This window comes from Sphingomonas faeni, from assembly GCF_023195535.1.
GTDB classification, from domain to species: Bacteria; Pseudomonadota; Alphaproteobacteria; order Sphingomonadales; family Sphingomonadaceae; genus Sphingomonas; species Sphingomonas faeni_B.
This window is the reverse complement of sequence record NZ_JALPNF010000005.1, coordinates 115,344-171,212: the sequence shown is the minus strand read 5'-3', so window position 1 is coordinate 171,212 and position 55,869 is coordinate 115,344. Positions and strand designations below refer to the sequence as shown.

General features: G+C 66.4%; 52 protein-coding genes (1 of these 52 cut by a window edge). 22 read left to right on the top strand and 30 right to left on the bottom strand.

Features of this window, described 5'->3' with window-relative positions; genetic code table 11:
- Positions 1–98 precede the first annotated feature (98 nt).
- Positions 99–1,886, bottom strand: a complete 1,788-nt coding sequence (locus SPHN_RS11830; protein WP_248523544.1) for an ABC-F family ATP-binding cassette domain-containing protein — start codon at positions 1,884–1,886, stop codon at positions 99–101.
- A 122-nt stretch (positions 1,887–2,008) separates the two neighbouring features.
- Between SPHN_RS11830 and SPHN_RS11825 the strand changes: the two genes are divergently transcribed.
- From SPHN_RS11825 to SPHN_RS11815, 3 genes are all read left to right on the top strand, one after another.
- Positions 2,009–2,323 carry a hypothetical protein gene (locus SPHN_RS11825; protein WP_248523542.1) on the top strand — a complete coding sequence of 105 codons (315 nt, stop codon included), beginning with the start codon at positions 2,009–2,011 and terminating at the stop codon, positions 2,321–2,323.
- A 23-nt stretch (positions 2,324–2,346) separates the two neighbouring features.
- Positions 2,347–3,012: a response regulator transcription factor gene (locus SPHN_RS11820; protein ID WP_056061146.1), complete on the top strand. Its 666-nt coding sequence runs from the start codon at positions 2,347–2,349 to the stop codon at positions 3,010–3,012.
- Positions 3,013–3,094: 82 nt separating this feature from the next.
- A complete protein-coding gene (locus tag SPHN_RS11815; protein ID WP_432715086.1) occupies positions 3,095–4,405 on the top strand; it encodes an ATP-binding protein in 1,311 nt (436 codons plus the stop codon).
- Between the two features lie 145 nt (positions 4,406–4,550).
- Here the strand turns inward: SPHN_RS11815 and SPHN_RS11810 are convergent, their stop codons facing one another.
- On the bottom strand, positions 4,551–5,453 hold the full coding sequence (locus SPHN_RS11810) for a prephenate dehydratase (protein ID WP_248523537.1): 903 nt from the start codon (positions 5,451–5,453) through the stop codon (positions 4,551–4,553).
- A gap of 136 nt (positions 5,454–5,589) precedes the next feature.
- On the opposite strand from SPHN_RS11810, the gene SPHN_RS11805 reads away from it, so the two are divergent.
- A complete protein-coding gene (locus tag SPHN_RS11805; RefSeq protein ID WP_248523535.1) occupies positions 5,590–6,306 on the top strand; it encodes a c-type cytochrome in 717 nt (238 codons plus the stop codon).
- A 229-nt stretch (positions 6,307–6,535) separates the two neighbouring features.
- On the opposite strand, the gene SPHN_RS11800 is transcribed toward SPHN_RS11805, so the two are convergent.
- Positions 6,536–7,420, bottom strand: coding sequence for a TIGR00730 family Rossman fold protein (locus SPHN_RS11800; protein WP_248523533.1), 885 nt, complete (start codon positions 7,418–7,420; stop codon positions 6,536–6,538).
- Positions 7,421–7,586: 166 nt separating this feature from the next.
- Positions 7,587–8,240, bottom strand: a complete 654-nt coding sequence (locus SPHN_RS11795; RefSeq protein WP_248523683.1) for an extensin family protein — start codon at positions 8,238–8,240, stop codon at positions 7,587–7,589.
- A gap of 234 nt (positions 8,241–8,474) precedes the next feature.
- On the opposite strand from SPHN_RS11795, the gene SPHN_RS11790 reads away from it, so the two are divergent.
- The 4 genes from SPHN_RS11790 to SPHN_RS11775 all read left to right on the top strand — a co-directional run bounded on the left by SPHN_RS11790 (position 8,475) and on the right by SPHN_RS11775 (position 13,773).
- On the top strand, positions 8,475–9,629 hold the full coding sequence (locus tag SPHN_RS11790) for a phosphoserine transaminase (protein WP_248523531.1): 1,155 nt from the start codon (positions 8,475–8,477) through the stop codon (positions 9,627–9,629).
- Between the two features lie 106 nt (positions 9,630–9,735).
- Complete coding sequence (gene serA, locus SPHN_RS11785; RefSeq protein WP_248523530.1) at positions 9,736–11,313, top strand: phosphoglycerate dehydrogenase; 1,578 nt, start codon at positions 9,736–9,738, stop codon at positions 11,311–11,313.
- 39 nt (positions 11,314–11,352) lie between these two features.
- Positions 11,353–12,453, top strand: a complete 1,101-nt coding sequence (locus SPHN_RS11780; protein WP_248523528.1) for an ATP phosphoribosyltransferase regulatory subunit — start codon at positions 11,353–11,355, stop codon at positions 12,451–12,453.
- A 30-nt stretch (positions 12,454–12,483) separates the two neighbouring features.
- Complete coding sequence (locus SPHN_RS11775) at positions 12,484–13,773, top strand: adenylosuccinate synthase (protein WP_248523526.1); 1,290 nt, start codon at positions 12,484–12,486, stop codon at positions 13,771–13,773.
- A 58-nt stretch (positions 13,774–13,831) separates the two neighbouring features.
- Here the strand turns inward: SPHN_RS11775 and SPHN_RS11770 are convergent, their stop codons facing one another.
- The 11 genes from SPHN_RS11770 to SPHN_RS11720 form a co-directional block, all read right to left on the bottom strand.
- Complete coding sequence (locus SPHN_RS11770) at positions 13,832–14,293, bottom strand: hypothetical protein (RefSeq protein ID WP_248523524.1); 462 nt, start codon at positions 14,291–14,293, stop codon at positions 13,832–13,834.
- Between the two features lie 57 nt (positions 14,294–14,350).
- A complete protein-coding gene (gene aroC, locus SPHN_RS11765) occupies positions 14,351–15,418 on the bottom strand; it encodes a chorismate synthase (RefSeq protein WP_248523522.1) in 1,068 nt (355 codons plus the stop codon).
- Positions 15,415–15,768, bottom strand: coding sequence for a DUF2442 domain-containing protein (locus tag SPHN_RS11760; RefSeq protein ID WP_132736456.1), 354 nt, complete (start codon positions 15,766–15,768; stop codon positions 15,415–15,417). The genes aroC and SPHN_RS11760 overlap by 4 nt, the downstream gene beginning before the upstream one ends.
- Positions 15,752–15,964: a DUF4160 domain-containing protein gene (locus tag SPHN_RS11755; protein ID WP_248523521.1), complete on the bottom strand. Its 213-nt coding sequence runs from the start codon at positions 15,962–15,964 to the stop codon at positions 15,752–15,754. The genes SPHN_RS11760 and SPHN_RS11755 overlap by 17 nt, the downstream gene beginning before the upstream one ends.
- A 35-nt stretch (positions 15,965–15,999) precedes the next feature.
- Positions 16,000–16,791 (bottom strand): enoyl-ACP reductase FabI, encoded by a 792-nt coding sequence (fabI, locus tag SPHN_RS11750; protein WP_055881582.1) that lies wholly within the window; start codon positions 16,789–16,791, stop codon positions 16,000–16,002.
- 23 nt (positions 16,792–16,814) lie between these two features.
- Positions 16,815–17,690: a YihY/virulence factor BrkB family protein gene (locus tag SPHN_RS11745; protein ID WP_248523519.1), complete on the bottom strand. Its 876-nt coding sequence runs from the start codon at positions 17,688–17,690 to the stop codon at positions 16,815–16,817.
- 82 nt (positions 17,691–17,772) lie between these two features.
- Positions 17,773–18,711, bottom strand: coding sequence for a DnaJ C-terminal domain-containing protein (locus tag SPHN_RS11740; protein WP_248523517.1), 939 nt, complete (start codon positions 18,709–18,711; stop codon positions 17,773–17,775).
- Between the two features lie 93 nt (positions 18,712–18,804).
- Positions 18,805–19,698, bottom strand: coding sequence for a transglutaminase family protein (locus SPHN_RS11735; RefSeq protein ID WP_248523515.1), 894 nt, complete (start codon positions 19,696–19,698; stop codon positions 18,805–18,807).
- A 175-nt stretch (positions 19,699–19,873) separates the two neighbouring features.
- A complete protein-coding gene (locus SPHN_RS11730; protein WP_248523513.1) occupies positions 19,874–22,378 on the bottom strand; it encodes a circularly permuted type 2 ATP-grasp protein in 2,505 nt (834 codons plus the stop codon).
- Between the two features lie 399 nt (positions 22,379–22,777).
- Positions 22,778–25,297 (bottom strand): DNA ligase D, encoded by a 2,520-nt coding sequence (gene ligD / locus SPHN_RS11725; RefSeq protein ID WP_248523511.1) that lies wholly within the window; start codon positions 25,295–25,297, stop codon positions 22,778–22,780.
- A 219-nt stretch (positions 25,298–25,516) separates the two neighbouring features.
- A complete protein-coding gene (locus SPHN_RS11720; protein ID WP_248523509.1) occupies positions 25,517–26,404 on the bottom strand; it encodes a Ku protein in 888 nt (295 codons plus the stop codon).
- Between the two features lie 113 nt (positions 26,405–26,517).
- On the opposite strand from SPHN_RS11720, the gene pdxH reads away from it, so the two are divergent.
- Genes pdxH through SPHN_RS11705 form a run of 3 tightly spaced genes read left to right on the top strand, consistent with a single transcriptional unit; the run spans position 26,518 to position 28,844 of the window.
- Positions 26,518–27,096 (top strand): pyridoxamine 5'-phosphate oxidase, encoded by a 579-nt coding sequence (gene pdxH / locus SPHN_RS11715; RefSeq protein ID WP_248523507.1) that lies wholly within the window; start codon positions 26,518–26,520, stop codon positions 27,094–27,096.
- Positions 27,093–28,040, top strand: coding sequence for a cation diffusion facilitator family transporter (locus tag SPHN_RS11710; protein ID WP_248523505.1), 948 nt, complete (start codon positions 27,093–27,095; stop codon positions 28,038–28,040). Before pdxH ends, SPHN_RS11710 begins: the two co-directional genes overlap by 4 nt.
- A gap of 12 nt (positions 28,041–28,052) precedes the next feature.
- Positions 28,053–28,844 carry a PhzF family phenazine biosynthesis protein gene (locus tag SPHN_RS11705; protein ID WP_248523503.1) on the top strand — a complete coding sequence of 264 codons (792 nt, stop codon included), beginning with the start codon at positions 28,053–28,055 and terminating at the stop codon, positions 28,842–28,844.
- Positions 28,845–29,060: 216 nt separating this feature from the next.
- Here SPHN_RS11705 and SPHN_RS11700 read toward each other — a convergent pair whose 3' ends face one another.
- Positions 29,061–29,309, bottom strand: a complete 249-nt coding sequence (locus SPHN_RS11700; RefSeq protein WP_248523501.1) for a UvrB/UvrC motif-containing protein — start codon at positions 29,307–29,309, stop codon at positions 29,061–29,063.
- A 14-nt stretch (positions 29,310–29,323) separates the two neighbouring features.
- Positions 29,324–30,433: a tRNA 2-thiouridine(34) synthase MnmA gene (gene mnmA / locus SPHN_RS11695; RefSeq protein WP_248523499.1), complete on the bottom strand. Its 1,110-nt coding sequence runs from the start codon at positions 30,431–30,433 to the stop codon at positions 29,324–29,326.
- Between the two features lie 195 nt (positions 30,434–30,628).
- On the opposite strand from mnmA, the gene SPHN_RS11690 reads away from it, so the two are divergent.
- From SPHN_RS11690 to SPHN_RS11680, 3 genes are all read left to right on the top strand, one after another.
- Entirely contained in the window at positions 30,629–30,856 is a 228-nt protein-coding gene (locus tag SPHN_RS11690) for a hypothetical protein (RefSeq protein ID WP_128453948.1), read from the top strand.
- Positions 30,857–30,959: 103 nt separating this feature from the next.
- Complete coding sequence (locus SPHN_RS11685) at positions 30,960–31,259, top strand: DUF1153 domain-containing protein (protein WP_056412261.1); 300 nt, start codon at positions 30,960–30,962, stop codon at positions 31,257–31,259.
- A gap of 93 nt (positions 31,260–31,352) precedes the next feature.
- Positions 31,353–31,610 carry a GlsB/YeaQ/YmgE family stress response membrane protein gene (locus SPHN_RS11680; protein WP_055881539.1) on the top strand — a complete coding sequence of 86 codons (258 nt, stop codon included), beginning with the start codon at positions 31,353–31,355 and terminating at the stop codon, positions 31,608–31,610.
- A 252-nt stretch (positions 31,611–31,862) separates the two neighbouring features.
- Here SPHN_RS11680 and SPHN_RS11675 read toward each other — a convergent pair whose 3' ends face one another.
- A complete protein-coding gene (locus tag SPHN_RS11675) occupies positions 31,863–32,600 on the bottom strand; it encodes an SIMPL domain-containing protein (protein ID WP_248523497.1) in 738 nt (245 codons plus the stop codon).
- Between the two features lie 241 nt (positions 32,601–32,841).
- Here SPHN_RS11675 and SPHN_RS11670 point away from each other — a divergent pair, with 241 nt between their 5' ends.
- From SPHN_RS11670 to SPHN_RS11660, 3 genes are all read left to right on the top strand, one after another.
- A complete protein-coding gene (locus SPHN_RS11670; protein WP_248523495.1) occupies positions 32,842–34,020 on the top strand; it encodes an efflux RND transporter periplasmic adaptor subunit in 1,179 nt (392 codons plus the stop codon).
- Positions 34,021–34,024: 4 nt separating this feature from the next.
- Positions 34,025–37,255, top strand: a complete 3,231-nt coding sequence (locus tag SPHN_RS11665; RefSeq protein WP_248523494.1) for an efflux RND transporter permease subunit — start codon at positions 34,025–34,027, stop codon at positions 37,253–37,255.
- An 87-nt stretch (positions 37,256–37,342) separates the two neighbouring features.
- Positions 37,343–38,611, top strand: a complete 1,269-nt coding sequence (locus SPHN_RS11660) for a DUF445 domain-containing protein (protein ID WP_132736413.1) — start codon at positions 37,343–37,345, stop codon at positions 38,609–38,611.
- Between the two features lie 179 nt (positions 38,612–38,790).
- On the opposite strand, the gene SPHN_RS11655 is transcribed toward SPHN_RS11660, so the two are convergent.
- The 5 genes from SPHN_RS11655 to SPHN_RS11635 all read right to left on the bottom strand — a co-directional run bounded on the left by SPHN_RS11655 (position 38,791) and on the right by SPHN_RS11635 (position 41,290).
- The gene (locus SPHN_RS11655; RefSeq protein WP_248523492.1) at positions 38,791–39,162 is read right to left on the bottom strand and encodes a hypothetical protein; all 372 of its coding nucleotides are present in this window, start codon (positions 39,160–39,162) and stop codon (positions 38,791–38,793) included.
- Between the two features lie 185 nt (positions 39,163–39,347).
- Positions 39,348–39,599, bottom strand: coding sequence for a hypothetical protein (locus SPHN_RS11650; RefSeq protein ID WP_248523491.1), 252 nt, complete (start codon positions 39,597–39,599; stop codon positions 39,348–39,350).
- 44 nt (positions 39,600–39,643) lie between these two features.
- On the bottom strand, positions 39,644–40,015 hold the full coding sequence (locus tag SPHN_RS11645; protein WP_248523489.1) for a hypothetical protein: 372 nt from the start codon (positions 40,013–40,015) through the stop codon (positions 39,644–39,646).
- Between the two features lie 78 nt (positions 40,016–40,093).
- The gene (locus SPHN_RS11640; RefSeq protein ID WP_248523487.1) at positions 40,094–40,462 is read right to left on the bottom strand and encodes a hypothetical protein; all 369 of its coding nucleotides are present in this window, start codon (positions 40,460–40,462) and stop codon (positions 40,094–40,096) included.
- Between the two features lie 87 nt (positions 40,463–40,549).
- Positions 40,550–41,290: an HAD family hydrolase gene (locus SPHN_RS11635; protein WP_282580544.1), complete on the bottom strand. Its 741-nt coding sequence runs from the start codon at positions 41,288–41,290 to the stop codon at positions 40,550–40,552.
- Between the two features lie 62 nt (positions 41,291–41,352).
- Between SPHN_RS11635 and SPHN_RS11630 the strand changes: the two genes are divergently transcribed.
- From SPHN_RS11630 to SPHN_RS11610, 5 genes are read left to right on the top strand one after another with little or no spacing between them, the layout of a single operon-like run.
- Positions 41,353–42,462, top strand: a complete 1,110-nt coding sequence (locus SPHN_RS11630) for an ABC transporter permease (RefSeq protein WP_248523486.1) — start codon at positions 41,353–41,355, stop codon at positions 42,460–42,462.
- A complete protein-coding gene (locus tag SPHN_RS11625; RefSeq protein ID WP_248523484.1) occupies positions 42,462–43,367 on the top strand; it encodes an ABC transporter ATP-binding protein in 906 nt (301 codons plus the stop codon). Before SPHN_RS11630 ends, SPHN_RS11625 begins: the two co-directional genes overlap by 1 nt.
- Entirely contained in the window at positions 43,367–44,329 is a 963-nt protein-coding gene (locus SPHN_RS11620) for an MlaD family protein (protein ID WP_248523482.1), read from the top strand. The genes SPHN_RS11625 and SPHN_RS11620 overlap by 1 nt, the downstream gene beginning before the upstream one ends.
- 8 nt (positions 44,330–44,337) lie before the next feature.
- Entirely contained in the window at positions 44,338–44,919 is a 582-nt protein-coding gene (locus tag SPHN_RS11615) for an ABC-type transport auxiliary lipoprotein family protein (RefSeq protein WP_248523480.1), read from the top strand.
- Between the two features lie 48 nt (positions 44,920–44,967).
- A complete protein-coding gene (locus SPHN_RS11610; RefSeq protein WP_248523479.1) occupies positions 44,968–45,231 on the top strand; it encodes a plasmid stabilization protein in 264 nt (87 codons plus the stop codon).
- Positions 45,232–45,370: 139 nt separating this feature from the next.
- Here the strand turns inward: SPHN_RS11610 and SPHN_RS11605 are convergent, their stop codons facing one another.
- The 7 genes from SPHN_RS11605 to SPHN_RS11575 form a co-directional block, all read right to left on the bottom strand.
- Positions 45,371–46,204, bottom strand: a complete 834-nt coding sequence (locus SPHN_RS11605; RefSeq protein ID WP_248523477.1) for an HpcH/HpaI aldolase/citrate lyase family protein — start codon at positions 46,202–46,204, stop codon at positions 45,371–45,373.
- Positions 46,201–47,730: an alpha,alpha-trehalase TreA gene (gene treA, locus SPHN_RS11600; protein ID WP_248523475.1), complete on the bottom strand. Its 1,530-nt coding sequence runs from the start codon at positions 47,728–47,730 to the stop codon at positions 46,201–46,203. The genes SPHN_RS11605 and treA overlap by 4 nt, the downstream gene beginning before the upstream one ends.
- The gene (locus SPHN_RS11595) at positions 47,730–49,349 is read right to left on the bottom strand and encodes an alpha-D-glucose phosphate-specific phosphoglucomutase (protein ID WP_248523473.1); all 1,620 of its coding nucleotides are present in this window, start codon (positions 49,347–49,349) and stop codon (positions 47,730–47,732) included. Before SPHN_RS11595 ends, treA begins: the two co-directional genes overlap by 1 nt.
- Positions 49,346–50,791, bottom strand: coding sequence for a glycogen synthase GlgA (glgA, locus tag SPHN_RS11590; RefSeq protein WP_248523471.1), 1,446 nt, complete (start codon positions 50,789–50,791; stop codon positions 49,346–49,348). The genes SPHN_RS11595 and glgA overlap by 4 nt, the downstream gene beginning before the upstream one ends.
- Before the next feature lie 148 nt (positions 50,792–50,939).
- Entirely contained in the window at positions 50,940–52,202 is a 1,263-nt protein-coding gene (gene glgC / locus SPHN_RS11585) for a glucose-1-phosphate adenylyltransferase (protein ID WP_248523469.1), read from the bottom strand.
- 82 nt (positions 52,203–52,284) lie between these two features.
- The gene (gene glgB, locus SPHN_RS11580) at positions 52,285–54,447 is read right to left on the bottom strand and encodes a 1,4-alpha-glucan branching protein GlgB (protein WP_248523467.1); all 2,163 of its coding nucleotides are present in this window, start codon (positions 54,445–54,447) and stop codon (positions 52,285–52,287) included.
- Positions 54,444–55,869 carry the 3' portion of a glycogen/starch/alpha-glucan phosphorylase gene (locus tag SPHN_RS11575; RefSeq protein ID WP_248523465.1) on the bottom strand. 1,001 nt of this gene lie beyond the right edge of the window, so only the last 1,426 of its 2,427 coding nucleotides appear in the window; the start codon falls outside the window, past its right edge — the gene reads right to left on this strand; its stop codon occupies positions 54,444–54,446. The genes glgB and SPHN_RS11575 overlap by 4 nt, the downstream gene beginning before the upstream one ends.

Here is a 55,869-nt window from a genome sequence, read left to right as displayed (position 1 = left end):
AAACATCTCCACAATAAACGAACCGAACTGCCGCAACGCAACAGTCACACAGTGGTTCCGCTATTGAACAAACGCCGAAAAGTCCAGATAAATCTAGTTTAAGCGGCGCCGTCGACCATTTCTGCAAGTTCGAGCCAGCGCAGTTCCGCCGCTTCCTTCTCGGCGCGGGCCTGCTCGATCGCCGCCGTCAGTTTCGCGAATGTCGCGTGGTCGCGCATGTACAGATCGGGCTTGGCAAGCTTGGCCGCATCCGCCGCCATCTGCGCGTCGAGTTCCTCGATCCGCTTCGGGAGCAATTCGTAATCGCGCTGGTCCTTGTAGGTCAGCTTGGCACGCGGGGCGGCTGCGGCTGCGGCCGGGGCGGTGGCGGAGACCTTCTTCGACGCGCGCTTGCCGGTCGTGGTCGACACGCGGCGCTTTTCCCAGTCCTCATACCCGCCGGCGACCACGTCGACCGTGCCCGAGCCGTCGAGCCCGAGCGTGATCGTGACGGTCCGGTCGAGGAAGTCGCGGTCATGGCTGACGATCAGCACGGTGCCGTCGTAATCGCCGATCACCTCCTGCAACAGGTCGAGCGTCTCGAGGTCGAGATCGTTGGTCGGCTCGTCGAGCACCAGCAGGTTCGACGGCTTGGCGAGCTCACGCGCGAGCAGCAGGCGTGACCGCTCGCCCCCCGACAGCGAGCCGATCTTCGCGTCGACCATGTTCGGATCGAACAGGAAGTCCTTCAGATACCCGTGGATATGCTTGCGCACGCCGAGCACGTCGATCCACTCGCCGCCGTCGACGACGACTTCGCGGACCGTCTTCTCGGGCGCCATCAGGCTGCGCTGCTGGTCGATCACGACAGCGTCCAGGGTCTGGGCCAGCTTGATCGAGCCGCTGTCGGGCTGGATCTCGCCGGTGAGCAGCTTCAACAGCGTCGACTTGCCCGCGCCGTTGCGGCCGACTATGCCGATGCGGTCGCCGCGGGTGACCCGCAGCGTCAGGTCGCCGATGATCGTGCGGTCGCCGTAGGCCTTGGTGACGTTCTTGGCGTCGATCACGACCTTCGTCTTGGAGTCGTCGCTGCTGGTCGTCAGGTTCGCAGAGCCCTGCGGCCCGATCATCGACGCGCGTTCGGCGCGCATCTCGTGCAGCTTGGTGAGACGCCCCTGGTTGCGCTTGCGACGGCCGGTGACGCCGCGCAGCAGCCAATGCTCCTCGAGCTTGAGGCGTGCATCGAGCTTCTCGGCCTGGCGCTGTTCCTCGGCATAGACCTGCTCGGTCCACGCCTCGAAGCCGCCGAAACCGACTTCCGCACGGCGTATCGCACCGCGATCTAGCCACAAGGTCTGCTTGGTGAGCCGCGTCAGGAAGGTACGGTCATGGCTGATGACGACGAACGCGCCGCGGAAGCGCTTGAGCCACTCCTCGATCCACTCGATCGCGCCGATATCGAGATGGTTGGTCGGCTCGTCGAGCAGCAGCACGTCGGGGTCCTGCGACAGCGCGCGGACGATCGCCGCGCGGCGTCGCTCGCCGCCCGATGCGGAGGCAGCCTCGCGCGACAGGTCGATGCCGAGCTGATCGGCGATCGAATCCGCCTCGTAGTTCACCGGCGCATCGTCGCCCGCCATCACGTAATCGCGCAGCGTCGCGAAGCCGCGCAGATCGGGCTCCTGTTCGAGGATCACGACGCGGGTGCCGGGGACGATCACCCTGCGGCCCTCGTCGGCGATCACGCTGCCGCCGAGCAGTTTGAGCAGAGTTGTCTTGCCGGCGCCGTTGCGGCCGATCAGCGCGAGCCGGTCGCGCGGTCCGATATGGATGTCGAGATTGCGAAAGAGCCAGCCGGAGCCCTGGACGAGCCCGAGGCCTTCGAATGCTAAGATTGGTGCTGCCATGTCCGCGCCACGTAGGGGGGCGAAGTGATGCAGGCAAGTTACACCTCGCAGGGCTTCGTGCTGTCGCGCGCCTGTCGCGATCATTCACAGGCTGTTCAATGCCGGGGCCCTATGCCACGGCCATGAAGATGTTGCTATTTCTTGCGACCCTGGCCGCGGCGCCTTTGCTGATGGGTGCCGCACCGATGCTGGCGGGCGACCCTCCACAGCGTCGCAGCGATCAGATGTCGGCATTGCAGGCGCGCCGGACCGGCGCCCCCTCGCTGCGCGAGATAGAATCGCGCGTGATCCCGACGATGAAGGGCGCGCAGTATCTCGGCTCGGACTATGATTCGGGCAGCGCCATTTACACGCTGAAATTCCTGCGCGATGGAACCGTCATCTGGGTCGACGTCGATGGCCGCAACGGCCAGATCGTCGGCCGCACGGGTCGCTGAAAACCCCAATCGAGAGGACTATCATGCGCGTTCTGATCGTCGAGGACGAGCCGAATCTCGGCCAGCAGTTGAAGAATACCCTGGAGGGGGCCGGCTATGCGATCGATCTGGCGGTCGATGGCGAAGAGGGACATTTCCTCGGCTCGACCGAGAATTACGACGCGGTCGTGCTCGATCTCGGCCTCCCCGAGATCGACGGGCTGACCGTGCTCGATCGCTGGCGCAAGGAGGGCAAGACGATGCCCGTGCTGGTGCTGACCGCACGCGACAGCTGGTCCGACAAGGTCGCCGGCCTCGATGCGGGCGCCGACGATTACGTCGCCAAGCCGTTCCAGAGCGAGGAGCTGATCGCGCGTCTGCGGGCGCTGATCCGTCGTGCGAGCGGCAACGCCTCGTCCGAGCTGACCGCGGGCGATATCCGCCTCGACACGCGCAGCGGCAAGGTCACGCGCGCCGGCGAGCCGGTCAAGCTGACCGCGCAGGAATACAAGCTTCTCAGCTACCTGCTCCATCACAAGGGCAAGGTCGTCAGCCGCACCGAGCTGATCGAGCATATCTACGACCAGGATTTCGATCGCGATTCGAACACGATCGAGGTGTTCGTGACGCGCATCCGCAAGAAGCTCGGCCAGGACGTGATCACGACGATCCGCGGCCTCGGCTACAGCCTCGAAGATCCGGACGCCTGATCGTCCCACGATGGAAACGCCGCCGCTGACAGAGACGCCGATCCGCGTGCCGGCGGCCGTGAAGGGATCGCTGTCGCGGCGGATGATCCTGATCGCGGCGGTATGGATCGTCGTGCTGCTCAGCGGCGGCGGGTTCGCGCTCGACCGCGTGCTGAGCCAGGCGGTGACGCGCAATTTCGACGACCAGCTCGAATATGTCCTGCGCTCGCTGTTGAACTCGGCCGAGATCGGACCCGAGGGCGAAGTGATCTTCTCGCGCGATGCCGCGGCCGACCAGCGCTTCGTCGAACCCTATTCGGGTCTCTACTGGCAGGTGTCGGGCAAGGGGCGCGAGGATTTCCCGTCGCGGTCGCTGTGGGATCGCAAGCTCGCGTTCGGCGGCCCGCACGACGACCGCAACGCGCATTTCTACGACAGCAACCAGTTTCCCGACGAAAAGCTGCGAATCGTCGAGCGCGACGCGGTCATTCCCGGCTCCCAGGTGCATTGGCGGTTCCAGGTCGCGCAGAGCCGCGATGGGCTCGATGCGCAGATCACCACCTTGCGCCGCACGCTGGTCCGCAGCTTCGCGTTGCTGGGGCTCGGACTGATCATCATGGCGGCGCTCCAGACCTTCTACGGGCTCTGGCCGCTGCGGCGGGTGCGCGAGGAGATCGCCCGGATGCGCGCTGGCCAGTCGAACCGCGTGTCGAGCGCGATGCCGGTCGAGGTCGCGCCGATGGTCGAGGAACTCAACGCGCTGATCGAGCATAACGAGCGTCAGGCCGAGGAGGCGCGCCGCCACGCCGGCAATCTCGCGCACGCGCTCAAGACCCCGCTGACGGTCATCATGAACGCCGCCACTGCGCAGTCCGACGACCTCGCCGACACGGTGATCCGCGAGGCGCGGACGATGCGCCGGCAGGTGGATCACCACCTCGCGCGCGCGCGGGCGGTTGGCCGACGCGGTTCCGCCCACAGCCGTGCGGACGTCTGGCCTAGCCTCGAATCGGTCGAGCGCGCGGTTGGACGGTTGTATCGGCATGTGCGGATCGACGTGACCGGGCCGCGCGGGCTTCAGGTCCATGTCGAACGGCAGGATCTCGACGAGATGCTCGGCAATCTGATCGAGAACGCTGCGAAATATGGTGGTGGCAGCGTGTTCGTGACGGTCGGCGCGCAGTCGGGCTTCGTCGAATTCCTGGTTGAGGATGACGGCGTCGGCATTCCCGAAGAGGAACGTGTCCGAATCTTCGACCGCGGCGTGCGGCTGGATACGGGGAAGCCGGGGACTGGGCTGGGGCTGGCGATCGTTCGGGACGTCGCGGAAATCTATGAGGGAACGGTCGCGCTTGAGGAGAGCGAAGACCTGGGCGGCCTGCTCGTGCGGCTGAGACTACCCGCGGCCAACTGACCTTCTCACGGTCCTCTCTCGCCAGGGGGAGGTGGCTGGCGCTTGCCAGACGGAGGGGGAGGTAAGGGTAACCTTACGTTCCGTGTCCTCCCCCTCCGTCGCCTGCGGCGCCACCTCCCCCTGGCGGGGGAGGATCAAGGTCAGGTCATCCCCGCGACCGCGCCTGGCGGTAGGTGCCCAACACCCGCAGCCATTTCGAATGGAACCCCAGTTCCTCCAGCGCATGGTCGAGGTTCGCGTCGCCCGGCTTGCCGACCACGTCCGCATAGAATTCCGTCGCCGAGAAACTACCGTTGCGCTGGTAGCTCTCCAGCTTGGTGATGTTCACCCCGTTGGTGGCGAACCCGCCGACCGCCTTGTAGAGCGCTGCAGGGACGTTCTTCACCTCGAAGATCAGCGTCGTCATCCATTCGCCACCGACCGGCTCCTGCGCCGCGGGCGGCTTGCCGCCCCGTGCCAGCACCACGAACCGCGTCGTATTGTGATCGGCATCGGCGATGTCGGTCGCGAGCAGCTCAAGCCCGTACAGCCCGGCAGCGGCAGGCGGCGCCAACGCGGCGATCGCCGGATCGGCGAGTTCGGCGACCTTGGCCGCAGCCCCGGCGGTGTCGGGATAGCTTACCGGCTCGATTCCGTGCGCCTTCAGCCAATGCCGGCACTGCCCGAGCGCCTGCGGATGGCTCATCGCCTGGCGGATGCCGTCGCGTGGCCCAGCGCCCATCAGCGCATGGCGGATCGGCAGGAAATGCTCGCCGGTGATGACGAGCCCCGATTCGGGCAGCAGGAAATGAATGTCGGCGACCCGGCCGTGCAGCGAATTCTCGATCGGAATGATCGCGCAATCGGCGCGGCCGTCCTTCACCGCGTCGATCGCGTCGGAGAAATCGAAGCAGGGCAGGGGCAGGCCGTCCGGGAATGCCTCGACTGCCGCGACATGGCTGTTGGCGCCCGGCGCACCCTGGAACGCGACGGCGCGAGCGGGGTCTGCTGCAGCGGCTTCGGTCATCCGCGCGACGATCGGGCGGGCGGGTACGGCGAAGTTTTCCATGCCCCCAGCGCCTAAGGCGCGCTGCCTGCCTGTTCAACCCGGGTAAAAGGGCCGCCGTGCGCCATACAAGCGCAGCTTGCGGTGCGCGCCCGCCTTTTCTATGGCTGTCCCAAACAGAACAGGGCGGATGCGCAAGATGGACAATCGGACCAATACGATCGCCGGCTGGGTGCTCGCAGGCTGTGGTGCGGCGCTCGGGCTGTCGATCGTCGGTGGGATGTTGTTCCACGGCGAGCGACCCGAGAAGATGGGCTACGCGATCGAGGGCGTCGTCGAGGAAGGCGCTGGCGGTGCCGCCGCCGAAGTGCCGATCGCCTCGCTGCTGCCGACCGCCGACGCCGCCAAGGGCGCCGAAGTGTTCAAGAAGTGCGCGGCCTGCCACACCATCAACCAGGGCGGTGCGAACGGTGTCGGCCCGAACCTGTACGGGACGCTCGGCGAAGCGATCGCCAAGGGCAAGGGCGGGTACGCCTTCTCCGCGGCGCTGGCCGGCGTCGGCGGTACCTGGGACTTCGACAAGATGAACGCGTGGCTGACGTCGCCGCGCAAGTTCGCCAACGGCACCAAGATGACGTTCGCGGGCTTGGGCAACGCGCAGGACCGTGCGAACGTGATCCTGTACCTCAACCAGCAGGGTTCGAACCTGCCGCTCCCCGCGGCCCCCGCGGCGGGCGCTGCACCGGCGGCTAAGGATGCGGCCGCGGAAGATCAGCCTGCGACCGCGAATGCAGCGGAGGCCGCAGCCACCGAAGGTGCGCCGACCGCCGACATCGCCAACACCGGCACGCCCGCCTCGGGTGCACCGTCGGTCGATCCCGAAGCAGCCCGCAAGGGTGCCCGCTCGGAGAAGTAATCGCTAATGGCCGGGATGACCGGCAAGGCTTTATCTTCCCCCCTCGGTGGGGGAGGATAGGTCCAGGATACAGGGCGTCGTCTACGTTCCAATCCCGCTCGATTCCGTCATCCCGGCGGAAGCCGGGACCCACGGTTGCGGTCAGCGTCATAAGCGGACGCTCCGTGTCCATGGGTCCCGGCGTGCGCCGGGATGACGGAGTGGGTGGTAGTGGGAGCCGCGAGTAAACTCAGCCCTCGGCGGCTTCCTTCTCCGCCCGCTCACGATAGAACGACTGCACCGCGTCCCAGGCCTCGTCGGCTGTCTCGACGTAGCGGAAGATCGACAGGTCCTTCTCGCTGACGACGCCTTCCTCGACCAGCGCATCGAAATTCACGACCCGCTCCCAGAAGCTCCGCCCGAACAACAGCACCGGAATCGGCTGAATCTTGCCCGTCTGGATCAGCGTCAGCAGCTCGAACAGCTCGTCGAACGTCCCGAACCCGCCCGGAAACGCCGCCAGCGCCCGCGCATGCAGCAGGAAGTGCATTTTCCTGAGCGCGAAATAGTGGAACTGCACCGACAGCGACGGGGTGACGTACGGGTTCGGCGCCTGCTCGTGCGGCAGGACTATGTTGAGGCCGATCGACTCGGCGCCGACGTCGTCCGCGCCGCGGTTCGCCGCTTCCATGATCGACGGACCGCCGCCCGAGCACACCACGAACTGCCGCCAGCCCCGCTCGTCGCGCGGCAGCACGCTGACCTTGGCCGCGAGTTCACGCGCGACGTCGTAATATTTCGACTTCTCGACCAGCCGCTCGGCGATCTTCTTCGACTTCTCGTCGGTCGCCAGCGCCAGCAATGCCTGTGCCTTCGACGGCTCGGGAATACGTGCCGAGCCATAGAACACGAACGTCGAGCCGATCTTCGCCTCGTCGAGGACGAGTTCGGTCTTCAGCAATTCGAGCTGGAACCGCACCGGCCGCAGGTCTTCGCGCAACAGGAAATCCATGTCCTGGAAGGCGAGCCGGTAATGCGGGTGCTGCGTCTGGGGAGTGGAAACGGAGTCCTTGGCGGTCTCGGCGTCCTGGCTGGCGTTGGGGAAAACGCGTGTCGGTATACGTGTATCGGTCATTCAGGCGCGATTAGAGGAAAGGGGCAGGGAGGGCTAGACTGAGTCACCCAAAGTCCTGTCATTCAAGCAACCGTCATCTCAGCGAAAGCTGGGATCCAGGGTTGCGGACCGCAACGCTTTTGGCCCTGGATCCTGGGTCAAGCCCAGGATGACGGAGTTGTTCGGGCTAGCGGCAAAACCCCGCACGATCGTCTTCGAGGTGCAGGTGGTTGCGGTGCGCCGCGTTGTAGTCGGGGCTGAGCACCGTTCCGAACCGCTTGCACGCCGAGGCGCGGATCGTCTGGAGGAACTGCCGAACCTGCGGATCGGGCGAATTCCAGTCGTTCAGCACGGTGATTCGCCGCCCGTCCTTCAGCACGAATCCACCGACATCGATCGCGTTGGCGATCGCATGCCCGGAGCGCCGGCTCGCATTGCGTGCCGAACCGACGACGTTGCGGCAGGAATAGCTCCCCATGCTGTCGATCCGCGCGAGTTCGCTGCCGAGCATCTGATAGGCGGCGGGTGCCACCGCGTTGCGCGTCCAGCCGATAAACGTGCGTGCCGCGCCGCACCGGACCGCGGTGAGGTTGGCGACGGGCACGCCGATATCGACTAGCTTGACGGTGCCTGCGAGCCCGCAACCGGGGCCAGTCTCGCGGTCGGGCAGGACCTGGAACGATACGTGGAGTTGGCGGAGATCGGCAAGGCACTGCGCGGTCTCGCGGTTGCTCGGGACGGAGAGGTTGGGGCGTGTCTGAGTAGGGGCAGTGGGACGATCGGCACGTCCGCACGCGACTAAGGTGAGCGTGAGCGCAACCAGTACCACCCACTCCGCCATGCCGGGCCTGTTCCGGCATCCACCCATCATCTTGTCCCCCATGCCGATGGTCGTGCGGCACCGTAGACCCCGGAACAAGCCCGGGGTGACGGAGTGAGTTTGGCGCACGGTAGGGCGAGTCCCATCGCCACGTGCGCTGGGTCGAACGCGGTTGACACCCCCGCGAACGCCGCTAGGGCCGGCGACGGGCCACGCGGTCCCAACGCCGCGCGTGCTCTCTGTGAGGAGAGATACATGATTGATACGACCTACGCACCCGCTACAGATGCGCCTGCGCTGCCCGCTACGAAGCCGGCACGTCCCTTTTTCAGCTCCGGTCCCTGCGCGAAACCTCCGGGTTGGTCTGCGGACAAGCTCGCCACCGAGTCGCTCGGTCGCTCGCATCGCTCGAAGATCGGCAAGACCCGCCTCCAGTACAGCATCGACCTGATGCGCGAACTGTTGAAGCTCCCCGATACGCACCGCATCGGCATCGTCCCCGGCTCCGACACCGGCGCGTACGAGATGGCGATGTGGACGATGCTGGGCGCCAAGCCGGTCACCGCGCTCGCCTGGGAAAGCTTCGGCGAGGGCTGGGTGACCGATGCGGTCAAGCAGCTCAAGATCGATCCCACCGTGATCCGCGCCGATTACGGCCAGCTCCCTGATCTGGACGCGGTCGACTGGTCGAACGACGTGCTGTTCACCTGGAACGGCACTACCAGCGGCGTGCGCGTGCCGAACGCGGACTGGATCCCGGACGACCGCGAGGGGTTTTCGTTCGCCGATGCGACGTCGGGCGTGTTCGCGTACGATATCGACTGGGCCAAGATCGATGTGGCCACCTTCTCGTGGCAGAAGGTGCTCGGCGGAGAGGGCGCGCACGGCGTGCTGATCCTTGGGCCTCGCGCGGTCGAGCGGCTCGAGACCTACACACCCGCCTGGCCGTTGCCGAAGGTGTTCCGCCTCGTCTCTAAGGGCAAGCTCGCCGAGGGCGTGTTCAAGGGCGAGACGATCAACACCCCGTCGATGCTGGCGGTCGAGGATGCGATCTTCAGTCTCGAATGGGCGAAGTCGCTTGGTGAAGATGGCTTGATCAAGCGGTCGGATGCGAATGCTGCGGCACTCGACAAGATCGTGGCGGAGCGGGATTGGCTCGGCCATCTCGCGGTCGATCCAGCGACGCGGTCGAAGACCAGCGTGTGCCTGACGGTCGAGGGTGCCGACGAGGCGTTGATCAAGGCGATGGCGTCTGCGCTGGAGAAAGCGGGCGCGGCCTACGACGTGGCGGGCTACCGCGACGCGCCCCCGGGCCTGCGGATCTGGTGCGGCGCGACCGTCGACACCGCCGACATCGTAGCGCTCGGGCCCTGGCTCGACTGGGCCTACGCGACCGCCAAGGCGGCCTAAACACAATCTACCGTCACCCCAGCGAAAGCTGGGGTCTCCCTCCGCATACCGTGCCCTCGCGGCACGAGATCCCAGCGTTCGCTGGGATGACGAAAGTAGCTGAACCATGCCAAAAGTCCTTATCTCCGACAAAATGGATCCCCGCGCCGCCCAGATCTTCCGCGAGCGCGGCGTCGAGGTTGACGAGATCACCGGCAAGACTCCGCAAGAACTGATGGCGATGATCGGCGAGTATGACGGCCTCGCGATCCGCAGCTCGACCAAGGTGACCAAGGAAATCCTCGAGCACGCCACCAACCTCAAGGTCGTCGGCCGCGCCGGGATCGGCGTCGACAATGTCGACATCCCCGCCGCCTCGGCAAAGGGCGTGGTCGTCATGAACACGCCGTTCGGCAACTCGATCACCACCGCCGAGCATGCGATCGCGCTGATGTTCGCGCTCGCCCGGCAACTCCCGGAAGCTGACGCTTCCACGCAGGCCGGCAAGTGGGAGAAGAACCGCTTCATGGGCGTCGAGCTGACGTCGAAGACGCTCGGCCTGATCGGTGCGGGCAATATCGGCTCGATCGTCGCCGACCGTGCGCGCGGCCTCAAGATGAAGGTCGTCGCGTTCGATCCGTTCCTGACGCCCGAGCGCGCGATCGAGATCGGCGTCGAGAAGGTCACGCTCGACGAACTGCTCGCGCGTGCCGATTTCATCACGCTGCACACGCCGCTAACCGACCAGACGCGCAACATCCTCTCGGCCGAGGCGCTCGCCAAGACCAAGAAGGGCGTCCGGATCATCAACTGCGCCCGCGGTGGCCTGATCGACGAGGTCGCGCTGAAGGCGGCGCTCGATTCGGGCCAGGTCGGCGGCGCGGCGCTCGACGTGTTCGTCGAGGAGCCCGCCAAGGCGTCGCCGTTGTTCAACACGCCGAACTTCGTCAGCACGCCGCATCTCGGCGCGTCGACCACCGAGGCGCAGGTCAACGTCGCGATCCAGGTGGCCGAGCAGATGGCCGACTTCCTGATGTCGGGCGGCGTTACGAATGCGCTCAACATGCCGTCGCTGTCGGCCGAGGAAGCGCCGAAGCTCAAGCCGTATATGGCGCTGGCGGAGAAGCTGGGGTCGCTGGTCGGTCAGCTGACCACCGGCGCGGTGTCGCGGATTTCGGTGCATACCGAGGGGGCCGCGGCTGAACTCAACGCCAAGCCGATCGTGAGCGCGGTGCTCGCCGGCTATCTCCAGACGCAGACTGCGACCGTCAACATGGTCAACGCGCCGGTGCTGGCGCGCGAGCGTGGTCTGGAAGTCCGCGAAGTCCGCACCGAGCGCGAGGCGGATTACCACACGCTGCTGCGCGTCTCGGTGAAGACCGAGGATGGCGAACGATCAGTGGCGGGGACGCTGTTCGGGGATTCGGCACCGCGGTTGGTCGAACTGCTCGGGATCAAGATCGAGGCGGATCTGGCAGGGCCGATGCTGTATGTCGTCAACGAGGATGCACCGGGGTTCATCGGTCGTCTCGGGACGGCGCTGGGCGAGGCCGGGGTGAACATCGGGACGTTCCATCTCGGCCGTCGTTCGGCAGGCGGCGAGGCGGTGCTTCTCCTCTCGGTCGACGAAGCCGTGACGCCGGAGCTCCTCACCAAGGTCCGCGCGCTCCCCGGCGTGAAGACCGCGATGGGCCTCAACTTCTAAGGCTCGCGAACGGGGGGCGAAGTGGTTAGAGGCACGCGTATGACTGCTTTGCTCCCTGAAGGCTTCCGAGATCGCCTCCCTCCGTTCGCCGATTCGGCGGCGGCGCTGGAAGCCCGCGTGCTTGAAGCCGCTCGCCTCCACGGCTATGAACGTGTCGATCCGCCGTTGGCCGAATTTGCCGACGGTTTGGAGATGCGGCTCAAGGCCGGCGGCCTCCACGACGCGGTGCGCTTCGTCGATCCGGTGTCGCAGCGCACGCTCGCGATCCGCCCGGACATTACCGCACAGGTGGCGCGGATCGCCGCCACTCGCATGGGGCATCACCCGCGGCCGGTGCGGCTGAGCTATGCGGGGTCGGTGCTTAAGCTGCGCGCGTCGCAACTCGCGCCCGCCCGTGAGACGCGGCAGATCGGGTGCGAGCTGATTGGCCTCGACTCGGTCGCAGCCGCGCAGGAACTCGTCGCTGTCGCGGTCGACATGATCGCCGCTGCCGATGTCACCGGCGCCTCGATCGACTTCACGCTGCCCGATCTGGTGTCGACGCTCGCCGCGGGGCCGCTCCCTGTGACCTCCGAGCAGATCGCCACCTTGCGCGACCGCCTCGATGCGAAGGACGCTGGGGCTGTGGCCGCACTCGCGCCCGCCTATCTCCCGCTGATCGAAGCCGCCGGGCCGTTCGAGCAGGCGATGGACCGCCTCCGCGCGTTCGATACCACCGGCGCGCTGGCCTCGCGCCTCGACGGTCTCGCGCGGATCGCCGAAGCACTCGACGGCCGCGTCGCGCTGACGCTCGACCCAACCGAACGGCACGGTTTCGAATACCAGACCTGGCTCGGCTTCTCGCTTTTCGCCGACGGCTCGTCACGCGAAGTCGGCCGCGGCGGCACCTACACCGTCGTCCACGAGACCGGTGCCGAGGAAGCCGCCACCGGCTTTTCGCTGTTTACCGACGCACTGGTCGAGCGCACCGCCACCGTCGACCGCCGCCGCCTGTTCCTGCCGTTCGGCACGCCAGCCGACGAAGGCGCAGCCATGCGCGCGCAAGGCTGGGTCACCGTTGCGGCACTCGAAGCCGGCGACACCCCCGAAGCACAAGTCTGCACGCATCTATGGGTAGCAGGCGAGCCCCGCGCGCTGTAGGCGCTGCGCGTAATCCTCAGGAGATAGAGTTTGGCCAACGTAGCAGTCATCGGCGCGCAATGGGGCGACGAAGGCAAGGGCAAGATCGTCGACTGGCTCGCCGAGCGTGCCGACATGGTCGTCCGGTTCCAGGGCGGCCACAATGCCGGCCACACACTGGTCGTCGGCGAGAACGTCTATAAATTGTCGCTGCTGCCGTCGGGTATCGTCCGCGGCACGCCGTCCTTCATCGGCAACGGCGTGGTGCTCGATCCGTGGGCGCTGAAGGACGAGATCGCGCGGCTCGGCGCACAGGGCGTCACCGCAACACCGGAGACGCTGCGGATCGCCGACACCTGCGCGCTGATCCTGCCGTTCCACCGCGATCTCGATGGTCTGCGCGAGGACGCCAGCGGCGCCGGCAAGATCGGCACGACCCGCCGCGGCATCGGCCCGGCGTATGAGGACAAGGTCGGTCGCCGCGCGATCCGCGTGTGCGATCTGGCCCACCTCGACGATCTCGGGCCGCAGCTCGATCGCCTCACCGCGCATCACGACGCCCTGCGTGCCGGCTTCGGCGAACCGCCGATCGATCGCGCGCGCCTGATCGCAGAACTGCGCGAAATCGCCGGTTTCGTCCTCCCGTTCGCCAAGCCCGTGTGGCGCGATCTCAACGCCGCGCGTTCGGCCGGCAAGCGGATCCTGTTCGAGGGCGCGCAGGGCGTGTTGCTCGACGTCGACCACGGCACGTACCCGTTCGTCACCTCGTCGAACACGATCGCAGGCGCAGCGGCCGGTGGGTCCGGCCTCGGGCCATCGGCGGTCGGCTTCGTGCTCGGCATCGCCAAGGCGTACACGACGCGCGTCGGCTCGGGACCGTTCCCGACCGAGCTCGAGAACGAAACCGGCGAGCGCCTCGGCGTCCGTGGCCACGAATTCGGGACGGTCACCGGGCGGAAACGTCGTTGCGGCTGGTTCGACGCGGTGCTCGTGCGTCAGGCGGCGGCGGTTGGCGGCATCACCGGGATCGCGTTGACCAAGATCGACGTGCTCGACGGGTTCGAGACCGTGTCGATCTGCACCGGCTACAAGCTGCGCGGCGAGACGCTCGATTATTTCCCGGCGCACGCGGCGGACCAGGCGCTGGTCGAGCCGATCTACGAGACGATGGAAGGCTGGCAGGAAACCACCGCCGGTGCGCGAAGCTGGGCCGACCTGCCGGCGCAGGCGATCAAGTACATCCGCCGCATCGAAGAGCTGATCCGCTGTCCGGTGACGTTGGTGTCGACCAGCCCGCAGCGGGCCGACACGATCCTCGTCCGCGATCCCTTCTCGGACTGATACGCAAAAAGCCGGGCGATCGCTCGCCCGGCTTTTCATTTACGTGAGAACGGTTGGATCAGCGCGGCGTGGTCGTGCCGGTCGTTCCACCCGTGGTCGAACCCATCGTACCGGTGGTCGTGCCACCCATGGTACCTCCGGTCGTGCCACCCATCGTGCCGGTCGTGGAGCCCGTGGTGCCGCCCATGGTGTCGGCGCCCATCGTGCTGCCGGTCGTGCCGGACATCGTGCTGCCCGTCGTACCGGTATCACCCGTCGTGCCGCTCATGGTGCCCGACGTGGTGCCGCGCGTACGGCTCCGTGCCTTGGTGCCACGCTGCGTGCGTGTCGTCGTGGTCGACTGCGTGGTCGTCGAGGGATTCGCCTGATCCATCGTACCGCCCATGGTCGAACCACCCATGGTGCCGCCGCTCATCGTTCCACCGGTGGTGCCGCCCATCGAGCCAGTGGTGCCCGTCTGAGCCATCGCCACGCCTGGAATGATCAGGGCTGCGGCTGCGATCGAAGTTAGAATACGCATTATCACTCTCCTAAGTTATTGAAGAGCAAGCGCTTCAGCGCCGCGTATGTTCCGTCGTCAGCCGCACTGGCCCCGATGCAGCAACGCCTGGTCGGCTAGCACGAGCGCCACCATCGCCTCGACGACGGGGACTCCGCGGATGCCGACGCAGGGATCGTGACGCCCCTTGGTGGCGATCGTCGCGGCTTCGCCGGTGGGGCTGATCGTCTCGACCGGGGTGAGGATCGAACTGGTCGGCTTGAACGCCACACGCAGGCGGATCGGCTGGCCGGTCGCGATCCCTCCAGCGATTCCGCCCGCATGGTTGGCGAGGAACTCTGGGCCATCAGCACCCGGACGCATCGGATCCGCATTCGCTTCGCCCGACAGCGCGGCGGCGGCGAATCCGTCGCCGATCTCGATGCCCTTGACCGCGTTTATGCTCATGCAGGCCGACGCGAGTTCGGAGTCGAGCTTGGCATAGAGCGGCGCGCCCCAGCCTGCGGGCACGCCGGTTGCCTCGCACGCGATCACCGCGCCGAGCGACGAGCCAGACTTTCGCGCGGCATCGACGAGGATCTCCCAGCGGGCGGCAGCGGCGGCGTCCGGGCAGAAGAACGGGTTCTGGTCGATCTGCGCATCGTCGAAGTTGGCCGGATCGATCGAATCGCCGCCGATCGCCTCGACCCATGCGCGGACGCGGACCTGCGGGACGACGAGCCGCGCGACCGCACCGGCGGCGACGCGCGCCGCCGTCTCGCGGGCGGAAGAGCGACCGCCGCCCCGGAAATCGCGGAAGCCGTATTTCGCGTCATAGGCATAGTCGGCATGGCCGGGGCGATACGCCTTGGCGACGTCCGAATAGTCCTTGGAGCGCTGGTCGACATTCTCGATCATCAGGCTGATCGGCGTGCCGGTGGTGCGGCCTTCGAACACGCCCGAGAGAATGCGCACCGTATCCGGCTCGCGCCGCTGCGTGGTAAAGCGCGAGGTCCCCGGGCGGCGCTTGTCGAGCCAGGGCTGGATATCGGCCTCGCTCAGCGCGATCCCCGGCGGGCACCCATCGACGACTGCGCCAAGCGCAGGCCCATGCGACTCACCCCAAGTGGTAAAGCGGAACAGCCGTCCAAACGTATTGAAGCTCATTCCGCTGCGACCGCATCCCAGGCAGCGCCGAACCGCTCCGCCATGTAACGGGCCGTGCCGAAACGGCCAGCCATGAGTCCCGCCACGGTAAAGTCAGCGTCGAGCGACTCCCAATGCAGGCCAAATCCGACGCCCAGTATTTCGACTTCGGCGATCTGGTCCGGGGTCGCGCGATCAAAGCCCTGCAACAGATGCGGCGGGAACGCGAACGTCGATCCATTCACCAGATCGACCACGATCCGATCCTGGTCCCGATCGTAGCGCGCGCTTTTGGCCCGTGGCTTGGTCGCCATTGCGATGCGACCGCGCTCGTTCGCAGCCAGGATGTCTTCGTCAGTCAGTTCGGCCATGGATTTCGACCCACCTCGTCAGCAGCATTGCCCGGTTCCGTGCGACGGCGGCAAGCGCGCGCCGCTGCATCGCGCCGCTCAGTCCTTGCGCGTATACCATGCGCGGAGAGCCCCCGTCGCCTCCGATCTCGATCTTCGCTTCGCCGTCTCCGAATACATGAACATGCGCTGGTACGTGATCGTCGAGGAAGATCATGAACCGCAGACCATGCAGCCGGAGCACGGTTGGCACTAGACCAGCGCGATATCGGGGGCGTCTTCGGCCTTCATGCCGATCACGTTGTAGCCGGCGTCGACGTGATGGGTTTCGCCCGTCACGCCGGACGCCAGGTCGCTTAGCAGGTACAGCCCTGCACCGCCGACGTCGTCGATCGTCACGTTGCGCTTCAGCGGCGAGTTCAGCTCGTTCCACTTCAGGATCAGGCGGAAATCGCCGATGCCGCTGGCGGCCAGCGTCTTGATCGGACCCGCCGAGATCGCATTCACGCGGATGTTGTCGCGCCCGAGATCGACCGCGAGATACTGCACGCTGGTCTCGAGCGCCGCCTTCGCCACGCCCATCACGTTGTAATGCGGGATCACCTTCTCGGCGCCGTAATAGCTGAGCGTCAGCATCGCGCCGCCCTCGGTCATCATCTTGGCCGCGCGCTGCGCCACCGCGACGAACGAATACACGCTGATATTCATCGTCATCAGGAAATTGTCGAGGCTGGTATCGACGAACCGCCCGCGCAGCTCGTTCTTGTCCGAAAAGCCGATCGCGTGGACCACGAAGTCGATCGTCGGCCATTCCTGCGCCAACTTGTCGAAGGTCGCGTCGAGCGCGCCCATGTCCGACACGTCGCAATCGAACAGCCGCGCGACGCCCAGCTGCTCGGCAAGCGGGCGTACGCGCTTCTCCATCGTCTCGCCCTGATAGCTGAACGCGAGTTCGGCGCCCGCCTCGGACAGCTTCTTGGCGATCCCCCAGGCCAGCGACTTGTCGTTCGCCAGGCCCATGATCAGCCCACGCTTGCCCGCCATCAAACCGTTCACGCCATCCCCGCCTATACCTGCATATCCGTAGCGGGTTGCTCTAGCGTTGTTTCGGGTGGTTCCGCCAGTGCCGCGTTGAGATGGGCGCCGAATACCAGCCCGAGCCCGATGACGTAGAAAAACAACAGCATGATGACGACGCCCGCCAGACTGCCATAGGTCAGGTCGTAGCCGCCGAGCCGCGACAGGATCACCGGCAGCAGCGCGGTCGCGCTGACCCACCAGGCGGTGGTGAACAAGGCGCCCGGCCATTTGGGGCATTTCGAATAGCGATAGCGCGACGGCGTCACCGAATAGAACAGCAGGTACAGCGCGCCGAACATGAGCAGGCCGGGGATCAGCCGCGACAGTCCGACCCAGCCCGCGGCATCCTGCGCGAAGGGCACGAGGCGGTAGATGAACTGCTCCGCCGCGGTCAGGATTCCCTGCACAAGGAACGAGAGCAGCGCGATGATCACCGAACAGACGATCACGAACGACGAGCCGAGCCGCGATTTCCAGAACGGCGCCGTCGCCTTGTTGCCATAGGCGCGATGGAAGATGTCACGGATAGTCTCGACGAAGCTGCCGACGGTCCACAGGCCGACCAATGCGCCGAGCCACAGCAGCGATCCGGTGCGCGCGGCGAGCACGTCGGCGATCGGCTTACGTAACAGGTCTGCGACGTTGGGCGGCAGGACGTTCAGGAAGGATTCGACAGCGCGCACCGTCTCGACGCTCTGCCCGAAGATCGACAGGATCGCGGCCGCGACGATGAAGAACGGAAACACCGTCATCAGCGCGAGATAGGCAAGGTTCCCGGCATGGATGAACCCGTCGTTGAACACGCCGATCGCCGCACGCTTGAAAACCTCGAACGCATAACTGCCGGGCCTGACCTTCGCCATGCCGCGGTTCAATCGGGTACGGGCCGCGCTATGGTCGTGCGAGCGGGCTTCGGGAGTAAGGCTGTTGTCATTCACAAGGCGTTCAGACGCCCATGGACCCCCGCGGGTTCCCCGCCTCGCGCCCATCCCAGCTCTCGACGAACGCGGTCAGCGCCGCATCGCTTGCCGGAATGTCGATCATCAGCGTGACCAACTGGTCGCCCCGCGTGCCGCCTTTCTTGTGGAAACCCTTGCCCTTGAGGCGGAGCGTCTTGCCCGAGGTCGTGCCCTTGGGGATCGTCAGCATCACCGGCTTGTCGACCGTCGGTGCCTTGATCGAGCCGCCCAGCACCGCCTCGGCCAGCGTGATCGGCAGGTCGAGACGGACGTCGTCGCCGTCGCGGGTGAAGAATTTGTGCGGCTGGACCTCGATCGTCAGGATCGCGTCGCCAGCGCCGCCCGGACCTTGCTCGCCCTTGCCGGCAAGCTTCATCTGCGTACCGGTCTCGACGCCGGCGGGAAGCTTGAGGTCGAGCGTCTTACCGTCTGCGAGCGTCACGCGCTGCGGCTCCAGCGTCGCCGCCTCGACGAACGGGACCTGCAGGCGGTACGCGGCATTCTCGCCCCTGGGTTGCGGACGCCGGCCAAAGCCGCCGGAGAACCCGCCACCGCCGCCACGCTGCGCGCCGCCGAACAGGCCTTCGAAGATGTCGCTCATGTCGGCCCCGCCGGCACCGCTCTCATAGCCTTCGCTGCGGAAGCCGCCGCCCGGTTGGGGACGCCCGCCACCACCGCCGCCGAAGCCGAACGGCGACGCCGGGTTGCCGTCGCCATCGATCTCGCCGCGGTCGAACCGCGCGCGCTTGTCCTTGTCGTTCAGCAGGTCGTACGCGTTGGTGACCGTGCTGAACCGCTCCGACGCCTTCGGATTGTCCTTGTTGCGATCCGGGTGAAGCTCCTTTGCAAGCTTGCGGTACGCCTTCTTGATGTCGGCTTCGGTCGCGTCGCGCGCTACACCCAGAGTCTTGTACGGATCGGCCACTTACGTCCCCATTCTTACTTGCGCGTCTATGTGGGGGGAGCGCCCGCGCAACGCAATTGCGCGCGTGCGGAACACGTCCGCCGCCGACGCATCCTAGACTGCCGCGAACTCGTCCAACGGCGCCACATCCACGCTGACATCCATGTTCTGCGCGCCCGACCCGAGCACCACCCCGTCGACCGGTGCGATCTCCGCGTAATCCCGGCCGACCGCCATGACGATGTGGTCGCTCGCCATCCAGATCCCGTTGGTCGGATCGACGCCGACCCAGCCGCGCACCGGCCCGCACCACAGCAGCACCCATGCGTGGGTCGCATCCGCGCCCACCAGCCGCGGCTGGCCCTCGGGCGGGATCGTCCGGATATAGCCCGATGCATAGGCCGCGGGCAGGCCGGCGGCGCGCAGGCCGGTGATCATGATCTGCGCGAAATCCTGGCACACGCCCTTGCGCTGGAGGAACGCCTCGTGCGGCGGGGTATCGACCAGCGTCGCGTCGGCGTCGAACTCGAACTCCTCCTGGATCCGCCGCGCAAGCGCGATCCCCGCCTCCAATGCGCCGCGCGACAGATCGAGATCGATCGCACAATAGTCGGCGATCGCCTGGTCGAGCGGGATCAGCGGTGAGGGGTAGATGTAGTTCGCCGGGCTCGCCGCGGACAGATCGGTGCTCGCGCGCGCCATCGCCGCGATTTCGCCCAGCGTCGGATCGCTCGCGTCGGGCACCGGCACGAGCCGATCCACCGTCATCCGCGATCGGCTCTCGATAGTCAGGTGCCGCACCGGGCTGTCGACCACCAGCCGCGTCACGTTGGCGAGCCCCGCCTCCGCGCGCGCGGCGCTGGTGCGGCCGGCGGGGTGGACCGACAGCGTATAGGAATCCAGGTGTTGGCCCGGCCAGTCGATCGGCTTCAACCGGAGGTTGCAGCGAGCGAACTTGACGCTGGCGCCGTAATCGAACGTCGTTATGTGGCGGATATCGTAGATCATAATAATCCTCCCCGGTACGGGGAGGGGGACCGCCAGCCGCTTGCTGGTGGTGGAGGGGGGGCACCACGAACGATACGCTGGTGGAGAGCCCCCTCCACAATGCGCTGCATGGTCCCCCTCCCCGTGCCGGGGAGGATTTGCAGATCTACCCTCACACCGCCCCTCACACCGCCCCTCACGCCAACGTCAGCCCACTGGTCCGCAACGGCTCAGCACCCTGCAGGAAATACCGCCGCGCCAGCGCATCCGACACCGCCCCCAAGCGCCGCTCGATATCCCCCAGCGTCTCCGCATCCAGTTCCGCCGCCGTCGCGGTCATCACGATCGCCTGCAACCCGGTCGCTTGCGCCTGTTGCGGCTCCGCCATCTCGTCGTCGCTGAGCACCGGCAATTCCGCCAACCGCGCGGCGATCCGCTCCGCCGAAAACGCGAGGCTGCGCGGATTGCCCGGATCGAGCGCCACCAGGTCCATCACCGGCACGCGCGCGATCCCGGTCGGATAGCGCTGGCGATAACTGATCTGGCTGTCGGCAAGGTCGAGCAGCACGGACAGGTCGTCTGGCGAAGCGCCCGGCATCCCGAACAACCGGATCGCCCGCGCCATCGCCATCGCCCGCTCCACCCGCCGCCCGAGATCGTGGAACCGCCACGCCGCCGTCCGCCCCATATGCTCGGCCGACAGCCCGGCGATCGCCGCATAGCGGCGTTGCAACGACCCGGCACGCTCCAGCATCCCGCGATGCGTGGGGAAGGGCGCTTCGAGCAGTCGCACCATGTCCGCCGAAAGTCGATCGCGCGAGCCTTCGCCGATCTCTCTCGCATGGCGGTTGAGCGTGAGGATCGACTGCCACGCCTCGTCCTCCATGGCGGTGCGGGCGAGCGCGGTCAGGTCGGCGCGGCGCAGCGACGGCGGGTGCGGCGCGCTGCCTGCACCGACGATCAGCCCGACCAGCTTGCCGACCGTGGTGGGGGACAACACGGCACCCCCGTCGACGTCGATCGAATTGCCGAGCATAACGCGGATCGCGCCGAGTAGCGCCTCGCCCCGTTCCAGATAGCGCCCGAGCCAGTAGAAATTGTCCGCCACCCGGCTCGGCAACGTCCCCGGATTGCGTCGCACCTGGAGCGAGTCCGCGGCGGTCAGCAGCGATACCGGCGCGACCGGCTCGGCACCATAGATGCAGACGTCCGCAGACCATATGCCTTCGCCCATGACGGCCGCCCGCGGATCGGGATGCTCACCGATCCGCGCGAACCCTCCGGGCAGGACGGTCCATTCGCCGTCGCCGTTACGCGCCGCGAAGACGCGCAGGGTGAAGGGGCGGGGGACCAGCGCATCGCCGACCACGACCGGCATGGTCGAGAGCTGGACCAGCTCCTGCCCGACATAATCCTGCGGCCTGTTCGCCATGTCGGCGAGCAGGCGCGTCCGGTCCTCGCCGGTGATGTCGGCGCCGGTGGTCGGGCCGCCGGTCATGCCGAGCGGGCGTGCGTGGAACGCGGGCCCGATCAGCAGGCGGTCGAAATTGGCCTCGACCTGCGCCCGCGCGCCGTTTTGCCCACACCACCACGTCGCGATGTTGGGCAGCAGCAGGTCTTCGCCTAGCAACGACTTCGCAAGCTGCGGCAGGAACGCCGAGAACGCCGGCGCCTCCAGCACGGCCGAGCCCGGCGCGTTCGACAGCACGACGTTGCCGGCCGCGTAGGCGTCGATCAGCCCGGGCACGCCGATCTGCGAATGCGTGTCGAACGCCAGCGGATCGAGCAGCCGCGGGTCGAGCCGCCGCCACAGCGCATCGATCCGCTTCAGCCCACCGATGGTGCGGACATAGACCTTGTCCTCCAGCGCGGCGAGATCGGCGCCCTCGACCAGCAGCAGGCCGAGATAGCGCGCGAGGTGCGCCTGCTCGGGATAGCTCGGGTTGAACCGGCCGGGGGTGAGCAGCCCGATCCGCGGGTCGGTCCGCTTGCACATCGCCGCGATCCCGGCGCGGAACGCGGCGAAGAACGGTGCGTGGCGCTGGACGTTGAGCCGATCCTGCAACCCGCCCAGCGTCCGGCTGACGGCGATGCGGTTCTCCAGCGCATACCCGGCGCCGGCGGGTGCGCGGAGGTGATCCGCGAGCACGCGCCATTCGCCGGAGGGCCCGCGCCCGAGATCGATCGCGATGAAATCGAGATGGCGGCCGCCGGGTGGGTCGAGCCCGACCATCGGCCGCAGGAAGAACGGGCTGCCGGTAACGAGCGCGGCGGGGATGTGGCCGTCGGCGACCAGTGTGCCCTCGCCGTAGAGGTCGGCGATCACCGTCTCCATCAGCGTCGCGCGCTGGATCACGCCGCGCGCGATGCCGGCCCATTCCCCGGCCTCGATCAGCAGCGGGACGGGCGAGACGGGCCAAGGGCGCTCATCGGGTTCGTCGGCGATGCGGAAGCCGGTGCCGATGTCGACCGCATGCCGCTGGACGCGTTCGCGGATGTGGCCGAGGTCGTCGGAGGCGACGGTCGCCAGCTCGGCGAACATCGCCGCCCAGGCGGGGTCGGCGCTACCGTCATCGGCTGGGCAGAGCACGTCGGCGCGGGTGCTGCGCGCGCAATAGTCGGCAATCCAGCGCTCGGCATGGACCGTCGCGTCGAACGCCGTATTGGCGGCGGGGGTCGCCGGTTGCGTCGCGGTTTCCAATGTTTCGAGCCCCTGAATGCTGGCGGCGGTGTTTCACCTTTCAACGCGGCGGTGCAACATAAAAGCGTGCTGGGGAGGCCTCACCTCACTGTTCCCTCGGCAGTATCTGCCTCATCCCCCGCCACACCCGTCATCCCAGCGGAAGCTGGGATATTCCGCTTGGTGCACGTGACGCTCGCCCCATTGAGATCCCAGCGTTCGCTGGGATGACGGGGAGGGGAAGCGATGGGGGCAAAGCGAGGGAGAAGTGAAAGACTCTCCCCACGACTATAGCACCACCCCGGCGGAGGCCGGGGCCCAATTGGGAACGGCGCTAATGAGGGGCATCGCTCCGTTACGACCACCTTTCCAATTGGGCCCCGGCCTTCGCCGGGGTGGCGTTCGAGAGGATGGCGAGGCTCACAAATCCGGTAAAACCTGATCCGCCACGCCCCAGCCGGCCAGCGCCCGCGACCCGGCCCGCGCGATCAACTCCGCTTCATCCTTCACGCCCCAGCGCGACGCCGTCTCGATATCCCGCAACTCGCTCCACGACACCGGTGCCGCCACCGGCGCGCCGGCTCTCGCCCTTGCCGAATACGGCATCACCGCGGTCGCCCCGCGCTGGTTGCGCAGCCAGTCGATGAAGATCCGCCCCTTGCGCTTGGCCTTCGCCATCGTCGCGACGAAGCGCTCTGGTTCCGCCCCCGCCATCGCCCGTGCAAACCGGTCCGCGAAGTCCTTCACCGCGGGCCATTCGGCGTCAGGCGTGAGCGGCACGACGACATGCACACCCTTGCCCCCCGACAGCATCGGGAAGCTGACCAGCCCCAGTTCTGCAAGCTGGTTCTTCAGATGCTCCGCCGCCTTCTTCGTGTCGCCGAAGTCGAGGCCCTCGTCGGGATCGAGATCGAACACGAGGCGGTCGGGCTTCTCCAGCGTCGCGTTCGACGATCCCCAGCCGTGGAACTCGATCGTCCCCATCTGCACGCACGCGACCAGCCCGTCGGCGTCGTCGACATAGAGATAGTCTTCGGTCGAGCCGTCCTTCTCGCGGATCGGCACTTTGTGGACCGCGTCGCCGAAGCTGCCGGCGTCGTGTTTCTGGAAGAAGCACGCGCGCGAGCGGCCTTGCGGGCAGCGGACGAGGCTGATCGGGCGGTCGGCGGCGAACGGCAGCATGATGCCCGACACCGCCACGTAATAGTCCGCGAGGTCGCCCTTGGTGACGTCCGACTTGTCGAAGATCACGCGGTCGCGGCTGCTGATCTTGGTCGTCGTCTCGGGCGCGGCATCCGGCAACGGGGCTGGGGTTTCGGCGACGACGTCCTTCGCCGCCTTGTCCTCGCGCAGACCGATGAAGCTGGAATGGCGAAGCACGCCGTCCGGGGTGACCTCCGCGAAGGCGATCTCGGCGACCAGTTTCGGGGTGACCCATTTCGCGCCGCGAACGGCGGCTTTCGGGGCCTCGACCGTCGGCGTTTTCCGGTCGAGCGCGTCGAGCGTGTCGCGGATTTCGTCCATCAGCGCCTGGTCGAACCCGGTGCCGACCTTCCCCGCGTAGCGATAGCCCTTCCCCTCGCGGACGCCGAGCAGCAGAGACTTGAACCCGCGTTTCTTGTCCGAGGGCAGCCAGCCGACGATCACGAACTCCTGGCGATGCGTGCATTTGACCTTGAGCCACGCCTTGGTGCGCTTGCCGACATAGGGGGCGTCGGCGCGTTTCGAAACGATGCCTTCGAGGCCTTCGCGACACATCGTCTCGAACAGTTGCTCGCCCGCGCCGATGACGTGGTCGGAATAGCGAAGGCGGTCCTCGTCCTCGGGGATCAGCGGTTGCAGCCGCGCCTTGCGGTCGAGATTGGAGAAGCCGGTCAGGTCTTCGCCGTCAATTGCTAGCAGGTCGAACGCGAACAACTTCATGTCGCCGCCAGTGGAGATCGCGTCCTTCAGCGTCGAGAAATCGGGGTGGCCTTCCTTGAACGCGACGATCTCGCCGTCAATCAGCGCGGATTTTACAGGGAGCTTGGCGGCGGCGTCGGCGATCGCGGCGAACTTGTCGGTCCAGTCGAGGCCGGTGCGGGTGAAGACCTTTGCCTTGCCGTTCGCGATGGAGATTAGTGCGCGGTAGCCGTCGTATTTGACTTCGTGGAGCCAGGCGGAGCCGGTGGGGACGGCGTCGACGAGGGTGCAGAGTTGGAGGTCCTGGAAATCCTCCCCGGCACGGGGAGGGGGACCGCCGCGACCTTTCGCGGGGGTGGAGGGGGGCTTGCCCCGACCGTCCGCTTTATTTCGAGCGCCGCTTTTGCGGCCCGCCCCCTCCACCAGCTTCGCTGGTCCCCCTCCCCGTGCCGGGGAGGATTTGCCTTCTTCTATCTCGACCATCGTCCGACCCGTCGAAACGCTGGTCAGGGCTTCCTCGACCAATGTGTCCGTACCGCCAGCCTCCGCATCGTCGATTTTCCGCAACAGCCAGTTCTCGCGCTTTTCCTTCGCGCGGGGCTTCAAGCGGATCAGCAGCCATTCGCCTTTCATCCGTTCGCCATCGAGGACGAAGTGGAGGTGGCCCTTGTCGAGATCCTTCGCCGACTTGCCCTTGATCGGCGACCACGTGCCGCGGTCCCACAGCATCACCGTACCGCCGCCATATTCACCGGCGGGGATTGTGCCCTCGAAGGTGGCGTAGCTCAGCGGGTGATCCTCGGTGCGGACGGCGAGGCGTTTTTCGTTGGGGTCGAGGCTGGGGCCGCGGGTGACGGCCCAGCTTTTGAGGACGCCGTCGATTTCCAGGCGGAAATCCCAGTGGAGGCGGGTGGCATCGTGCTTCTGGACCATGAAGGAATTGCCGTTGCCGGGGGCTAGCGTGCCGGCGGGTTCGGCGGTCTTGGTGAAGTTTCGCTTGGAATTGTAGAGTGCGAGGGGATCTGGGGGCGTGGCCATCAGCAGCGTCCCGTCTTCGTCATCCCGGCGAAAGCCGGGACCTCGCGCGGCGAGGGGGCGGGCTGCAACGGAGAGATCCCAGCTTTCGCTGGGATGACGGGGGAGGGGGCCCAAATATACGTCATCCCAGCGAAAGCTGGGATCTGGTGCGGCAAGGGCGACCTCGCCAACCGGGATATTCCAGCTTTCGCTGGAATGACGGTGAGGGGGGCGGGGGCGCTATGCACGTTTTTTTGCAGGAGCTTTGGCAGCCGTTTTCGCCGGCGCGCGCTTGGCGGGCGCTTTCTTCGCTGGTGCCTTCTCCGCCGCCGCACTCCCTCCGCTCTTCTCCATCGACTTCTTCAACGCCGCCATCAAATCGACCACGTTGGAGCCCGTCTTCCCGCCGGTGTCCTTGTCCTCGAAGATCTTCTTCCCGTTCGCCTTGCGCTTGCGTTCGATCAGGTCCTTCAGCGCGTCCACATAGCGATCGTGGAACTCCTGCGGGTGGAAGTCGCCACTGCGCTTCCCGATCAGCGCCTCGGCCAGTTCCAGCAGTTCCTCGGACGGCTTGTCGTCGGGAATATCGCGGAAATAGCCCTGCGCCTTGTGCACCTCGTCGGCGTAGCGGAGCGTCTCCAGCACCATACCGCGCCCGCACGGCTTCAGGCTCACGACATATTCGCGGCCGCGCATTGCGAGCTGCCCCAAGCCGACCTTCTTGGTGCGCTTCAACGCCTCGCGCAAAACGATGAACGCCTCCTCCGCCAAGTCGTCCGCGGGCACCACGAAATACGGCTTCTCGTAATACAGAACGTCGATCTCGCTCGCGTCGACGAACTGCGTCAGCTCCAGCGTCTTCTTTGACTCAAGCTTCACCGCGTCGATCTCGTCCTGCTCGAGCAGCACGTATTCGCCCTTCGAGACCTCGTAGCCCTTCATGATCTCGTCGGCATCGACCGGACCCACGCCGGTGACGACCTTGTCGTAATGGATCGGCTGGCCCGACGGCTCGTGGATCTGCTTGAACGACACCGCCGCGCCGGACTTGGTCGCGGAATAGATCTCGACCGGGATCGAGACGAGGGCCAGTCGGATCTGCCCCTGCCAATACGCGCGCGCTGCCACCGTGGATGTTCCTTCGTTGCGGAAACGATTCGAGTCCGTAATCAATCATCGGCGAGGCGGAGTCGTTCCCTCGCGCGGTTTCGCTCGGGCCGAAGTTTCGCTATGGCGCAGCCATGTCCGAAGATCCGATCGCCCTGTTCGATGCCTGGTATGCCGAGGCGCGGGAAACAGAAATCAACGACTCCAACGCGGTAGCGCTCGCCACCGCGGATGCGGAGGGTCGTCCGTCGGTGCGGATGGTGCTGTTGAAAGGCCATGGCCCCGATGGTTTCGTGATCTACACCAACCGCGAAAGTCGCAAGGCGGGCAACCTCGCCGTCAATCGCTATGCCGCCTTGCTCTTCCACTGGAAGTCGCTGCGCCGGCAGGTCCGTATCGAAGGCCCGGTGAGCCTGGTCAGCGATGCCGAATCGGACGCCTATTTCGCGTCGCGCGGTCGCGATTCGCAGCTTGGCGCCTGGGCGTCGGACCAGTCCCGCCCGCTCGATTCGCGCGAGACGTTCGAGCAGCGGTTCGCCGAGATGCAGACGCGGTTCGAGGGCGGCGACGTGCCGCGCCCGCCGCATTGGGGCGGCTACCGGATCGCCCCCGACCGCATCGAGCTGTGGCGGGATCGCGAACACCGCCTTCACGAGCGCCGGCTGTTCGAGCGCGACGGCGGCGGCTGGAGCGAAGGGCTGCTGTTCCCATGACGCAGGACGAACGCCGCAGGGTCATACCCCTCGCAACCCGTGCGGCGCTCGCCAGCGTCGCGATGGCGTGTTTCCTGCTGCTACTGAAGGGCTTTGCGGCTTGGTCGACGGGCTCGGTGGCGATGCTCGGCTCGCTCGCCGATACCGCGCTCGACCTGCTCGCGTCGCTGGTCACGCTGTACGGCGTGCGGCTCGCGGCGACGCCTGCGGATCACGACCACCGCTTCGGCCACGGCAAGGCGGAGGCACTTGCGGCGCTGTTCCAGGTCATGCTGATCACCGCCTCGGCGGTCGGCATCGCGTGGCGCGCGATCCTCGCGTTCGGCGATCCGCAGCCGACCACCGGCGCCGAGTTCGGTATCGGCGTGTCGGTGATCGCGATCGTCGCCACCGTGTTCCTGCTCGCCTATCAGCGCCGCATCATCCGCCAGACCGGATCGGTCGCGATCCTCGCGGACAACGTCCATTACCAGTCGGACGTGCTGCTCAACGGCTCGGTGATCGTGGCCCTCGTGCTCGATCAATATGTCGGGTGGAGCGGCGCGGATCCGATCTTCGGCATCGTCATCGCGCTGTGGCTCGCCTGGGGCGCGTTCCAGGCGTCGTCGAACGCGATCGACCAGCTGATGGACAAGGAATGGCCGGAGGATCTGCGCACGCAGTTCCTCGACGTGGCGGCGCGCCAGCCGGGCATCCGCGGCATCCACGATTTCCGTACGCGGCGTTCGGGCAGCCATGATTTCGCGCAGTTCCACATGGAGGTCGCGCGCGACCTGACGGTCGCCAACGCGCACGACATCGTCGAGGCGGTCGAGCGCAACCTGCGCACCGCGTTCCCCAAGGTCGAGGTGCTGATCCACCTCGATCCCGAGGGGCATGTCGACACCGACAATCCGCTGGTCGAGGCGGACGTCACGCCGCATTGGTTTGGCAAGCGCGTCTAAGGGGCTCCAGACATGAGAATACCGTTCGCGCAGATCGATGCGTTTTCCGACACGCCGTTCGGCGGCAACCAGGCGGCGGTGATGCCGCTGTCGGCGTGGCTCAACGATGCCGTGCTGCTGAACATCGCGCAGGAGAACAACCTGAGCGAGACGGCTTTCATCGTTGCGTCCGACGAGGAGGGCGTGGATTTCGACCTGCGCTGGTTCACGCCCGGCGCGGAGGTCGCGCTGTGCGGCCACGCGACGTTGGCGAGCGGGCATTTCGTGCTGTCGTCGGACACCGCGCTCAACCGGGTGCGGTTCCGGACGCGGCAGGCGGGGATGCTGGAGGTTGCGCGGGCGGATAGTGGGTACACGTTGGAGCTGCCGGCTTGGGGTCCCAGCCCGAAGGCGATGCCGGAGATCGTCGCGGCATTGAACGTCGCCGAGCCGGTCGATACGTTGTGGCACGAGAAGGGCTATGCGCTGGTGATCGTCGAGGACGAAGCGATGGTGCGCAACCTGAAGCCCGACTTCGCCGCGCTGGCCAAGTTCCCGATCGTCGCGATCGTCGCGGCGCGGGGGGCGGCGACCGACATCGTCAGCCGGGTGTTCACGCCGTATTACGCGATCGACGAGGATCCGGTGACGGGCTCGGCGCATGCGGTGATGGTGCCGTATTGGGCGCAGACTTTGGGGAACAGCTTCACCGCGTATCAGGCGAGCGCGCGGGGCGGGAAGCTGACGTGTCGGCTCGAGGGCGACCGCGTGGTGTTGGGCGGCGCGTGCGTGACGACGATCGAGGGCACGTTCCTGCTTCCGTAACGGTGCCTATTGCCTAGCTCATCCGCAGGAGCTGTCACCCGCCTCCATCCGTCATCCGCCTCCATCCGTCACCCCAGCGAAAGCTGGGGTCTCCCACGGGGCAGATGAAGGGAGTCCCATGCTGATATCCCAGCTTTCGCTGGGATGACGGAGTGGGGATGACGGGGCTGGGATGGCGATGTGGTGGGGGTGGCGACTTCTACCCTCTCCCGTGCCCTAACGCTTCCGCCCTTTGGTCATCGGATCGGGCTTTTTCGGTTTCACCCAGCCCGGGGGTGGGGTCATGCGCTGCTGGCTTGTGCCGAGGCCCATCGCGCCCGGCTGTTGCCGCGACAGCCCGGCGGTGTCCGTGACCTCACCGCCACCGCGCAACACGCTGATCTGATCGCGCAACCGGCCCGCGGTCTCGAAATCCATCGCCGCGGCGGCGGCTTCCATCTGGCGGCGCAAGGTTTCGATATCCATCCCGCCTCAACGCGTCAGGCGGCGACGAGTGCCGCCTCGGTATCCGCAATCCAGCCGCCGCCGAGCACGCGTTCGCCCGCATACAGAACCGCAGCCTGGCCGGGCGCGACGCCATATTCGGGCGCATCGAATACCACCCGGTCGCCGACCAGGCGGGCAGGGACGGGCTTGGCCATCGACCGGACCTTCGCGGTCACCGGTCCGGTGAAGTCGCCGCCGAGCCAGTTGATGTCGGTCATCCGCGCCGCCTCAACCGCGAGCGCGCGACGGGGGCCGACGACGACTCGCTTCGTGGCGGGCTCGACTCGCACGACATAGAGCGGCTCGGGACTGCCGCCGATCTCCAGCCCGCGACGCTGTCCCACCGTGAAGTGGATCAGCCCGCGATGCTCGCCGAGCTTCGCCCCGTCGAGATCGACGATATCGCCCGCCGTCTCCGCCGCCTCGGGTCGCAGCTTCTTCACCAGCCCCGCATAATCGCCATCGGGGACGAAGCAGATGTCCTGGCTGTCGGGCTTGGCGGCGACGCCGAGCCCGAGTTCGGCCGCGATCTCGCGCACCCGCGCCTTGGGCAGTCCGCCCAAGGGAAAGCGGAGGTAATCGAGCTGTGTCTGCGTGGTGGCGAACAGGAAATAGCTCTGGTCGCGCGCCGGATCCGCCCCGCGGTGCAGTTCGGCGCCGTGCGTGCCCTCGACTCGGCGGACATAATGCCCCGTCGCCAGGCAATCCGCACCGAGATCGCGCGCCAGCTTCAGCAGGTCGGTGAACTTCGGCCCCATGTTGCACTGGACGCAGGGGATCGGCGTCCGCCCGGCGAGATATTCGTCGGCGAACTTGTCGACCACCTGCTCGCGAAAGCTGGTTTCGTGATCGAATACATAATGCGCGATCCCGAGTCGGTCGCATACCGCGCGGGCGTCGCGGATGTCGCGCCCGGCGCAGCACGAGCCAGCGCGACCGATCGCTTCGCCGTGGTCGTAGAGCTGCAACGTCACGCCGATCGTCTCGGCGCCGGTGGCATGCGCGAGCGCGGCGACGACCGAACTGTCGACGCCGCCGGACATCGCCACGACGATGCGCTTTCCGGCCGTGTCCGACCCGAGCTGAAAATCGGTCTGATCCATGATCGCCACATAGGCGCGACGGCGTGCGGTTGCAAAAAGATGCGGCGGTTAACGTATATCAGGACGAGTTGACGGAAAAACGCGACCAGCGATTGGAATAAAGCGACAAGTTCACGAACTCTTTCCTCGAGTTTTACGGTCCCTTCACCCCCTCGCGATATAGCGGGCCTCCCAAGAGTTTTCGCGAGTATCCCGTTGGACCTGAGTTTTCCCCGTTTCGATCGCGATGCCGAGGTCACCGTTCTACCGGGCGACCTCGCTGTCCTGATCGTCGGTATCGCCGCCCGCCAGGCAGCGAGTCCGACCGCGGTGGTACAGGCCAGCTTCGCGCGGACGACGATCGATCCCAAACTGTTCGCGCCGCTTCACGGTGCGTTCAACGGTCCGATGGCAACGGCTTTAACCCGGTGGAAGGACGAGTGAAGATGCGGTTTACCGCGGCGTTTCAGCCGATCTTCAAATCCTGCGACTATGTGTCGTGCGTGCGTATCGATAGGGGGCCCCCCGCCCCGATCAGAGGTTTCAAATGATCGAGAACCAGAAAATCCGTCCCGGCAAGGTCATCGGACCACTCGGTGAGCAACTGACGCTGGATACGCTGCCGCCACCCAGCACCACGCGGTGGGTGGTGCGTCGCAAGGCCGAAGTGGTCGCAGCGGTGAATGGCGGTTTGCTCAGCGTCGACGACGTCTGCGCCCGCTATGGCCTGACCGTCGAAGAGTTCGCCAGTTGGCAGCGCGCGATCGACCGGTCGGGCATGCCCGGGCTCCGCGTCACGCGCATCCAGCACTACAAGTCGTTGTACGAGCGTCAACAAAAGTACTGAGACCTAAAACTCAAAACGCGGGCGGAACAAAAATCCCCGCTCGCTCGTCTTTCCGCCATCGCCCGGATACGGGTTCAACGGAGGGAAAATATCATGGGTCTCATTCTTTGGCTGATCATCGGCGGCGTCATCGGCTGGATCGCCAGCATGATCATGCGCACCGACGCGCAACAGGGCATTTTCCTGAACATCGTCGTCGGCATCGTCGGCGCATTCATCGGCGGCCTGGTCCTGTCGGGTGGTTCGATCAACAACGCACCGCTGACGCTGACCTCGTTCCTGGTCTCGCTGCTCGGCGCAGTCGTACTGCTCGCGATCGTGAACCTCGTGCGTCGCGGTAGCGTCCGCTAAGTCTCGCATCGTCACGCGAAATGAAAGGGCCGTCCGGGCGACCGGGCGGCCCTTTTTTCGTGTGTGGAGATGTTCGCTGGATCTCAGTGGCCCTCTCGATCCTCCCCCGCCAGGGGGAGGTGGCTGTCTCTTGCCAGACGGAGGGGGAAGAAAGGGTAACCCCTGTTCCGTGTCCTCCCCCTCCGTCACCTTCGGCGCCACCTCCCCCTTGCGGGGGAGGATCGAAGATGCGGGGGAGGATCGTAATGCGGGTCAGTTCAGCAGGAACCGCACCGAGAGCGTGACGGTCACGTCCTTCTCGCCCGGCGCGATCTGCGTGCTGTCCTTGGCCATCGACGCGCGGGCCATGAACATCGGCTGCGGCGAGCCGCCGGTATCCTGCCCCGATTCGGCGATCGACACGATCCGCGACACGCGCAAGCCCGCCGCCTTCGCGTAGAGATCCGCGCGACGCTTGGCCTGCGTGATCGCGTCGGCCCGCGCTTCGTCGAGCGCCGTCTCGGGCTTGTCGATCGACAGGTTCGGCCCGTCGATCTGGTTCGCGCCCTCCGCCACCAGTGCGTCGAGGATCGTCCCCGACTTCGCCACGTCGCGGAACCGGATCGAGACGGTGTTGGTCGCCTGGTAGCCGGTAATCACCGGCGGCTGGTTGTCGGCATAGCGATATTGCGGCGCCAGCTGGACCGACGACGTCGCGATGTCGCGCGGCGCAACGCCTGCCCGCTTCAGCGCCGCGAGCACCTTCGCCATCCGCTGCGCATTGTCGGTGAGCGCGGCTGCGGCGGTGGTCGATTGCGAGACGACGCCGGCGCGGATCGTCGCGAGATCGGGCACGCGGGTCGTGCGACCCTCCGCCGTCACGTCGAGCACGGTGCCCGCCGCCGGGATCATCGGCTCGACCGTGCTCGGCGCGGTCTGCGCGATGGCGGCAGTTCCCGGCAACGCGACGGCGACGCCGGCCAGCGTGGTGAGGAACGTTGCGATCTTCATGATTATGTCTCCCGTGTAGCCCCGTGTGGCCATAGGTCGGCGTGTGGCGCCGGGGACGTCAACGCAAGCTGAACGTCTACCAAATTCTCCGATCCTCATTGCGAATAGATCGGATTCGAAGCATGTCTTCGAGTCCGTGCTCGTCGAGGGGCTTGAGCACGGTGACTTATTCATATAACACAGCGAATGAACGGCGAAGCGGGTCGAGACAAGACCGGTCGAAATTGGGATTGTGACGCGCATGAATTACGAGACGAAGATGGTCGGTGGCGAGAGGGAAGAGCCGTTGGCGTTGCCGGACTATAGCGCGCCATCGCATCGCCGCCGCAATGTCATCATCGCCGTGATCCTGGTGCTGGCGATCGCGGTGGCGGTCTATGCCTTCAAGTCCGGCAAGAAGGATGTCGCGGCCGCGACTCCGGGCGCGCAATTGCCGACCGTGTCGGTGGTCGTGCCGGGCCGGCAGGCGGTCGACCGGACGATCTCGGCGACGGGCACGCTGGCGGCGCGCCGCGAGATGCCGGTCGGCGTCGCGGGCGAGGGCGGGATGATCACGCGGGTGCTGGTCGAACCCGGCACCTGGGTCGCGGCGGGCCAGGTGCTCGCGACGGTCGATCGCTCGGTCCAGAACGAGACCGCGGCGTCGCTCGCCGCCTCGGTCAGCGTCGCGCGCTCGGACGAGACCATCGCGCAGGCCGAACTCGATCGGGCCAAGCAGCTCGTCGATCGCGGCTTCATCTCGAAGGCCGATCTGCAGCGCAGGGCGGCGACCCGCGATGCCGCGGCGGCGCGCGTGAAGGTGGCGCAGGCGACGCTCGGCGAAGCACGTGCGCGCAACGGCCGGCTCGACATCCGCGCGCCTGCCGCCGGCTTGGTGCTGACCCGCGGCGTCGAGGCCGGCCAGATCGTCGGGCCATCGGCGGGCGTCCTGTTCCGCATGGCGATGGGCGGCCAGATGGAGATGCGCGCACAGTTGAGCGAAGCGGACCTGACCGGGCTGCACGTCGGGGCGCGCGCGACCGTCGTGCCGGTCGGCACCACGCAGGGCTATCCCGGCGAAGTATGGCAGGTTTCGCCCGTGATCGATCCGCAGACCCGCCAGGGCATCGCGCGCATCGCGGTCAAATACGATCCGGCGCTGCGCCCCGGCGGGTTCGCCGCGGCGACCATCGTCGGCGGCGTGACGCAGGCGCCTTTGCTTCCCGACTCCGCGTTGCAGAGCGACGAGAAGGGCAATTACGTCTATATAGTCGGCCCGGGCGACAAGATCGTCCGGCGCAATGTGAAGATCGGCCAGGTCTCCGATGCCGGCGTGACGATCGTCGGCGGCCTCGACGGCTCGGAGCGCGTCGTACAGTCCGCGGGTGGCTTCCTGGCACCCGGGCAGACGGTCAAGCCGATCACCAAGAAGGCGAGCTGAGCCCATGAACTTCCGCAACATCTCGGCCTGGTCGATCCGCAACCCGGTTCCGCCGATCGTGCTTTTCCTGGCCCTGATGCTTGCGGGCGTCGTCAGCTTCATGCGGATGGACGTCAACCGTGACCCCGACATCGACTTCCCGATCGCGATCGTCGTCGTCAACCAGCCCGGCGCCGCGCCGACCGAGATGGAGACGCAGGTCACGCAGCGCGTCGAGGCGGCGGTGCGCTCGCTTCAGGGCATCGACGAGATCAACTCGACCGTCACCGAAGGCAATTCGGAAACGGTGATCCAGCTCACCATCGGCACCCCGATCGACCGCGCAGTGAACGACGTGCGTGACGCGATCGCGCAGATCCGCAGCGACCTGCCCGACGGCATCCTCGAGCCACAGGTCTACCGCGCGAACACCAGCGGCAACGACGTCGCGAGCTTCGCGGCGATCACCACCGACATGACCGTCGAACAGCTCTCCTGGTACATCGACGACACCGTCACCAAGGAATTGCTGTCGATCCCCGGCATGGCGACGATCAGCCGCAACGGTGGCGTCAGCCGCGAGATCCGCGTGATCCTCGATCCGCTGAAGCTCCAGAGCCAGGGGCTGACCGCAAGCCAGGTCAATTTGCAGTTGCGTCAGGTCAATCTGAACGCGGCGGGCGGGCGTGCCGAGATCGCCGGGTCCGAACAGTCGATCCGCGTGCTCGGCAACGCGCGCGACGCGAGCGACCTCGGCCAGACGCAGATCAACGTCGGCAATGGTCGCACCGTGCGTTTGGCCGACATCGCGCAGGTCCGCGATCTCTACGCCGAGCAGCGCAGCCGCGCGACGGTCGACGGCCGCCAGGCGATCACCTTCGATTTCCAGCGGGCCAAGGGTGCGTCCGACGTCACCGTCTATCATCAGGCCGTCGACAAATTGCGCGCGCTCGAAAAGCGCAATCCGTCGGTCAAGTTCGTCCAGCGCTACACCACCACCGAGTATACCGAAGCGCAGTATGAAAGTGCGATCCACGCGATGATCGAGGGCGCGATCCTCGCCGTCATCGTCGTCTTCATCTTTCTGCGCGACTGGCGTGCGACCGCGATCTCCGCGCTGGCGATCCCGTTGTCGGCGATCCCCGCCTTCTGGTTCATGGACCTGCTCGGCTTCGACCTGAACGGCATGACTTTGCTCGCGCTCAGCCTGGTTGCAGGCGTGCTGGTCGATGACGCGATCGTCGAGATCGAGAACATCGTCCGACACATGCGGATGGGCAAATCCGCCTATCAGGCATCGATCGACGCCGCCGACGAGATCGGTCTCGCCGTGCTGGCGACGACGATGGCGATCGTCGCGGTGTTCATGCCGGTCGCGCTGATGCCGGGTATCGCAGGCCAGTTCTTCAAGAATTTCGGCCTGACGGTGGTCGCCGCCGTGCTGATGAGCCTCGCGGTCGCACGGCTCGTGACGCCGATGATCGCGGCGTATTTCCTCAAGTCGTTCGGCCATGCCAGCCACGGCGAGGGCAAGATCATGGACTGGTATGTCCGCACGCTCCACTGGACGCTCGACAGCCGCAAGGCCGCGGCATGGCGCGCGCGCGGCGGCATCCGGAAGATGTTCAACCGCGTGATGGATCACCGGATGTGGGCGATCGGCGCGGGCGTGGTCGCCTTCGCGCTGACGCTGTTCATGTTCACCGTCATCCCCTCGCAGTTCCAGCCGACCCGCGACGAGGATGATTCGACCGCGCAGATCGAGATGGTGCCCGGCACCACGCTGGCGCAGACCGATGCGGTGGTCGCGCGGGTCGGCGAGATCCTCAGCCAGCAACCCGAAGTCGCCACCGTCTATGCCCGCACGCGAGTCGGCAGCGGAATCGTGACCGCGAACCTGCGCCCCGATCGCAAGGAGAAGTCGGTCGATTTCGAACGCCGGCTCGCACCGCAGATGACCGCGATCCCCGACGCGCGCGTGTCGTTCCGGTCGCAGTCGGGCTGGGGCGGCAGCGGGCGTGACGTGACGATCGTCCTCGGCGGCAGCGATCCCGCCAAGCTGCAACAGGCGGCGGACAAGATCGTCGCCGAGATGGGTTCGCTGAAATCGCTGACCGCACCGCGCGTCTCGGGCGGCATGCAGCGCCCGGAAATCGTCATCCGCCCGCGCTTCGATCTCGCCGCCAATCTCGGCGTGACCACGCAGGCGCTGTCGTCGGCGATCCGGATCGCGACGCTCGGCGATATCGACCAGAACTCGGCGCGCTTCTCGCTCTCCGATCGCCAGATTCCGATCCGCGTCGCGCTCGATCAGTCGGCGCGGACCAGCCTGTCGACGATCCAGAACCTGCCCGTATCGACCGCATCGGGTGGCTCGGTGCCGCTCAACCTCGTCGCGGATATCGGCCTCGGCTCCGGCCCGACCAAGATCGACCGCGTCAACCAGCAGCGTCAGATCACGCTCGGCGCCGATCTCGCGCCCGGCGTGGTGATCTCGGACGCGATGAAGCAGGTTCACGCACTGTCGTCGATGAAGAACCTGCCGGTCGGCGTCAGCGAACTCACGCTCGGCCAGAGCAAGTGGCAGGCCGAGATGATCACCAACTTCATCACCGCGGTGATCGCGGGGACGTTCCTCGTGTTCGCGGTGCTGGTGCTGCTGTACCGCCGCGTGCTGCCGCCGTTCGTCAACATGGGGTCGCTGCTGCTCGCGCCGCTCGGCGGGTTGCTCGCGCTGTGGGCGACCGGCCAGCCGCTGTCGCTGCCGGTATATATCGGCCTGCTGATGCTGCTCGGCATCGTCGCCAAGAACTCGATCCTGCTGATCGACTTCGCGCTCGACGAGATGAGCAAGGGCGTCGATGCCTTCACCGCGATCATCGATGCCGGGCACAAGCGCGCGCAGCCGATCGTGATGACCACGGTCGCGATGGTTGCTGGCATGGTGCCGACCGCGATGTCGCTCAGCGGCGATTCGTCGTCGCGCGCGCCGATGGGCACGGTCGTGATCGGCGGCCTCGCGCTGTCGACGCTGCTGACGCTGCTGATCATCCCCGCGGCATTCAGCCTCGCGGTCGGGATCGAGCGCTATGTCGGGCCGCGGCTGAGCCGTCGCCTGCTTACCTATCGTCCGGGCGACAATGGCGACGACGTGATCGAGATCGCCGGACCCAATCCGGGGCCGTTGCTCGGGCCGGCGACCGGCAAGCTCGGTCACGGCCGCGATCGGGGTGACGGCACGCAACCCGCCGAGTGAAACCCCTGAGGCACGCCTCTCTGCACCCGGGCACCCGAACCGCCGCAGCGGCGTGAACATTCGGGGCGCCCGGGGATTGTTACGGGCATGACGCTTTTACCCCGTATGCGCCCGGCCGGCGAAGCCCCTCCACCGGCGCTCGTCCGCATGCGGATCGTCGCCACCGGCCTGCTCGTGTTCATGGCCGCGACGTTCTTCGTCAGCCGCGCGCTCGTCCCCGTCCACCCGGCCTTCGGGTTCGTCCGCGCGTTTGCCGAGGCGGCGATGGTCGGCGGTCTGGCGGACTGGTTCGCAGTTACCGCGCTGTTCCGGCACCCGCTCGGCCTGCCGATTCCCCACACGGCGATCGTGCCGCGCAACAAGGACCGGATCGGCGACACGCTCGCGCAGTTCCTCCGCGCGAACTTCCTGATCCCGGTCGTGATCGCGCGGCGCACGCGCCGGCTCGACGTCGCGGGGGCGATCGCCCGCTGGCTGACCGATCCGCCGGAGGGGGCAGGGGGGCGTTTTCGGCAGGGCGCGTCGAAGCTGGTCGCACAGGTCTTGGAAGGGCTCGACCCGGCGCGGCTTGGCGGGATGGTCAAGGCGGGGATCGGCGCACGCCTGCGCGCCACCGAAGTCTCGCCGATCCTTGGCCAGCTGCTGAAGGCCGCGATCGCCGAGCGCCGCCACGCGCCGCTGCTCGAAAGCGCGATCCGCTGGGCGGCGAAGACGCTGGCCGCGAACGACCACCTCGTCCGCGCGATGGTCCATGACAAGGCCGGCTCGATCCTGCGCTGGACCGGGCTCGATACGACCGTCGCGGACAAGCTGATCAGCGGCTTCGACAAGCTGCTCGCTGAGATGGCCGAGGACCCCGAGCATCCCTTGCGCCTGAAGGCGGAAGAGGGGCTCGATCGCCTCGCCTGGGATCTCCAATACGACCGCCGCATGCGCGAGCGCGTCGAGACGATGAAGAACGACCTGCTCGACAATCCGGCGATGCAGCGCTGGCTCGACGGCCTGTGGGAGCAGGCGCGCGGGGCACTCCTCGCAATCGCCCGCGATCCCGAGCGCGCGATGGCCGGCAAGCTCGGCGACATCCTCCGTCAGCTCGGCGAAACGCTGCAGCACGACCCCCGCATGTCGCGCACGATCAACCGCTTCGTGCGGCGCGCGGCAGTCGGCGCGGCGGCGGATTACGGCGACGGCATCGTCAAGCTCGTGTCCGAAACGGTGCGCAGCTGGGACGCCGACACGATCACCAGTCGCTTGGAAAACGCGGTCGGCCGCGACTTGCAGTATATCCGGGTGAACGGCACGATCGTCGGCGGGCTGGTCGGACTGGTAATCCACAGCGTCGATGTGCTGTTGTGACCGGGGAGCGTAGGATCTTTTAGATCGTACGGGGAAGGGCGGTTTTACAGGTATCGTCCGGTCGTTTGTGGCTGTCCGGGTTAAGTAAGACCTGGACGGGTTGGCTCTGAAAACAGATCGAGATGGGACGGCGCTTGCCGACATCGAATGTCTGGGTTGAAGAGGATAGCGGCCGCGAGCTAAGATGCTGTTTGGGCCGGGGCCACCGGCAAGTCGTTCACAACGGCGCGTAGTGCGCGGTTTCGACCCGCGTTCTTTTGTGCATCACATCCGAAGTCAGCAACGTAGATGTGATCAAAGCCGGGGCCAATCCAGCGGATCGAGATAATACCAGCTTCAGTAACCTGCGGCGTGTCTGGCGGGCAATTTTCCGATAAGAACCGCTTAGACGTTTCAGCCGTCGGACCCGAAGCAGGCTTGAACACTGCGATCCGGTCCAGCAACTGCTCGTATGTGATACTATTAATCTTGAACGATGAAGGTGATCGTCCTTCCTTCTCTACGTTGACGACAGACTTCCCATTGCCTTTCGCATCTATCGCGACGCTCAAGCCAGATGTCCGCACCTCAACCCTGCTGACCTGCGCCTTCGTTTTATCCGACCCGCATCCGGCAACCAATGTCGCCACAAGACAGAGAATTAATGACCGCATGAGGGATGTATGCGGGCGTCTTGGAACGTCGGCAAGTGGGCGGAAGCGGAATGGCTGGAATGGAGAGCAAAGCGGTCGGCCTGCTAATCTCTTCGGAAGCAGAGAATGCAGACGGGGATCGGAGATAGCGCGATCAGTGCGAACACAATCGCCCCGCCCACGTCACCTCCAAGTTCAAATCCAAAGAACGCAAACGTAAACCATGCCATTGCGACGATGACGAGCGTGTAGCAGATCGCCACGATCCGAGCCGAGATGTCTGCTTTGCCGGTCATCTTGGCGACGATACCGAATGAATGATCGTCCGCAATAGGGAGCGGCATACGTCCCTTCAAACGCCTGCCATTGGGCGAAAGCGGTCAAGGCCGGAATGGGAAGGTCAGCGGATATTGCGGCAGGTAGGGGCTGCGGCGGAGAGGACTTCCGTCAAGTGTGTGAGCGTCCTTTCGCCGGCTCCAACGGTCGGGCCATTCTTAGACGGCACATACAGGCGAAACTCATAATTCGCCTTGCCCGTCCAGTTAACCGCCTCAACTTCATATTTCCCGTCAATCAGCCGAAATGCGTTGACGTCGTTCGCTTGATTGTGACCGAAGTGAAAGCTCAGTCCCGTCCGACGAGCCGCTACTTGCATCCGGCAGATTACTTGCTTCGGCGATCCGGGGATGGCGACTTCTTTTGTTTGGACGGGAATTTCGGTTTTCGGTGCACAGCCCAACAGCAACGCCGTCGATACCGCAATCACGTTCAATGAGGATCCCATAAGCCCGCTTACAGCAGGAAGCGAAGGCCTGCTATCGAGCGACAGCGGAATAGCCGGTTTGGGTGGTTAGCTGCCGTCCGGTTTAACCCATCGGCGGAAGAGCGCCTGCCGTCCGGCCACTCTCGCTTGGTGCTCCGCTGCTGCCTGCTTTTGGAAGTCGCTACGGCTGTAACCGATCGCCCAGCGGTAAAGAGAGACGAGCATGATGGCGAACATTCCCGCGCCACCAAGCGCAAGAACGGCGAGGACAGCCGGACCGTCATGCGAAAAGCCTAGAGCCTCCAGTGCGGCGATCACCGCTAGGCTCAAGAAAACCGGAACACCCCAAACAAGGCGCTGCGCGAAGGCGAACACCGGGTTGTATCTTCGGTTCGCCCAGTCCCGATCCATCCAGTTGATCAGCGCACGAAATATGGCGGGTCGCTCCTTCGTCACCGTCTTATAACCTACTACCAATGTTCGCTATTGGGCGATAGTTACCGACCAAGTTTGTTAATTGCTAATTCGTCTCGCGCAACGAAGCTACCGCTCCCAATCCGGCATCGGCCAGCCCTTAGCCTTTGCCAGCAACCGCAAAGGCCCATGCGCATTCACGGCGAAGGGTTCGTCGGCCCATTCGAAGGTCGGGGCGTCCGAAACATGGTCGGAATAGAAGCGGACGTGCGCGTGATCTCGGGCGATGCCTTCGCGGTCCATCCAGGCCTGGATCATCCGCAGTTTTGCCGGGCCGTAGCAATTCTCGCCTTCGATGCCGGCGAGCAGCACGCCGTCGCGGTCGCGCAGGCTCTCGGTGCCGATCACCGCGTCGAAGCCCAGTCGCCGCGCGATCGCCTCGACGTAGAATCGGTACGACGCGGTCGCCATCACCAGCCGGTAGCCGGCGGCGCGGTCGGCCTCGATCTGCGCGCGGGCGCTCGCGAACACGCCGTCGCGCATCACGCGGTCGGCGAAGGCTTCGGCCGCCCGGCGTTCTTCGGCGGGGGTCATGCGCTTGCCGAGCATCATCCGCTGCATCAGATATTTGAGGCGGCCGCGGCTGATCAGCTTGCCGACATAGCCGAGCGCCGCCACCCCCGCGAACGGGACGAGCGCCAACCGCCACGGCGCGCCGCTCTTCCGCGCTGTGTGGAGCAGGAACGGCGTCCAGGTCGGCATGTGCGTGATCGTCCTGTCCATGTCGTAGATGGCAAGGCTAACGCTTGGCCGGGCGGGCGTATCGGCGGGCGGCGGGCCTGATGGGCGGGCAGGAGGCAATTCGGTCATCGTCGCGACTTACGCCGCATTCATCTTGCCGATCCAGTCACTTTGCCGCAAAGGTGCCCCCGATGAGCGCGATGGCCGATTTCCAGCAGGACGGTGCCGATACCGGCACGCTTCGCTTTACCGGCGATCTGTCGCTCGCAAAGATCGGCAATCTGCCCGATCGGCTCGAGGCGGTCGATGCGTCGTCGGTCAAGCGTGTCGACCTGAGCGGGGTCGACCGGATCGACACGATCGGCGCCTGGATCGTCCACCGCTTTGCCGCGCGCAACGACGCGACGATCGACGGGCTCGACGCCAACGACCAGGCGCTGTTCGACCAGGTCGTCGCCTCCGACCAGCCGCTCGCAGCCAGGCCCGCCAAGGTCAGCGCGGTCAGCCGCGTGCTCGGCGAGATCGGCGATGCGGTCGTGCTGTCGGGCAAGACCATGCTCGGGCTGCTCGGCTTTCTCGGCGCGACCACGGTCGCGTTCGGCAGCGTCATTCGTCACCCGCAGCGCTTCCGCTTCAACGCGGTCGTCCAGCGTTTCGAAGTGGTCGGCGTCGCCGCGCTCGGGATCGTCGGGCTGATGAGCTTCCTGATCGGCATGGTCATCGCCCAGCAGGGCGCGGTCCAGCTCCGCCAGTTCGGTGCCGAAGTGTTCACGATCAACCTCGTCGGCCGCCTGACGATCCGCGAGCTCGGTTTGCTGATGACCGCGATCATGGTCGCCGGTCGCTCGGGCTCGGCGTTCGCGGCGCAGCTCGGCACGATGAAATTGACCGAGGAGATCGACGCGATGCGGACGATCGGCGTGTCGCCGATGGAGGCGCTGGTGCTGCCCCGCGTGCTCGCCGCGATCGTGATGATGCCGCTGCTCGGCTTCTACGCGTCGGTGATCGCGATCATCGGCGGCGGCCTGCTCTGCTGGGTGCAGCTCGGCATTCCGCCGGTCACCTTCATCGCGCGCATCCGCGAAGTCGTGCCGATCACCGACCTGTACATCTCGCTGATCAAGGCGCCCGTGTTCGGCGCGATCATCGCGATCGCCGGCTGCTTCCAGGGCATGCAGGTCGAATCGGACGCCGAACAGGTCGGCCTGCGCACCACCTCCGCGGTCGTCCAGGGCATCTTCCTGGTGATCGTCCTCGACGCGTTCTTCGCGGTCTTCTTCACCTGGCTGGGTTGGGACTGATGCCCCGCAATACTGACGATACCAGCGACAACATCATCTCCGTCCGGGGATTGAAGAACGCATTCGGCGATTCGGTCGTGCACGAGGGGCTCGATCTGGACGTGCGGCGCGGCGAGATCCTCGGCGTGGTAGGCGGCTCGGGCACCGGCAAGTCGGTGCTGATGCGCTCGATCATCGGTCTCCAGACCCCGGTCGCGGGCGAGGTCACGGTGTTCGGCGAGCCGAATATCGGCCGTGAAGAGACCGAAGCGACCGAGATTCGCAAGCGCTGGGGCGTGCTGTTTCAGGGCGGTGCGCTGTTCTCGACCCTGACGGTGGCCGAGAACGTCGAAGTGCCGTTGCGCGAGTTCTACCCCGATCTGTCGCCCGCGTTGCTCGCGGAAATCGCGTCGTACAAGGTGGTGATGACCGGCCTGCCGGCGGATGCCGCCAACAAGTTTCCCGCCGAGCTGTCGGGTGGCATGAAGAAGCGTGCCGGTCTCGCCCGTGCGCTCGCGCTCGATCCCGAACTGCTGTTCCTCGACGAGCCGACCGCGGGGCTCGACCCGATCGGTGCGGCGGCGTTCGATGAGCTTACCCAGTCGCTGCAGAAGACGCTCGGGCTGACGGTGTTCCTGATCACGCACGATCTCGATACGCTGTACGCGATCTGCGACCGGGTCGCGGTGCTGGCCGACAAGAAGGTCATCGCGGTGGGCACGATCGACGAACTGATCGCGCTCGATCACCCGTGGATCGAGGAATATTTCAAGGGGCCCCGCGGTCGTGCCGCGGTCGCGACGCAAGAGGCGCACGAGCGCGCCGACGAAGAAGCGGCCCGACATCCTACTGAAGTCCAGTCCAAGCAGTCCGCGCCGGACGACGCCGACGCGACATACGCCGAGAAAGAAGCAAGGACGCGCTGATGGAAACCCGTTCGAACCACGTCCTAGTCGGCGCCGTCGTGCTGATCCTGCTGGCCCTGCTGGCGCTGTTCACCGTGTGGATCGCGCGGCTGGGCGGCAAGGAAGAGAAGGAATACGACATCTTCTTCCGCCAGTCGGTCGACGGGCTCGCGCGCGGCTCTGCCGTCGTGTTCTCGGGTGTGCCGTCGGGGCAGGTCAAGACGATCTCGCTGTGGAAGAACGATCCGCAGTTCGTCCGCGTCCGGATCAGCGTCAACGACGAGACGCCGGTGCTGCAGGGCACGACCGCGTCGATCTCGGGCGTCGGCTTCACCGGCGTCAGCCAGGTGTCGCTCGATGGCGCGCGCAAGGGCGCGCCCGCAGTCTCCTGCCCCGACGTCAATGGCCAGCCTTGCCCGTACGGTGTGCCGGTCATCCCGACCAAGCAGGGCGGCCTCGGTGCGATCCTGAACTCGGCGCCGCAGTTGCTCGAGCGCCTGTCGACGCTGACCGAGCGGCTGACCGGGTTGCTGACCGACCGCAATCAGGCGTCGATCGCCGGCATTCTCGAGAACACCAACCGGCTGACCGATGCGCTCGCCGATCGTGGTCCGGAGATCGCCGCGACCCTCGCGCAGACCCGCGTCGCGATCCAGCAGGCGGGTGATGCCGCGCAGCAGTTCGGCGTGCTCGCCAAGACCACCAACGGCGTGCTGTCCGAGGAGGTCAAGCCGGCGATGGCGAACCTGAACAAGGCGATCACGTCTGCGCAGCAGAGCGCCGACACGCTCAACGCCGCGATCGGCGATGCGCGGCCGGGCCTGCAGGCGTTCTCGAAGACGACCATCCCCGAGGCCAACCGTCTGGTCCACGACCTGCGGACGACCGCGGCGGCATTGTCGTCGGTCGCCGAGAAGGTCGACCAGCAGGGTGCGAGTTCGCTGATCGGGCAGCAGAAGCTCCCGGATTACAAGGGTAAGTGAGGCACGCCATGAAGACACCGCTCATCCTGATCGCGATGCTGCCACTCGCCGGGTGCATCAGCTTCGGCGCGAAACCGCCCCCCACGCTGTTGACGCTGACGAGCGTTTCGTCGGTGCCGGTCGGCCAGAACCAGGACTCGGCGACCGCCAAGTCGATTACGATCCAGACGCCGGTCGTGCCGCAGTCGCTCGCAACCGCGCGCGTGCCGGTCCAGGCGACGCCGACCTCGATCGCATACGTCACCGATGCGCAGTGGGCGGAGCCACCGGCGCGCCTGTTCGCACGGCTGGTGTCGGATACGGTCTCGTCGCGAACCGGGCTGGTCGTGCTGTCGACGGCGCAGTCGATCGGCGACCCGGGCGGTCTGCTCGGTGGCGAGCTGCGGTCGTTCGGGCTGGATGCGACGACTCGCGAGGCGGTCGTGACGTACGACGCGTCGCTGATGCGCGCGGGCAAGACGTCGGTCGAGAAGCGCCGCTTCGAGGCGCGCGTGCCGGTGTCGGCGATCGATGCGCCTTCGGCTGCGGCCGGGATCAACCAGGCCGCGAACCAGGTCGCGACCGAAGTGGCGGACTGGATCGGCCGCTGAACGACCTGTTGGTTTGAGCGTTGAAGCTCTCTGACGAGGAGAGCGGCAATGCCACAGGGTGACAAGGACGCGTACACCGACAAGCAGAAGCGCAAGGCCGCGCATATCGCGGATGGCTATGAGGCGAAGGGTGTTCCCGAGCCTGAGGCCGAGGCGCGGGCCTGGGCTACGGTGAACAAGGATTCGGGCGGGGGCAACAAGTCCGGCTCGGGTCGGGGCAAGCCCGATACGCAGGCGTCTGCGCGGAGTGGTGATCGGTCCGCGGCGGCAAGAAAGGGTTGGGAGACCCGACGGAAGGCTGCGAAGGGCTGACAATACTTGATCCTCCCCTGGGAGGGGAGGTGGCAGTCCGCAGGACTGACGGAGGGGTATCGCGCTGTCGACAGGGTTTCACCCCTCCGTCTGGCAAGCGCCAGCCACCTCCCCTTGCAGGGGAGAATCTAAGTCCGCCTCAGCGCGCCAGCACTGCTTCCGCCTCGGCCAGATGCAGCCGCTCGACCATCTGGCCGTCCAGCCGGATCGCGCCCTTGTCCGCATTCTCCCGCTTGGCAAATGCCGCGACGATCGCCCGCGCGCATGCCAACTCCTCCTCGCTCGGACCGAAACCGGCGTTCGCCGCATCGATTTGCGACGGATGGATCAACGTCTTCCCGTCGAACCCCAGCATCGCGCCCTGAGCGCACTCGGCCGCGAAGCGCGCAGGGTCGTCGAGCGCGTTGCACACGCCGTCCAGCGCGACGATCCCCGCCGCACGCGCGGCCATCACGATTGCGGTGAGCGCGGGGATCAGCGGGGTGCGATCCGCCCCGGGACGGCACCGCATGTCCTTGGCGAGATCGTTGGTACCGGCGATCAGCGCCGTCAGCCGTGACCCCCAAGCCGCTTGCGACAGCGCAGGGAGTGACAGGATCGCGGCACAGGTCTCGATCATCGCCCAGATCGGCGGGCCCGCCTCGCCCAGCGACGTGCGGATTGCCTCCAGATCGGACGGGTAGGACACTTTGGGTACGAGAACGGCGTCGACGCCTATGGCGCGTACCGCAGCGATGTCGTCCGCGTACCACGGTGTGCCGAGGCCGTTGATCCGCACCACGAGTTCGCGCGCGCCGAACCCGCCTTCGCGTACCGCCTCGACGACCCGGTCGCGCGCGGCGGCTTTTTCGTCCGGCGCGACCGCATCCTCCAGGTCGAGAATGACGACGTCGCAATCGAGCTTCCGTGCCTTCGCGATCGCGCGCGTGTTCGACGCGGGCATGTAGAGCGCGCTGCGGCGGCGGCGCGTCATGGGCGATCCACCATCAGCGCCCTCGTGACCCCGTTGGTCCAGCCGAAGCCGTCCTGGTTGGGATATTCGCCGCCACCGCCTGGCTTGCGCTCGACCACGTCGTATTTCTCCAGCAGCTTGCCGCTCGCCTGATATTCGCGGTCGACCGACGCGAGCCAGGCCTTGGTGATCCGGTCGGCAAGCGCGGTCTCGCCGTAGCCGCGCAGGCCCTGGATCGCGATCCATTGCAGCGGCGCCCAGCCGTTCGGGTCGTCCCATTGCTGGCCGCTGCCGATCAGCGTCGTGCGCAAGCCGCCTTCGCCGACGAACGGGCGGAGTGCGGTGGCGGTCGCCTTTGCCTGATCGGGCGTGGCGACCTTGGCAAACAGCGGGAACGCCATCGCGGCGCTGGCGAAGTCGTTCGCGCGGTTGGTGTCGAGGTCGTAGTCGGCGAAAAACCGCCCGTTCCACAGATGCTGGCGGATCGCGGCGGCGCGCGCGGTCGCTTGGGCGGTGTACGACGTCGCGCACGCGGTGTCGCCGAGCGTCCGGCAGTTCGCGGCGATCGCCTGCTCCATGCCGACCATCAGGCTGTTGAGGTCGACCGGCGCGATCCGCGTGGTGCGGATCGTCGCGAGCGTGCGGCCGTCCGCCAGCCAGCGCGACGAGAAGTCCCAGCCGCTTTCCGCTGCGGCTCTCAAGTCGCGGAATAGTTCTCCGCGATTACGCGACGGCGTACGGTCGGCGAGTTCGGCGTCCTCGCGATAACTCTCGTCGCGGGGATCGTCGCGGTCGTCCCAATAGCGGTTGAGCAGCGCGCCGTCGGGCAGGCGGACGGCACGGCGCGATTGCTGGCCGGGCTTGAGAGTCTCGGCGCCGGCCATCCAGAATGCGTGTTCGGCACGGAGTTGGCGGTTGCGCGTCGCCAGCGTCCTGGGATCGCGCGACAGGCCGGCGATCAGGTAGAAGAACGGTGGTTGCGAGCGGCTGAGATAATAGGTGCGCGTGCCGTTGGGGATATGGCCGTAGCGGTCGATCAGGCTGCCGAAGTCGACGACCATGTCCTCGACCAGATCCTGCCGCCCGGACCGCTGGACGCCGAGCAGCGTGAAATAGCTGTCCCAGTAATACATCTCGCGGAAGCGGCCGCCGGGGACGACGTAACGCTTCGGCAGGGTCAGCGCGGACGAGCCTGTCGGGACGGTCGTCTGCGTCCGTGTCAGTTGCGGCCAGAGCGCGTCGATGTGCGCCTTCAGCGTCAGCCGCTCGGCCGATGGCGGTGCGGCGGGCGTCGTCGGGATCGTGAAGTTCGCCGCGACGAACCGGCGCAGCGCGGGTTCGGCGTCGCAGCGGCATTTCGCATAGTCGGCGAGGATGGCCTTCGCCGGCCGCTTGGGCGTCGCGTCGGCGAAGGTCTTCGAATCCGGGAACAGCCCGCGCATCTGCACCGCCTTGTAGAGCGGGCCGAACATCTGCGCGGGAGACTGCGGCGCGGGCGATGCCGCGACCAGTAGGGTCGATAGCGCGAGCAGCCCGTAACGGCGCATCAGGTGACGACGTCCGGTGCGTTACGGCCGGTGTGTTGTTCGATGCCGGCGATCGACTCCGCCGCCGCGACGATGCTGGCGAGCATCTCGCCGGTATCGCGGTCGAGGTCGCCGCCGACCGGCTCGTAGCGTTCGAGGTACACGCGCAGGGTCGCGCCGCTGGTGCCGGTGCCCGACAGGCGGAACACGACGCGGTTGCCGCCAGCGAACAGGATGCGGACGCCCTGGTTGCGGCTGATCGAGCCGTCGGTCGGGTCGGTATAGGCGAACTCGTCCGCGGTCTCGACGGTCAGGTCGCCGAACTGCTGGCCGGGGAGGGTAGCGAGGCTCGCGCGGAGGGAGGCCATCAACGCGTCGGCGCGCGGGGTCTTGATCCCCTCGTAATCGTGGCGCGCGTAATAGTTGCGGCCGAACTTCGCCCAATGATCGCGGGCGATCGCGTCGACGCTCTCGCCGCGGACCGCGAGGATGTTGAGCCACAGCAGCACCGCCCACAGGCCGTCCTTCTCGCGGACGTGATCCGAGCCGGTGCCCGCGCTTTCCTCGCCGCAGATCGTCGCCATGCCGACGTCGAGCAGATTGCCGAAGAACTTCCACCCGGTCGGGGTCTCGTAGGCGGGGATGCCGAGCGCTTCGGCCACGCGGTCGGCGGCGGCGCTGGTCGGCATCGAGCGGGCGATGCCCTTCAGGCCACCGGCGTAGCCCGGCGCGAGGTGCGCGTTGGCGGCCAGCATCGCGAGGCTGTCCGAGGGGGTGACGAAGCGATGCTTGCCGATGATCAGGTTGCGGTCGCCGTCGCCATCTGATGCTGCGCCGAAATCGGGCGCGTCGGGGGCCATCATCGTTTCGTAGAGTTCGTGCGCGTGGACGAGATTGGGGTCGGGATGGTGGCCGCCGAAATCGGGGAGGGGTTCGCCATTGCGGACCGTGCCGGGCGCGAAGCCGAGGCGGCGTCCGAGGATCTCGGTCGCGTAGGGTCCCGTGACGGCGCTCATCGCGTCGAACGCCATCGTCAGTTTGGCGGCGCGGATCGCGTCGAAGTCGAACAGCGTTTCCATGAGGGCGGCGTAATCCTCGACGGGATCGACGACTTCGACGGGCATGTCGCCAACCGTGACTTCACCGTCGCTGTCGAGGTCAATGTCGTCGGCATCGACGGTCAGCCAGCGATCGATCTCGAGCGTCCGCGCATTGATCGCGTCCGTCACGCCCTCAGGTGCGGGGCCGCCATTGGCGATGTTGTACTTGATCCCGAAATCCTCGTCGGGGCCGCCCGGATTGTGGCTTGCCGAGAGGACGAGCCCGCCGATCGCGCCACGCTTGCGGATCATGTGGCTGGCGGCAGGCGTCGAGAGGATGCCGCCACGCCCGACGATCACGCGCCCGAAACCGTTCGCCGCGGCCATGCGGATCGCGACCTGGATGACTTCGCGGTTGAGGAAGCGGCCGTCACCGCCGATGACCAGCGTTGCGCCGGCCTTGTCCGCGACGACATCGAACACGCTCTGGACGAAGTTCTCGGCGTAGTTCGGCTGCTGGAAGACCTTCACCTTCTTGCGCAGGCCCGACGTGCCGGGCTTCTGGTCGGTGTAGGGCGTGGTCGAAACGGTGCGGATCATGCGGGCTCCAGGAGGCTCGAATAGAGGTTTGCGTAGCGGCGGCCGCTCTCGTCCCACGAGAAGTCCGCGCGCATCGCGTTGCGCTGCAACATGGCCCAGCGATCGGGGCGTGCATAGAGGGCGAGCGTTCGACGCAACGCGTGGCTGAGCGCTTCCGGCGTGACGCCGTCGTGCTGGACGCCGGTGGCGACACCCGCGGCGATCGCGGCTTCGTTGGCGTCGATCACGGTGTCGGCGAGCCCGCCGGTGCGCGCGACGACGGGGATGCAGCCGTAAGCGAGGCCGTAGAGCTGCGTCAGGCCGCAGGGTTCGAACCGCGACGGGATCAGGATCGCGTCGGCGCCACCTTGCAGCAGGTGCGAGACGGGCTCGTCATAGCCGATGCGGACGCCGATCCGGCCGGGGTGGCGTTCGGCGGCGGCGAGGAACGCGCGTTCGAGGTCCGCGTCGCCGGAGCCCAGCAAGGCGAGCCGGCCACCGAGTGCGACGAGTTCGTCAAGCGCACCGACAAGGACGTCCATCCCCTTTTGCCCGGTAAGGCGGCTGACGACGGTGAAGAGCGGGCCGTCTTCGGTGTCGAGACCGAACAGCGTCTCGATCGCACGCTTGTTGATGCGGCGGCGGGCGAGCGTGCGCGCGGTGTAGCGGGCGGGGAGCGTCGCGTCGGTTTCGGGGTTCCAGACGGCGGGGTCGATGCCGTTGACGATCCCCGTTACGCGGTTCGCGCGATCGTTGATCAGGCCTTCGAGGCCCATGCCGAATTCGGCGCGGCGGATTTCTGCGGCGTAGGTCGGGCTGACGGTGGTGATCGCATCGGCGGCTTCGAGGCCGGCCTTCAGATAGCCGACGCCGCCATAATATTCGACGCCGTCGAGCGCGAAGGCGATGTCGGGCAGCGCGAGGTCGGCGAAGATGTCGTAGCCGTAGCGCCCTTGGAACGCGATGTTGTGGATGGTGACGACAGTCTTGGCGGGCTTGGCTGGGCCGGGGGCGTAGCGGAGATAGGCGGGGGCCATCGCCGCCTGCCAGTCGTGCGAATGGAGGATATCGAACGCGTAGCCGGGGACCGCGCCCGAGGCGAGGTCGGCGGCGGCGCGGCTGAATGCGGCGAAGCGGCGCCAGTTGTCGGGCCAGTCCGCGCCAACCGCGTCACCGTAGGGGCCGCCGCCTCGGGCGAACAGCGCGGGGGCGTCGAGGACGAGGAGCGGGTGGTCGCCGATCTTCGCTTTCAGGATGCGGGCTTCGGCGCCGAGCAGGTCGGTATAGCGGTGGACGACTTTCGCGCGCTTGGTAACGGCGGCGAGCGCGGGGTAGCCGGGGAGGAAGGTGGTCAGCGCCACACCGTGCGGCGCGAGCGCGGCCGGCAGCGCGCCGACGACGTCCGCGAGACCGCCGGTCTTGATGATGGGATAGGCTTCGGAGGCGACGGAGAGGACGCGCATCAAATCCTCCCCGGCACGGGGAGGGGGACCGTTCGCCACTGGCGAATGGTGGAGGGGGCTGGCCGCCACCGTACCGCTTGTGGAAGCCCCCCTCCACCATGCGATGCATGGTCCCCCTCCCCGTGCTGGGGAGGATTTGCCTTGATCATCACGCGGTCAGCCGGTCGATCATGGATTTGGTCACCAGCACCACGCCGCTGTCCGTCCTCCGGAAGCGCTGTGCGTCCGACTCGGCATCTTCGCCGACGATCAAACCGTCGGGAATTTCCACGCCGCGATCTACTACCACCTTCGACAGTCGTGCGCCGCGGCCGATGACGCAGTGCGGGAGGATCACCGCCTGATCGAGCATCGAGTAACTATGCGCGCGCGTGCCGGTGAAGATCAGGCTGCGGTGGATCGAGGAGCCGGAGATGATGCAGTCGCCTGATACCAGCGACGACACCGCCTCGCCGCGGCGGCCGTCGTCGGCATGGACGAACTTGGCCGGCGGGGTGACCTCCGAATAGGTCCAGAGCGGCCAGCTGCGGTCGTACAGATCGAGCTTCGGCACCACGTCTGTGAGGTCGATGTTCGCCTCCCAATACGCATCCACCGTGCCGACGTCGCGCCAATAGGCCTCGACCTCGAGCCCCGACCGCACGCAGCTGTCGGAGAAGCGATGCGCGACCGCCTTGCCGTGCTTGACGAGGTAGGGGATGATATCCTTGCCGAAATCGCGCGCGGAACCGGGCGTTTCGGCGTCGCGGCGCAGTTCGTCGAACAGCAATTTGGTATGGAAGACGTAAATCCCCATCGATGCCAGCGCGATGTCCGGATTGCCGGGTACGGCAGGCGGATCGGCGGGCTTCTCGACGAAATCGGTCACGTTGTCGTGCTCGTCGACCGCCATCACGCCGAACGCGACCGCTTCCATCCGCGGCACTTCGAGACAGGCGATGGTGACGTCCGCGCCGGTCTCGCAATGCTGTTGCAGGATCAGCTCGTAATCCATCTTGTAGATGTGATCGCCCGCCAGGATGACCATGTATTCGGGCGCGTGGCTCTCGATGATGTCGATGTTCTGGTAGACCGCGTCGGCGGTGCCTTCATACCATTGGAACTCGCTGATCCGCTGCGAGGCGGGCAGGATGTCGAAGCTCTCGTTGCGTTCCGAGCGGAGGAAATTCCAGCCGCTCTGCAGGTGGCGGATCAGCGAATGCGCCTTGTACTGCGTCGCGACGCCGATCCGTCGGATGCCGGAATTGATCGCGTTGGACAGCGCGAAATCGATGATCCGCGCCTTGCCGCCGAAATACACCGCGGGTTTCGCGCGCGTATCGGTCAGCTCCATCAAACGGCTACCACGGCCGCCTGCCAGCACGTACGCCATTGCGTCGCGCGCGAGAGGCTGTCCTCGCCGTTCTACCATTTTCGCTCTCCAGTCTCTGTTATCAGGTCGTATTAATAACGTCCGGCAACCCCGATCTGGTTCCGATGCCTACCAGATCGCGTTACTCTTCGAACTCCAGCATGATCGTCGCGAGCGGGGGCAAGGTGACCCAGGCCGCGCCGTCCTGTGCGACGACGCCGCCGAGATTGCCGAGGCCGCTGCCCCAATATTCATGCGCGTCGCTGTTGATGATCTCGCACCAGCGGCCGTCGATCGGCAGCGGAATGCGGTAGGGCGCGCGCGCGATCGGCGTCATGTTGGCGATGATCGCGACCGGCTTCGCGCCGGGGGCTTTGCGTAACCATGCGAACACCGAATTGGCGGCATCGTCGGCGATCAGCCACTCGAACCCTTCGGCCTCGCAATCGCGGGCGTGGAGCGCGGGCTTCTCGCGGTAGACGGTGTTGAGATCGCGGACGAGGTTGCGGATACCCTCGTGGCTGCGCGCGTTGCGCAGGCCCCAGTCGAGCGCACGGTCCTCGGACCACTCGCGACGCTGCGCGAATTCCTGGCCCATGAAGAGCAGCTTCTTGCCCGGATAGCCCCACATGAACGTGTAATAGGCGCGCAGATTGGCGAATTGCTGCCAGTCGTCGCCGGGCATCTTGGTCAGCAGCGAACCCTTGCCGTGGACCACTTCGTCATGGCTGAGCGGCAGGACGAAGTTTTCGCTGAACGCGTAGACGAGGCCGAAATTGATCTCGCCGTGGTGGTGCTTCCGGTGCAGCGGATCGCGCGCCATGTACTGGAGCGTGTCGTGCATGAACCCCATGTTCCACTTGAACCCGAACCCGAGTCCACCGCTCTTGCCGTCGTCGCCGACCGGCGCGGAGACGCCCGGCCATGAGGTCGATTCCTCGGCGATCGTGAAGACGCCGGGGTGCTGGCCGTAGATCTCGCGGTTCATGTCGCGGAGGAACGCGACGGCTTCCCAATTCTCGCGGCCGCCCTGCTCGTTGGGGATCCATTCGCCGGCCTTGCGCGAGTAGTCGCGGTACAGCATCGACGCGACGGCATCCACGCGGAGGCCGTCGATGTGATAGCGCTCGGCCCAGAACAGCGCGTTGTTGACGAGGAACGACGCGACTTCGCGCCGACCGAAATTGTAGATCGCGGTGTTCCAGTCGGGGTGGAAGCCGAGCCGCGGGTCTTCGTGTTCGTACAGCGCGGTGCCGTCGAAATGCGCGAGCCCGAACGCGTCGGTCGGGAAATGCGCGGGCACCCAGTCGAGCAACACGCCGATCCCGGCAAGATGCGCGCCGTCGACGAACCGCGCGAACCCTTCGACATCGCCGAACCGGGCGGACGGCGCATAGAGGCCGGTGGTCTGGTAGCCCCAACTCGGGTCGTAGGGGTGTTCGCTGATCGGCAGGAATTCGATGTGCGTGAAGCCCATCTCGACCACGTAGGGGATCAAGCGGTCGGCGAGCGCGTCCCAGGTCAGGAACCAGCCGTCGGCGTCGCGGTCCCACGATCCGGCGTGCACCTCATAGATGCTGATCGGCACGCGGCGGGGATCGACCGAGGACCAGTGTTTGCGGTGATCGGTATCGGCCCAGTCGTGCGCGAGTTTCCGCGTGATCGAGGCGTTGGCGGGGCGGAGTTCGGATGCGAACGCGAACGGATCGGCCTTGAGCGGTTGAAGCTGGCCATCGGGGCCGACGATCTCGAACTTGTACGCACGATATTCGCCGATGTCTGGGATGAAAATCTCCCACACGCCGACGTCGCCGCGCTTGCGCATCGCGTGGCGGCGGCCGTCCCAGTCGTTGAAGTCGCCGACCACCGACACGCGCTGCGCGTTGGGGGCCCAGAGCGCGAAGTGGACGCCGTGTGCGCCTTCGTGCTCGATCAGGTGCGCGCCCATCTTGTCGTGGAGGCGGCGGTGCGTACCCTCGGCCATCAGCAGGTCGTCGATCGGGCCGAGGACGGGGCCGAAGCTGTAGGGGTCGGTGACCCACCACGATGTGTCGCCCGCCTCCGCGTGGTATTTCACGGGCTGCGGGTCACCGTCTATCGGGCCTTCGAACAGGCCACGATCGTCGATGCGGGGGAGCGTGCCGAGCGCGGTGCCGTCGAGCGCATGCGCCTCGGCCTTGTCCGCGCCGGGCAGCCATACACGTGCGAATACACCGGTCGGGCCGTTGTGAACGCCGAGCAGCGAGAACGGATCGTCGTGACGCCCTTCGAGGAGGGCAACGATGGCGCCTTCGGATGGCTTCACATCACCGTCCAGATTTCCCGCGCATATTCGCGGATCGTGCGGTCTGACGAGAACCAGCCGACGCGCGCGACGTTGCGGACGGTCGAGGCGACCCACGCGTCGCGGTCGTTCCAGCGCGTGTCGACCGCGCGTTGTGCGGTGGCGTAGCTGTCGAAATCGGCGGCGAGCATGAACCAGTCGCCCTCGTACAGCCCGCCCATCAAGCCGGCGTAGCGCGTCTTGTCGTCGGGTGAGAACACGCCGGACGCGATCGCCGACACTGCCTGGCGAAGTTCGTTCGAGCCGTCGATTACCGCGCGCGGATCATAGCCATTGGCGCGCTTCGCCTCGACCTCGTCCGCGGTCATGCCGAAGATGAAGATATTGTCGTCGCCGACGCGGTCCTTGATCTCGATGTTCGCGCCGTCGAGCGTACCGATCGTTAGCGCGCCGTTCATCGCGAACTTCATGTTGCCGGTGCCAGACGCCTCGAGGCCGGCGGTCGAGATCTGTTCGCTGAGGTCGGCGGCGGGGATGATCTTCTCCGCCAGCGACACGTTGTAGTTGGGCAGGAACGCGACCTTCAGCAGGCCACCGACCGACGGGTCGGCGTTGATCCGGCGGGCTACGTCGTTCGCCAACTTTATGACGAGTTTCGCGTTGTGATAGCTCGAGGCTGCCTTGCCCGCGAACAGCTTCACGCGCGGCGTCCAGTCGCGTTCGGGATGGCTGCGGATCTGGTCGTAGAGCGCGACCGTCTCGATGATGTTGAGCAACTGGCGCTTATATTCGTGGATGCGCTTGATCTGCACGTCGAACATCGCGTCCGGGTCGATGCGGAGCCCCATCGTCTCCTTGATGTGATTAGCCAGTGCCACCTTGTTCGAACGCTTCACGCTCGAAAAGCGCTCCCTGAAACCGGAATCGTCCGCGAAAACATCCAGATCGACGAGCTTTTCGGCATCGTCGAGGAAGCCATCGCCGATCGCGTCGCGGATCAGTGCGGTGAGGCCGGGGTTGCACTGCTGGAGCCAACGGCGCGGCGTGATGCCATTCGTCTTGTTGTTGATCCGTGTCGCGTAGAGCTTGTGGAGATCGGCGAAGACCGTCTTCTTCATCAGCTGCGTGTGGAGCGCGGCGACGCCGTTGACGCTGTGCGAGCCGGCAAAGGCGAGGTTCGCCATCCGCACGCGTCGCTCGCCGCCCTCGTCGATCAGGCTGATCGCCGCGATCGCGCGGTCGTCTATGCCGTCCGTGCCGCGCGCCTCACGCAGCAGCTTGGCGTTGATCGCGTAGACGATCTGCATGTGGCGGGGGAGGAGGCGTTCGAACAGCGGCAGGGGCCAGCTCTCCAGCGCCTCGGGCAGCAACGTGTGGTTGGTGTAGCCGAAGGTGGCGCGCGTGATCTTCCACGCCTCGTCGAACGCGAATTCGTGATGGTCG

What these genes read in the sequence shown, in the direction of transcription:
- SPHN_RS11830 (WP_248523544.1), bottom strand. Translation starts at nt 1,886, where the DNA reads ATGGCAGCACCAATCTTAGCATTCGAAGGCCTCGGGCTCGTCCAGGGC.
- SPHN_RS11825 (WP_248523542.1), top strand. Translation starts at nt 2,009, where the DNA reads ATGAAGATGTTGCTATTTCTTGCGACCCTGGCCGCGGCGCCTTTGCTG.
- SPHN_RS11820 (WP_056061146.1), top strand. Translation starts at nt 2,347, where the DNA reads ATGCGCGTTCTGATCGTCGAGGACGAGCCGAATCTCGGCCAGCAGTTG.
- SPHN_RS11815 (WP_432715086.1), top strand. Translation starts at nt 3,095, where the DNA reads ATGATCCTGATCGCGGCGGTATGGATCGTCGTGCTGCTCAGCGGCGGC.
- SPHN_RS11810 (WP_248523537.1), bottom strand. Translation starts at nt 5,453, where the DNA reads ATGGAAAACTTCGCCGTACCCGCCCGCCCGATCGTCGCGCGGATGACC.
- SPHN_RS11805 (WP_248523535.1), top strand. Translation starts at nt 5,590, where the DNA reads ATGGACAATCGGACCAATACGATCGCCGGCTGGGTGCTCGCAGGCTGT.
- SPHN_RS11800 (WP_248523533.1), bottom strand. Translation starts at nt 7,420, where the DNA reads ATGACCGATACACGTATACCGACACGCGTTTTCCCCAACGCCAGCCAG.
- SPHN_RS11795 (WP_248523683.1), bottom strand. Translation starts at nt 8,240, where the DNA reads ATGGCGGAGTGGGTGGTACTGGTTGCGCTCACGCTCACCTTAGTCGCG.
- SPHN_RS11790 (WP_248523531.1), top strand. Translation starts at nt 8,475, where the DNA reads ATGATTGATACGACCTACGCACCCGCTACAGATGCGCCTGCGCTGCCC.
- serA (WP_248523530.1), top strand. Translation starts at nt 9,736, where the DNA reads ATGCCAAAAGTCCTTATCTCCGACAAAATGGATCCCCGCGCCGCCCAG.
- SPHN_RS11780 (WP_248523528.1), top strand. Translation starts at nt 11,353, where the DNA reads ATGACTGCTTTGCTCCCTGAAGGCTTCCGAGATCGCCTCCCTCCGTTC.
- SPHN_RS11770 (WP_248523524.1), bottom strand. Translation starts at nt 14,293, where the DNA reads ATGCGTATTCTAACTTCGATCGCAGCCGCAGCCCTGATCATTCCAGGC.
- aroC (WP_248523522.1), bottom strand. Translation starts at nt 15,418, where the DNA reads ATGAGCTTCAATACGTTTGGACGGCTGTTCCGCTTTACCACTTGGGGT.
- SPHN_RS11760 (WP_132736456.1), bottom strand. Translation starts at nt 15,768, where the DNA reads ATGGCCGAACTGACTGACGAAGACATCCTGGCTGCGAACGAGCGCGGT.
- SPHN_RS11755 (WP_248523521.1), bottom strand. Translation starts at nt 15,964, where the DNA reads ATGATCTTCCTCGACGATCACGTACCAGCGCATGTTCATGTATTCGGA.
- fabI (WP_055881582.1), bottom strand. Translation starts at nt 16,791, where the DNA reads ATGGCGGGCAAGCGTGGGCTGATCATGGGCCTGGCGAACGACAAGTCG.
- SPHN_RS11745 (WP_248523519.1), bottom strand. Translation starts at nt 17,690, where the DNA reads ATGGCGAAGGTCAGGCCCGGCAGTTATGCGTTCGAGGTTTTCAAGCGT.
- SPHN_RS11735 (WP_248523515.1), bottom strand. Translation starts at nt 19,698, where the DNA reads ATGATCTACGATATCCGCCACATAACGACGTTCGATTACGGCGCCAGC.
- ligD (WP_248523511.1), bottom strand. Translation starts at nt 25,297, where the DNA reads ATGGCCACGCCCCCAGATCCCCTCGCACTCTACAATTCCAAGCGAAAC.
- pdxH (WP_248523507.1), top strand. Translation starts at nt 26,518, where the DNA reads ATGTCCGAAGATCCGATCGCCCTGTTCGATGCCTGGTATGCCGAGGCG.
- SPHN_RS11710 (WP_248523505.1), top strand. Translation starts at nt 27,093, where the DNA reads ATGACGCAGGACGAACGCCGCAGGGTCATACCCCTCGCAACCCGTGCG.
- SPHN_RS11705 (WP_248523503.1), top strand. Translation starts at nt 28,053, where the DNA reads ATGAGAATACCGTTCGCGCAGATCGATGCGTTTTCCGACACGCCGTTC.
- SPHN_RS11700 (WP_248523501.1), bottom strand. Translation starts at nt 29,309, where the DNA reads ATGGATATCGAAACCTTGCGCCGCCAGATGGAAGCCGCCGCCGCGGCG.
- mnmA (WP_248523499.1), bottom strand. Translation starts at nt 30,433, where the DNA reads ATGGATCAGACCGATTTTCAGCTCGGGTCGGACACGGCCGGAAAGCGC.
- SPHN_RS11685 (WP_056412261.1), top strand. Translation starts at nt 30,960, where the DNA reads ATGATCGAGAACCAGAAAATCCGTCCCGGCAAGGTCATCGGACCACTC.
- SPHN_RS11680 (WP_055881539.1), top strand. Translation starts at nt 31,353, where the DNA reads ATGGGTCTCATTCTTTGGCTGATCATCGGCGGCGTCATCGGCTGGATC.
- SPHN_RS11675 (WP_248523497.1), bottom strand. Translation starts at nt 32,600, where the DNA reads ATGAAGATCGCAACGTTCCTCACCACGCTGGCCGGCGTCGCCGTCGCG.
- SPHN_RS11670 (WP_248523495.1), top strand. Translation starts at nt 32,842, where the DNA reads ATGAATTACGAGACGAAGATGGTCGGTGGCGAGAGGGAAGAGCCGTTG.
- SPHN_RS11665 (WP_248523494.1), top strand. Translation starts at nt 34,025, where the DNA reads ATGAACTTCCGCAACATCTCGGCCTGGTCGATCCGCAACCCGGTTCCG.
- SPHN_RS11660 (WP_132736413.1), top strand. Translation starts at nt 37,343, where the DNA reads ATGACGCTTTTACCCCGTATGCGCCCGGCCGGCGAAGCCCCTCCACCG.
- SPHN_RS11635 (WP_282580544.1), bottom strand. Translation starts at nt 41,290, where the DNA reads ATGACCGAATTGCCTCCTGCCCGCCCATCAGGCCCGCCGCCCGCCGAT.
- SPHN_RS11630 (WP_248523486.1), top strand. Translation starts at nt 41,353, where the DNA reads ATGAGCGCGATGGCCGATTTCCAGCAGGACGGTGCCGATACCGGCACG.
- SPHN_RS11625 (WP_248523484.1), top strand. Translation starts at nt 42,462, where the DNA reads ATGCCCCGCAATACTGACGATACCAGCGACAACATCATCTCCGTCCGG.
- SPHN_RS11620 (WP_248523482.1), top strand. Translation starts at nt 43,367, where the DNA reads ATGGAAACCCGTTCGAACCACGTCCTAGTCGGCGCCGTCGTGCTGATC.
- SPHN_RS11615 (WP_248523480.1), top strand. Translation starts at nt 44,338, where the DNA reads ATGAAGACACCGCTCATCCTGATCGCGATGCTGCCACTCGCCGGGTGC.
- SPHN_RS11610 (WP_248523479.1), top strand. Translation starts at nt 44,968, where the DNA reads ATGCCACAGGGTGACAAGGACGCGTACACCGACAAGCAGAAGCGCAAG.
- SPHN_RS11605 (WP_248523477.1), bottom strand. Translation starts at nt 46,204, where the DNA reads ATGACGCGCCGCCGCCGCAGCGCGCTCTACATGCCCGCGTCGAACACG.
- treA (WP_248523475.1), bottom strand. Translation starts at nt 47,730, where the DNA reads ATGCGCCGTTACGGGCTGCTCGCGCTATCGACCCTACTGGTCGCGGCA.
- SPHN_RS11595 (WP_248523473.1), bottom strand. Translation starts at nt 49,349, where the DNA reads ATGATCCGCACCGTTTCGACCACGCCCTACACCGACCAGAAGCCCGGC.
- glgA (WP_248523471.1), bottom strand. Translation starts at nt 50,791, where the DNA reads ATGCGCGTCCTCTCCGTCGCCTCCGAAGCCTATCCCATCATCAAGACC.
- glgC (WP_248523469.1), bottom strand. Translation starts at nt 52,202, where the DNA reads ATGGTAGAACGGCGAGGACAGCCTCTCGCGCGCGACGCAATGGCGTAC.